Genomic DNA, 57,671 nt, shown 5'->3' on the forward strand with positions numbered 1-57,671 from the left:
CCCTCCGGGGAGCTTCGCAGGGACAGGGAGCCGCCCGACGACTCCGCCGTGCGGCGGGCGATGTCGAGGCCGAGCCCGGTCGATCCGGCCCCGCTCTCACCGCGTTCCAGGGGGCGTGCGTGGCGAAGCCCGGCTGGGGAACGCTCGCAGCTGTCATCGTTGCCCTGTGCGGTCTATGGCTTACCGCCCGCAAGGCCGCCCAGGATCAGCAGGAACAATTCCGAGAGCTGCGAGCCAGGGAACGTCGAGATTTCCTGGTCGAACAGTTGCAGCGCATAGCGGACGTCTATCGGGATAACGCGGCGGATGTGCTGGCGTTGACGAAATTGCTCTTGCCGAGTTCATCGCCGCGGTACGGCCCAAATATGGGCGGCCCTGCACCCTCGATCGGCCAAAGGGCAAAGCTCGGCGCTGAGCGGCGGTTCAGGCGGTGGCCGAGCAGGTCGGCCCGGCCTCGCCGTGGTGGTCGTGCTCGCCGGTCTTCGCCTTGTCACTCGACCTCGCGCCCGGCGGGTTTTGATCTCTCACCGGAGGGGAGTTACCGCGTGATCCATCCCGTCTGCCTGGGCTCCGCCCTATCGGGCCAGGTTGCCGGTGTCGGCTCCCCCTTCGCGTGTACCTGCTCCCGGTGACCTTCCACGCCAGCTGGTTGCCCCACCTGCACGGGGGAGTCGATACCGGTGTTCTGGGCTGATAGCCCCTGGGGCAGGCAGACGGGAAGGATCACCGGTCCCCCGTACCACCACCAGGCAAGATCATCCAAGCGGGCGGCCCCCATCCCGGAGCCTGCCCGCCCGGCGAGGGCATGCCCTTGACCTTCACCCTGTCGCCCCTGGCCAGCTCAAAGGGGCCGGTATATAAGCCGGTCGGGCACAGGACACATCAACGCCTTGTCGCCTCGCGCTCGGCGGAGGTGTCGGCAGGAGGCGCCAACGGAGTGAGCTCGTGGTCGGTGAGCATCTCGATCAGGCGACGTACCGGCAGATCCGCTTCGGTCGGGTAGCGCAGGCGCTGATCGGCGTTGATGCTGTAGTGGTTGCGCCGCCCGACCCGTTCGCGATTGAGGTAGCCGGCCTCGTGCAGGTCGCTGACGATGCCCTGCACGGCGCGCTCGGTTATGCCGATGACCGCGGCGATGTCGCGCAGCCGCGCCTGCGGGTTGCGGGCGATCTCCAGCAGCACCCGCGCGTGGTGGGTCAAAAAGGTCCAGGTAGAAGATCCAGCATCAGGCACGGCGCGTCACACTTTCGATCCTGCAACGTAGCGGTCGGAGGGGTGGTCCCGTCGGACTGCCCATCGTATGATGAACTGTCTTTCCGGTAATGTCCTTCCGTAGTCATGGTGGTCAGGGCTCCGCCACAGGCGGCTGTCCCTCGCCTACCCTACGGCGAGCGATCATCGCCGCTGCCACCTCAACTTCTTCTCACCGGCATGGAACCGGGATGGAGGAAAGCGCCGTGACCCTGGTATCACTCACCTGTCAGTACCTGCCCGGCGGAACCGTGGCCCGGGTAGCAGGCGAGGTGGATGCGACCAACTCCGTCCGGCTATTGGCCTCCCTGGACCAGGCTCACCCGCGCCCGCAGGAGCCGCTGCTTCTCGACCTGAGCGCCCTGACCTTTCTGGACAGCTCCGGCCTGAGAACCCTGCTTGACACCCGCGCCCGCCTGGCCGCCGCAGAGGGCCGGCTGCATCTGGTGGCCCCGCACGAGCGCGTGAGGCGACTGCTGGACCTTACCGGCCTCGCCGGGTCGTTCGAGGTGCACCACACGCTGGACGAAGCGGTCACCGCCGCCGGACTACAGGCAACGGCATGCTCCGGCTCGGCCATCGCCTGAAGGTCGACACGGCGGGGCCCCTGGCCCAGAGGGGCGAGGATGTCAGTCCTGTTGTCACGGGGTCGCGCGAACTTAATGTCAGTGAGCGGCTGCCGGTTACCTCGGGCGGTCGGAGGCCGCATACGCCCCTAATCTCTGGAGGAACGCGCGTGCAGAAAATGTCCCCCGCCGCGGAACGGCTTGTCCGTCTCATGCTGCTGCTCCCATCCGACCCGCGCGAGCCGTTGTGGAAGAGTGCGACCGACGACTGCGGAGACCTCCCCACCGTCATGTCGATCGGTGGATGGGTCCGCGACACCGCCAAGATGTAGCCCGAAGGCGCCCCCGCACCCTGGCTGAGATGGTCCTCATCGCGTTCGGCAACCCGAGCGAGACCACCCTGCGCCTGCTGTCGCAAGCGGTCATAGCCCCGAACCCTCGTGCCCGCGAGGGGACCGGTGCCGGCGCCGCGTGGGCCGCTCGCGCCTGCCAGACCGCCATCGACGTCCTGGCCGGGGTCGATTCGTTGGAGGATGTGCTGCAGCGAGCAAAGACTGACTGGGGTTAGGACGCCTGGCCCTGCGACCACGCACTCGGGCAGTCACGGCAGCAAGATCGCAACCCTGTGGGCCCCAACAGGGCCTGACCATGAACTGGCCGTTCAGGGTCGTCAGACCAACCGGTCTGACGGCCCTGAACGCTTTCCGGGCGTCACTTTGGGGCTAGGGTCACGCTCGGGAGAACATCGCCGATGCGGCCGGTCACGATTGGTCATCGCTGACGGCCAGGGCACCGTGTACGCCGGGTGGAGTGGCCAGCCTGGGGGATATGAGATTTGGCGAGGATCCCCCGGGTTCGCTCTGGCTGCTGTGCTGGGCGTGGTCTTGGTCGCGGGGCTTGGCTGGGTGCTCGGTCCGGGTGCGGCGTGGGTGCTGGCGCACTTCGACGGGGTGCGCGGCCTGGCCGGTAAGGATCTGGCGGCGGCGCTGGATGCGGTGCGCGGGCGGGCGCTGGCGATCGCCACCGGGTTGATCGCACTGGTGGCGGTGTACTACACCGCGCGCAACGCCGACACCGCACGCCAGGGACACATCACCGACCGCTACACCAAGGCGATCGAGCAACTCGGCTCGGACAAGCTCGATATCCGACTGGGGGGCATCTATGCGCTGGAGCGGATCGCCCGCGACTCGGCCCGCGACCACCCCACGGTCATGGAGGTGCTGGCGGCGTTCGTCCGAGAGCACTCCCAAGACTCCGAGATCGATGAAGCAGGAAACGTGAAACCTCGGGGTCCGGTGCTGCGAACCGACCTTCAGGCCGCAGTCACTGTGATCGGCCGACACATCGTCCGTCAGGACCCATACGGCGTGAGGATCAACCTCTCCGGCGCGTATCTCGTCAGCGCGAATCTCAACCGCGCAAAAATCGACGGCGCAAAAATCGACCGCGAGGGCCTCACCACCGTGAACCGCAGCGGTGCGATAGGCCAGCCCAAACACTGGGGGCCTACGCCAGGGGTTACCGTGCCGCCGGAGGGGTCCGGCGCCGGGTGAGAATGTCCGGTTCACAAGGGCACAATTCAACTCACGGGAATGAGTCTTCCCGCAAGCTACCAGCAGGTAGAGCGGTGCTCACGTGGATATTCAGTGGGCCCGTTCGGGCCGGTTGTCCCTTACCACTTGAACTGAGGCATGGCCATCGGATCTGAGGCATCTGCCGGTTCTTGCCACTGAATCCGAGACATGCGCCTCTCCCTCGGTGATGGCCCGGCACTCCTATGGCTAAGGCCGGCCGTGCCAAGCGACACAAGAGTGGGCTCTGACTCACTTTCATGTCGCTTGGCAGGCCGCGGTCCGGACAGGAGCGGCATAGCGGTACCCGCGCGTCAGGCCAGAAACAGGACGGCCAACCCGAGCAGGAGGTCGAGGACGCCGCACCACTCCGCGAACGGACGTGTCACGATCCCGTCGGCCCGCCAGTGAGCCGCGTCCCAGGCGGCGTGGCCGAGCAGTCCCGCGGCTACCAGGTAACGGCCGAGGTCCGGATGGACGTGCAGGGCGCCCAGTGCGATCGCTCCGAAGACGAACATGGCCGGCGACTGGAGCGCGAATGCGCCCGGCCTGCGTAGCTGTCCACGGACCAGGCCGACCATGATGAGCGCGAGCGCGGTGACGATCAGTATGGGCCACGGGTCGCCGCTTAGCACCCTCATCAGCACCACAGCCGCCATCAGTACGCCGAGCACGCTCCAGATGGCGCCGGGCCGGTCGATGACCGCTGTGGCCAGGTAGCCCAGCGCGAGGATGAACACGAGGAACGCGAACTCACGTCCGTCGTCCAGGTCCGAGGAGAGCACGGCGGCGAAGGCGATCGCGAGCCATGTCGGCCAGCGGTGTACGAGCGCTGCCACGATGCGGGCAGAACGGGTCTGCCGGTGCGCGGCTGTGTCGAGTGCCGAGTCACGAGCGGGAACGGTCTTCGTCATGGTCCGACTGTGGTGGTCCGGCCCACCTCCCATCGAGTTCGGCCATACACGATGTCCGAGAACTTGGGCCAATGGTCTTATCTGCCTACGATTGGATCATGGACGGACGCTGGGTCGTGGTAGCCGGCTACGACGATGCGGAACTGCTCGACATCGCGTGCGTCACCACGAGCCTGGCGATGGCGAACGTGCTCGGGGCGGTGCGCACCCCGTACCACACGACAGTCGTCCGCCCTGGAGGACACCCGATCGCCTGCGCCACGGGGCTGATGCTGCAGAGCCGGCAATCGCTCGAACGGCTCACCGGCCCGCTCGACACGTTGATCGTCTCTGGTGGTTGGGGCCATGCGCGGGCCGACCTGTCGGCCCTGGGATAGATCGCATCTAGGCGTATACCTACCCAAGAGCGCAACAACCTCAGGGAACAAGGGGTATCGGTAAGACCCGTGCGACCAGGTACATGCGATTGAGTCCGCCCAGCTCAGCGGTGCATTACTGGCTTGCGGGGAGGATCGGAACGGTCAGTGGCGTGGCCACGCCGGACAGGCCGCGAGACCGTTCGGGTCAGCGGGCGAGCTGGTGGAGCCAGTCGCGTAGGAGGGCGGTTTCGGTCGGGCGGAGCGGGAGAGGGGCCCCTTCTGCGGCGGTGAGGGCGGCATCGAGGGCGAGAGCCCGGGAGGCGAGGCCGGTGTCCGTGACAGGGGGCGGGTCGGTGGTGAGGGAGTCGATGAGGGTGTCACGCATTCTCGTGGAGATCTCCGGCTCGCGGTCCTCGGCGGGGGCGCCGATCAGCGACAGGGTGACGCCGGTGACGGCGGCATGCAAGAGGCGGGCGGCGATGAGGGTCGGGACCCGGAGGCGGCCGACGGCGGCGGCGCGGTCGAGGAACTTCAGCAGGAGATCGTGGGCCTCCTGGGCGGCGGGCGGGCGGCGGCCGGGGCGGTCGGTGCCGAACATCAGCACGTAGAAGGCGGGGTGGCGCAGGCCGAAGTCGACGTGCATGTCCCAGCCGCGACGCATGTCGTCGACCGAGTCGTCGGTGTGCGCCAGCTCATGTTTCTCGGCCAGGTAGAGGTCGAAGCCGTGCATGGCCAGGGCCGCGAGGAGGGCGTCCTTGTCGCCGAAGAGCTGGTAGAGGGAGGCGGCGCGGATACCGGCCGCCGCGGCGACTGAGCGGGTAGAGACCGCCTGGGCGCCCTCTCGTTCCAGGATGCCGGCCGCCGCCTTGAGGATCTGCCGCCGGGTATGGGTCTTCGCGTCATCCACGGTTGCAATGCTACGGCATTTGGCGTATCACTGAAACGGGCAGTGCTACGCGGATCAGCGTGGCAGTGATACATCAAGGGAGAAGCCAATGAATCGTGTCGGATACGGCGCCATGCAACTCGCCGGGTCGAACGTATGGGGGCCGCCGGACGACCCCGAGACGGCGCGGCGGGTGCTGCGCCTGGCGGTCGAGCTGGGAGTCACGTTCTTCGACACCGCGAACGCCTACGGGCCGCGTACGGTGAACCGGCTGATCGGGGAGGCGCTACGGCCGTTCCCGGAGGGGGTGATCGTCGGTAACAAGGTCGGCGCCGGGCGGGGCCCGGACGGGTCGTGGATCATCACCGACCACCCCGACACGGTCCGCCGGCAGGTCCACGAGGCGCTGGCCGACCTGGGTGCGGAGGCGAGTGAGCTGACGTACCTGCGGCTTGCCGGCGACACTCCGGGAACGCACAGCGACGTGCCGCTGGAGGATTCGCTCGGCGTGCTCGTCGAGTTGCGCGACCAGGGGCTCATCCGCCGCATCGGTCTGTCCGGCGCGTCGCCGGAGATGTTGACCCACGCGCAGAAGATGACGCCGATCGCGGCCGTGCAGAACCGCTTCAACCTGCTCGACCGCAGCGGCGTTCAGGTCCTCGCCGACTGCGAGGTGCAGGGCATCATGTTCGTCCCCTACTTCCCGCTGGCCTCTGGGCAGCTCGCCAGCTACGACGAGCTGGCAGGCCCCGCGGAGCGCCTTGGCGTGACGCCGGCCCAGGTCGCGCTGGCCTGGCTGCTGCGCCGTTCTCCCGCCATGGTCGTCATCCCCGGCACGGCGAACCCGGCTCACCTGCGCGCCAACATCGCCGCGGCCGAGGTCGCCAAGAACTTGACCGACGCCGAGGTAGCTCGCCTGACCGGCCTCGTCGACGAGTCGAAGGCCGTCATTGCGCAGCCGCACCAGTCCACGCTCGACGCGCTCAGGTCCGCTGCGGAAAGCCACCGCTGAGCAACCGCTCGACGGCGACGGCCACCTCGCCGACCAGCCGTCGCTCGTCGAGCCTGCACCCGACGATCAGGGAAAGATCCCTCGACCTCTCCGAGCAGCACCCGCTGAGCCTGGGCGAACTCGATCGCATGTACCTGGTCGCACGAGTCTTACTGACACTCCAACAACGGAACAGTCGCCATCGGCAAGATTGATCTTGTAGCTCTAGGGCCTGTACGGAGTTGAGATCAGCGGGATTCGCCTGCGCATTGGTCTCCGATCCTGGTAGGCCATCGACATGGCGCGTGGAGACCTCACCGATGACGAATGGTCCTTGATCGATCCTCACCTGCCCCTGGGCGAGCGTGGTCCGATCCCGGACCTGCGCCGGCAGTTCAACGCGGTGATGTGGCGGTTTCGTACCGGCGGTCCGTGGCGGGATCTGCCTGAGGAGTACGGGCCCTGGTCCACCGTCTACGACCGGTTCCGGTCCTGGGCCACGGCCGGTGTCTTCGAGCAGTTGATGCAGGCGATGATCGCTGAGGCCGCTGCCCGTGGGCAGGCCGACCTTGACCTGGTCAGCGTGGACTCCACCACCGCCCGCGCTCACCACCACGCCGCCGGAATGGTCCTGGACGGCGAGCTGGTCAAAGCGCTTCAGGAGGCCTCCGTACAGGAAAAGGGGCTGCGCCAAAGGGGCAAAACCCCCAGAACGGCGAAGACGGAGACGGCGACGAACGTCGGCGGTTACGACGGCGGCGCAGAATACGGCTGACGGCGGCCAAGCTGGGTCGCTCTCGGGGCGGGCTGACCAGCAAGGTGCACCTGTCGGCTGACCGGCGATGCCGTCCGCTGTCCTTCGTCCTGACCCCGGGCCAAGCCGGAGACAGCCCGCAGTTTCGCGCCGTACTGGAGCGCATCAAGATTCGCTTGCTCGTCGGACGCCCGCGCACCCGCCCGGCCGCGGTGGCCGCCGACAAGGCCTATTCCTCCCGCGCCAACCGTGTCTATCTGCGTCGGCGGCGCATCAAGGCCGTCATCCCGGAGAAGAGTGACCAGGCGGCCCACCGTAAAAAACGCGGCTCCCGTGGCGGCCGCCCGGTCAACCATGATCCAGAGCTTTACAAGCAGCGAAACGCGGCGGAACGCTGCATCAATCGGATCAGGGAGTGGCGCGGGCTGGCTTTCCGCTTCGACAAGACTCCCGACAGCTATCTCGCCGGCCTTTATCTACGGGGAACCATCTTGTGGGTTCGAAGCCTCCGATCCACCTAAAGATCCGAAGTTCGTACAGGCCCTAGTTCTTCGGTGAAGATCAGCCGGGCGGGTGGGCCGGTGATGGCGTGCACCTCGCTCAGGGTCCGCTGCGCGATGGGCAGGAGCTCGCGTATCTCCTGGTGCGCCCGGTCAGGGGCGGACTCCAGGAATGGCTGCGGCGTACCCGCTGGACGCCCGAGATCCCGGGCGCGAACTGGAGCCGCGGCGTGCCCGTCGACTATCTCAAGGGCCTGGCCGACTACTGGGCCCGCGACTTCGACTGGCGCGCGGCCGAGGCCGACCTGAATCAGTGGCCGCAGTTCATCACCGAGATCCAGGGCCAGATCGTCCACTTCAAGCACATTCGCTCCGAACGCCAGGATGCCAAGGCGCTCCTGCTCCTGCACGACAACCCCGGGGCGACGATGGGCCTGCTCGACGTCCTGGAGCCGTTGTCGCGCGACTTCCACCTCGTCGTGCCCGCCATGCCGGGATTCGGGTTCTCCAGCCCGCTCACCACCACCGGCTGGACCGTCAAGCGGACCGCGGCGGCGTTCGCCGAGCTGATGGAACGGCTCGGCTACGACCAGTACGGCTCGCACGGCGGCGGGGGCGGCGCGAACCTCTCCGTCGAACTCGGCCGTCAGGTCCCCGATCGGCTGATCGGCCTGCACGTCAACGCCTATGTGGCCTTCCCCGGCGACGATCTCGAGGGCCTCACCGAGACCGAGCAGGCGCGGATGGCGGCCATCCAGCGGTTCATGCAGGACGGGTTCGGGTTCAACATCATCATGTCGACCAGGCCCCAGACCATTGCGTACGGCCTGCACGATTCGCCCGTCGGCCAGCTCGCCTGGGTGGTGGAGAAGTTCAAGGAATGGACCGACCCGAAATCGGAACTGCCCGAGGATGCCTTCTCCCGTGACCGCATCCTCACCGACGTCAGCACCCAGTGGTTCACCGGCACCTCGGGATCGATCGCGCAGAGCTACCACGACGCGGCCCACGACCCCGGAGCCTGGGGGCCGAAGGAGCGGGTGACCGTCCCCACGGCGTTCGTGGTCACCCCCGGCGACGTCACCATCCGTCGCTTCGCCGAGCGCGACACGACGGTGGCACGGTGGACGGAACTCGACAAGGGCGGCGCCTACGTCGCGCTGGAGCAGCCCGACATGCTGGTCGAGGACGTACGGGAGTTCTTCGCCGGTCTCTGACCCGGCGGGGGAGCCGCGCGCGACATCTCCATCGTCGGCAATCGGTCGAATAACCTGCTGGCAGCGCTGAAGGCGGGAGCCCGGTTCCCGCCTTCAGCGCTTTCAGCGCGTGGTGGTGAACAGGAACGCGCAGTCCTGTACGGCCTCCACGCGGTGACGGCGTTCGGGCATGACCAGCAGGTCGCCCGGCAGCCCGTCCCACGAGTCAGGCCCGGCGACCAGCCGTACCCGCCCGTGCAGCACGTGCACCGTGACCTCGCCGGGATGCTCGTGTTCGTGCATGTGCTCGCCCTGCCGCAACGCCATCACGGTCTGCCGCAACGAACGATCGTGTCCACCGTGGACGGTGGCGGCACTGCGACCGCTGTCCACCTCCCGGGCACGCGTGAGCAGGTTGCGAACGAGTGCGGTCAACGAAACCTTGGTCATGACCGCGGTGCGCGACGGTCTCGCCGAGCTTCCAGCTCCTCCGGGCTGACCACGGTCAACATCGGCTGCCCAGGCGCGCAGAACATCGTCACCACGAAAGCCGACTCCTCGTCGGCGAAGTGGTTGCCGTCCTGGTAGTGGATCACGTCTCCACCGGGCTCCCAGAACGCCTCGCCGGCCCGGACAACTCGCACGGGCTCGCCTTCGAGCTCGAAGTTGATGGCCCCCTTGACCACGAACCCGTACGCGGGCCCGGAGTGCCGGTGAGGCGGCGCACCGGGGCTCTTCGGCGGCAACGTGACCAGGATCGTCATCGCCTCGGCCCCCTCCGGCGCGGGCGGCGCCCCCGGCACGGTGGCGACCACGTCGATCTTCGGCGGCGGCCCGCTCTTGTCGGGGTTCTCGAGGTGGTGAGCGTGAGCGTGATCGGTGCTCATCGGGCTTCCTTCGCGGAAAGTGGCCGGCTCGATCCGGCCGTGCACCAGCTCAGACAAGACAGCGTCCCGATGTGTGACAAGAGTGCCGGCTTCCGCCTCCGTGGTGTCGCTCGCCTACCGGGTCTGGTCGGTCGGGCGGATGAGGATCTCGTTGACCGCGACGTGCTCCGGCTGGGTGACCGCGTACACGACGGCGTTGGCGATGTCCTCGGGCTGCAGGGTGCGCATGGAGGCGCCGATGTTCTTGGCGGCGGCCTGCATTGTGGGGTCGGTGATGTGGTCGGCCAGTTCGGTGGCGACGAAGCCGGGCTCGACGACCACGACCCGCACACCCTGGGCGGTGACCTCCTGCCGCAGCGCCTCGGAGAAGGCGGTGACGCCGAACTTCGTCGCGGCGTAGACACCGTTGCCGGCCGACGCGATCCGGCCCGAGGTCGAGGAGACCTGTATGACGGCGCCCTTGCTTTCCAGCAGGTGCGGCAGCGCCGCGTGGACGGTGTACATCGACCCGAGCAGGTTGGTGTCGATCATGCGCGTCCATTCCGTGGTGTCCGCACCCGCGATCGGGCCGGCGAGCATCAGCCCGGCGTTGTTCACCAGGATGTCCAGGGCGCCGAAGTGCTCCACGGTCTTCGCGACCGCGGCTTGCACCGACTCCTGGTCGGTCACGTCGAGTTCGAGGGCCAGCACCTCGCCGGGAGCCTTGCGCGCCAGGGTCTCCAACCGGTCGGCGCGCCGGGCCCCGACCGCGACCCGGGCCCCCTCCGCCGAGAGGGCCAGCGCGGTGGCCTCGCCGATGCCCGACGACGCTCCAGTGACGAGGACGACCTTTCCAGCCAGCGTGTTGCTCACGTGCTTCCTTCCATATGGGGCTCACAGGCTCCACAGCCCGCTTGACCATGGGGTACAGGACCTAACCGGACCGGTCGGTCATGTTCAGACTATGAGCTAAACGGACCAAGGGGTCACTTTAATCCCGCCGAACCGGACTATCTGGTCACCTTTGGCCTGCCGTCGAACCGGACCGATCGGTCATATTAGGAAGTACGCTGATGGGTGGAGGGGAGACGTATGACTGGAACGACGCCCGCCGTCCCGTCGCGCAGTGACGCGACGCGCAACCGCCGACTGCTGCTGGACGTCGCGGCCAAGGCGTTCGCCGAGCGCGGAGTCGACGTGTCCATCGGTGAGATCGCGCAACGTGCCGGGCTGGGGAAGGGCACGGTCTTCCGCCATTTCTCCTCCAAGGAGGAGCTGGTGGCGGCGATCATGCTGCGCATGTTCGACGAGCTCGTGGACGCCGGCACCGCGCTGCTCACGGCCGAGGATCCCGGTCTGGCGCTGCGCGAGTTCATGACCGCCGGTGTAGAGATCTACGTCAGGGATCAGGCGTTCTCCGAGGTCATCGGACGCTCGTCCGTGCAGCACCCGCAGGTGCGTGACGCGATCGATCGCCTCTGCGACACCGCGGAAGCGCTCACCGCCCGCGCCCGCCAAGAGGGCATCGTCCGCCCGGACGTCACCGGCACCGATGTCGTCCTGCTGCTGGGCGGCATCAGGCGTACGGCGGCGCCGCTGCTCATCGTTGAGCCGCAGGCGTGGCGCCGGTACCTCGATCTGACTCTCGACGGCATCACCACCCACCCAGGGCGAAGTCTCCCGCACCCACCGCCGCGCCACCTGCCCCTGACCACCCCAGCTCCCGATCACGGGTGCTGAATCCGGGCAACCTCGACGGAGGAGGCGGTCGGATCGCCGACCCAAGATGATCAAGCTCAGTGCCCAGCCGCCGCGCCGGGTCCGGCTATCTCCTTGAGTTCCTTGACCACCTCAGCGGCTTCCTCGGTTTCATTGGATTCCTCCAACAGCCGTAGCGCCTCCGCCAACGCCTGGCGGGCCTCTTCGACCCGGCCCAAGCGCCGCAGCGCGGTACCCAGGCCGTGCTGAGTACGCCCCAAGTCCAAGGCAATAGGGCGGGCGCGCAGCTCGGGCAGTGCCTGCTGGTAGGCGTCGGCCGCCTCCTCCCAGCGTTCGAGCGCGAGGTAGGCGGCGCCGAGCTGGTCCAGGGCGCCCCCGAGAACGTGACTGACGATGGCCGGAGAACCGCCGTAGGCAGGATCACGCAGCGTGGCCACCAGTGCCAGGCTATGTTCCAAGGCCTCCTCGACCCGGCCCGCCCGCCGCAGGACGGTGATGAAGCTCTCCATGGCCTGGGGATAGCTATCCAGGTCCCCGGCCTGCAGGAGGAGATCAGCGGCTCGCCGGGTGTATTCCAGCGCCCGCTCCAGGCTTGCCCGCTCCAGGCTCGCCGAATCGTTGAGGATGGCCGAGCCGGCATAGTTCAGCGCCCGTGCCTGCTCGCGGATGTCGCCGACCTCGCGGGCCAGTTCCAGCGCCCGTAACGCGGTCGCCTCCCCTTCCTTCATGCGGCCCTCACATGCGGACAGCGCCCAGGACAGGAGGTTGAGATGCACCGCCTCCCGCAGCCGGTCGTCCATGGCGTGCGCCGCGCCGGAGGACAGCTCGAACACCTCGCGCCAGTGCCCCCACTGGATCCACATGTCGGAGAACCAGTACATGGACCCGGCTACCTCGACCACCGTGGCGTGCTCTCCGCGCCGGGCCGCCGAGCGCAGCGCCTCCAGCCAGGCCGTGTCCTCAGCCCGCAGCCAGTCGCCGGCCTCCTGCCGGTTGTCGAGCGTGACCAGGGAGCGCCATTCCGGCGGTGGCGCACCATAGGCCGGCTGGAACCAGCGCCCGGCGACCAGTGCGACCTCCAGCAGCCAGTTCTCCATTCGCCGGCGTGCCTGCTGCTGGTCCTCGATCGGCTCCTCCTGCTCCAGTTGGGCGCGGGCATATAACCGGACCAGGTCGTGGAAGACATAGCGCCCGGCGTACGGCGAGGTCAGCAGGCCCAGCTCGACCAGCTCCTCCAGCGCGTCCTCGGCCTCGAACAGGTCCACCTGGGTCAAGACGGCGGCCAGCGGTATCCCGAAGTCCGGTGCGGCCGCCAGCGCCAGGCGGCGGAAACCGAAGCGCGCCGTTCCGGACAACTGCTGGTAGGACAGGGTGAAAGCGGCGGCCACGGCCAGGTCGCCGACCGCCAGCGCCTCCAGCCGACGCTCCTCATTTTCCAACCGTCCGGCGAGCTGACTGATCGTCCACCCGGGGCGGCTCTGCAGCCGGTTGCCGGCGATCCGTACCGCCAGCGGCAGATGGCCGCACAGCCGCGCCAGCTCCGCCACGCTGTCCGGATCGATCTCGGTCCGCTCTTCTCCCACGATCGCCCGGAGCAGCCCGGCCGCCTCCTGACCGGACAGCTGCTCCAGTGGGATCTGCCGCACCCCTTCCAGCCCGGCCAGCGAACGCCGGCTGGTGATGATGGTCATGCCCGGACCGGCTGCCGGCAGCAGCGGCCGTATCTGGGTCTCATCGGCGGCGTTGTCCAGCACGACCAGGCACCGGCGATCGCCCAGCAGCGCCCGATAGAGCCCGGCACGCTCCTCCTCGTCGTTCGGGATCCGCTGCTCGGCCACGCCCAGGGCCTTCAACAGCCGCGACAGCACCGCCCCCGGAGTCGGCGGAACGCTGTCCATGCCGCGCAGGTCCACGTAGAAGCGGCCGTCCGGGAAAAGCCCGGTCAGGTGCCGGGCGGCGTGCACGGCCAGGGCTGTCTTCCCGATCCCGGCGGTGCCGGAGATCGTCGCCACGACCGCGCCCTCCCCAGTGCCGGCCTGCTCGGCGAGCCGGCGCAACAGCTCCAGCTCCCGCCCGCGACCGGTGAAATCACCCGTTCCCCGAGGCAGTTCACAGATTCCGGCGGTGGAGGGGCCGTGGCGCGGCCGTCCGGCCCGGGCGGAGGCGATGAGGGCGTCGTGGTCTTCCGATGGCAGACGCAACACCTCGGCCAGCGCGGCGACGGTACGGCGCTGCGGGCCGCGGCTGACGCCCCGCTCCATGTCCCCGATCGCCCGCACGCTCACCCCGGAAGCATGCGAGAGTTCCTCGATCGTCAGGTCCGCCGCCTGCCGGTAGGCCCTCAGCAGAGCTCCGAAGGAGACCTCTTCACTCACCCCTTGCCTCTCCCTCTTCCCGGCGAGAGCCGGAATCGGCTGAACGCTCTCCACCTGTTGTTCCGCCTCGTCGAGGATGCCCGGTGGCTCTTCCAGCGGGTCACGACGTTCGGCGTGGACCATCCCAGGATGCCGCCCGTTTCCGGTAGGTCAAACGAGTAACAGGGGGACGGTCTCGCCGGGGCCACGGCGCCGGAAGGGAACGCACAGCACCTTCGTTCCTGTCACAGCGTGCCGAGCTGTCCTGTCCAGAAGGGTGTAACCACCGACAACGGCAAGGAAGTCCCTCATGGAAGCCCGCTTGAGTCTTTTCGGCGACCCGGTCGTGGGTAAGTTCCTGAAGCACCTCATTTCGGCGGGCAAGGTGGTCTCGGACTCGACGCTGCCGGCCGCGACGCAGGAGCTGGTGAAGATCCGCCTGAACGTCGTCACCCAGCAGCCCGCCGGTGACTACCAGCCCGGCCAGGTCGGATAACGAGCAGGACCCGGTCGATGGAAGTTGAGATCGCCTGATGCATGCCTTCCTCCACACGGTGGCGATATCGGTCGGCTGCGTCCTGGCCCTCGCCCCGGCCGTGCTGCCCTCCGCGCGTCCGGCCAGGAGGTGGCCGCACGTCGTCATGGCGCTCGGCATGGCGGCCGGGCACCTGGGCGGCACATTCCTCGCCGTCGCGGTGCTCACGCTGCTGGCCGCCGGCTGGCTCTGCGGCTCCCCCTCCCGCCGCGCGGAGACCGGTCATCACATCCAGGACTTCGTGATCATGTCCATCCTCTTGGTGCTGACGGCGTTCGGCGGGACCACTCTCACCGGTGTTTCGTCCGGGCACTCGCATGGAGGCGGGTCACTGGCCGCGGTGACCCTGGTCATCGGACTGGCCTGGACCTGCGCTCGGCTCATCCGCGTTCTGCCCGCGCGGAGTACGGATCGAAGGGCGCTCAACCAGGATGCGTGCTCGGCCGGAATGGCGGCCAGCATGGCCTTCATGGCCGCGTTGTCATTCTGAGGCCGTCTCCATCCGCGCCTGACGGCCGGGCCGGCAACGGTTCGATCAGGTCCTCCATGGTGCAGTCCAGGATGTCCAGCAGCGCTATCAACGTACGGAGGCTGAGCCGCTCCGGCTTCTCCACCACCAGCCGGTACACCTGGCTTGGCGACAGATCGATGCCGCGCTCGGCCAGCAGCGGGCGTAAGTCGGTGGTGGCGAACATGCCGTGACCGGCCATGACCTCCCGCAGATGCCACCGGTAGTCCAGCTTCCTGGTCATCTCGTGGGTCTTCCCCGCTGCACATCGATGGGACGACCATCTGGGTCGGATATGGGTGAAATGGGAACGCGTACGACATGCGGGACAGGGCGCTGCCGCACGTACGCGCTCGCATCCGTGGCCTCCCCGGTCTTCGGCGGGGGCGGCGCCGCATCACCGGTCACGGGATGCATTGGAGCTGGCCACGAGAGGTGATGCCCAGCTTGGCGTAGACCTTGCCAAGGTGGTATTCGACGGTGCGGGTGCTGACGTACAGATAACCGGCGATCTCCTTGTTCGTCATGCTTTGGCGGGCCAGCCTCACGATCTGCGTTTCCCGCGGCGTGAGCTGGTCGGCGGTTTCGGCCGTACGCCTGCGGGCGGTCTCTCCGGTCGCCAGCAGTTCGCGCTCCGCCCGGCCGGCGAACCCTTCCATGCCCATGGCCACGAACAGCTCGTAGGCGGTGCGTAACTGCTCGCGCGCATCGAGCCGACGCCGCTCGCGGCGCAGCCATTCACCGTAGACCAGATGGGAGCGGGCGAGGTCGACGCGCATGCGGGTCCGCCGGAGCCGGTCGATCGCCTCGCGGTAGCGGCCGTCGGCCTCCTCGCCCTGGCTCAGCAGCGCCCGCGACCGGGCCTCGACCCCGAGAGCCCAGTCGGTTCCGCTCGCCTGAGTGGTCAGGACGAGTTGATCGAGCGCCTGCGAGGCAAGCTCCCGCTCACCGCTGTAGACCGCCGCCTCGACGAGCTCGGCCGGCGCCCAATGCGCCGCGGCACCCGGCGAGGGATGGTGCGCGCAGGCGTGTTCGGCGGCCGATCGGGCTTCCTCGTACTGGCCGAGGCTGTTGTGGAGCACGGCTCTCAGCCACTGGCTGACCGACACGGTGGATCCCTCGCCGCGGGACGCCGCCTCGCTCATCAGAGCATTGGCCAGTCGTTCCGCCTCGGCCTGCCGTCCGTGCCACGTTGCCAGAACGAGTGCACCGCCCGCCGGCCCCTGGAATCCCAAGTTGCTCCGGACACCGGTCGCGGCGACGAGCGTCTGGATCTCCTCGTTCGCCGACGCCGCCTCGTGCAGTTCGCCCTCGAAGCCGAGCAGTATGAGACGCCTGCTCAGCGCCAGGGGCAGCAGGGCGAGCGCGCCGGTGTCACGGATGAGACGAACGTGGCGATCGGCCAGTTCGCGACCCGACCTGTCGTCCCACAGGGCCACGGCGATGGTGTGGGCGGCCCACAGCCAGCGGAACTCCTCCTCGGCGGAGATCTCCTCGCTCAGGAAGACGGTCAGGGCGTGCCGCATGGCCGGTGCCGCGATACGCGCGTCCTCCGTGAGGTGCCGGGCCAGGGCGTCGAGGAGGAGGTCGGCGACCCGGGGGGCGGCGGGCACGGGAACCGTCGCCCGGGTGGCCGCCGCGATCTCCACAAGGCCGCGGCCCCCGTCCGGGAGGACGCCCATCGCCGTGGACAACGCTTGCAGATACGTGTCGCGGGCCAGTTCGGTGTCCAGGGGCTCGAATCGCCTGGCGGCCTTGAGCAGCATCGGCGCGGCGGATTCGCCGTGATCCGAGGTGCTCGCGATCTCGGCGCGCAGGAGTTCCGCGTGGGCGAGTCGCAGCTCGTCCAGCGGCCCGGCCTGGGCCCAGGCCAGCAGCGCCAGGGCCGGCTTGGGGGCGCCGGCCAGGTGCTTGGCCTGGGCGGCGGCCAGCGCGCGCTCTGCCCGGCGCCGGGGGTCGGGCGTGAGCGCGGCCGCCCGCTCCAGGAAGGCGCCGACGGCCGCCAAGCCACTGCGCGCCCGTGCACGACCGGCCGAGCGTTCGAGCTCCGCGGCGACATCCTCGTCCGGCTGCGCGGTGCCGTGCGCACGGTGCCAGGCGCGCCGATCCGGATCGGCGTCGACATCGGTCGCCTCCGCCAGCGCCAGGTGCACCCGCCTGCGTTCCTCCGGCAGGGCCGCCCAGTACACCGCCGAACGCATCAGCGGATGCCGGAAACGCACCCGGACGCCGAGGACGATCATGTCGTTCGCGGCGCCGACCACCGCCACGCCGAGGCCGAGCCGCGCGGCCGCACGCCACAGCAACGCCGCGTCGCCGAGCGGGTCGGCGGCCGCCAGCAGCAACAGCCGCCGGGTGTGCGCGGGCAGGTGTCCCAGCTGCCGCCGGAAGCCGTCCTCGATGCGACCCGAAGTCGTCTGCGCGGTCGGCGGCCCGAACCCGCCCGCCAGTTCGGGGCGGGTGCACTCACGCACCAGCTCCAGCAACGCCAGCGGATTGCCGCACGCCTCGACGACCAGTCGATCCCGTACCTGTTCGTCCAGCGGGCCGGAGACCACCGAGCGCAGCAGTGCCCGGGCGTCGCCGGTGGACAGGCCCGCGACGTCCATCACCGGCAGCCCGGACAGCTCGTCCACCTCGTTGGCGGCGCATACCGCGAACACACAGGCCACCGACTCCGCGAACAGCCGGCGCCCGAGGAAGGCGAGCACCTGCGCCGAGGCGTGGTCCAGCCACTGGGCATCGTCGATCACGCACACCAGCGGACGCTCGTCGGCCGCCGCCGCGAGCAGGCTGAGCACGGCCATGCCGACGAGCAAGCGGTCCGGCACCGGTCCCGCGCGTAGTCCGAACGCCGTGCCGAGCGCATCGCGCTGTGGTCCCGGCAGGCCGTCCAGCAGGTCCAGCATCGGCGCGCAGAGCGAGTGCAGTGCCGCGAACGCGAGCTCCATCTCCGACTGCACGCCCGCGACGCGCACCACACGGCAACCGGAGGCGCTCTCGGTCAGGTGCTCCAGCAGGGCCGACTTGCCCACCCCCGCCTCACCGCGTATCACCAGCGTCCGGCTCTGGCCGGCGCGAACCGCGGTGAGCAGCCGATCGAGCGCCTCGCACTCGGCCTGCCGGCCCAGCAGGCCGGCCTTCGTGCCGGAGCGGTGAGAGCCGCCGGTCAGACCGCCGGCGCCGCCCAGGACCGAGAGCCCCCCGCCGTGTCGGCCCGCGTCCCCGAGAAGCTCGAGGCCCACCTTGCCAAGCACCCCGGAATCACCCCCCCACATCTCTCAAACCCTGACGTGTTCAAGAACGTACGAGGGGTCGACGGGGGTCTGCGTACGTAGGAGTACGTAAATACGAGTGTGCGCCCGGATGCCGTTCCGGCGTCGGCCCCGGAGTTCGGTGCGGGTCGTGCCAGGGCACCTACGGATGCGAACGGCACCCGGGCGGGCGACCCCGGCGGCGATGCGACCCAGGACCCCCGCGGCCACGGAGCGAAGACGGCCGCCGTACCCCTTGTCAGAACGGCCGTTCGGCCATCATGGCGGCGAGTTCGCTGCGCGACTTGACCCCGACCTTCGGGTAAATCCGATAAAGGTGGGTGGTGACCGTGCGCGGCGACAGGAACAGCTGTTCGGCGATCTGCCGGTTGCTCAGCCCGTCGGCCGCGAGCCGCGCGATCTGCTGCTCCTGCGGGGTCAGGACGTCGATGGCGTCGATCGGCTTGCGCCGGGATTCGCCCGTGGCTCGTAGTTCGGCCCGTGCCCGTTCCGCCCACGGCGCCGCCCCCAGCGCGTCGAACGTGGCGGCCGCGGCGCGCAGCAGCGGCCGCGACTCCGCCGCCTGGCGCTGCCGGCGCAGCCATCCGCCGTACGTGAGCTGCAGGCGGGCCCGCTCGAACGGCCAGTCACGCAGGTCCGCGGCGATCGCGGCCTCGTACGCCGCCGGGTCGTCGGCCAGCACGGCTTCGGCGTAACGGAGTCCCGTGATGAGGACGGGCGAGCGGCTCTGCGCGGCGATCGGGGTCAGCTCGGACACCACGGCGCGGACCTCGTCGAGAGCACCGCAGTACGTCGCCGCCTCGGTCAGGTGCCCGACGAGGGTGAACCGCAGGTACGGGTGGTAGGCGGCGTCGCCCGGGTCGAACACGCGGTGCAGATGCCCGAACGCCTCCTCGAACCGGCCTGAGGCGAGCGCGTTGATGCCGCGGATGCGTTGCGTCAGCGACAACATCGCGTGCATGCCGGCCGTGAGGAGCGTCTTCTCGCTGACATCCGCGATCTCGGCGGCGATCTCGCCGTTGCCGCGTAGCGCCTCGGCCATGCCCAGCTGAAGCCGGGCCTGCAGCGCCCAGATCGGCTGCCGGGTCTCGGTGGCCAGCGCCATGCACTCCGTCGCGGCGGACACGGCGGCCCGCGCGTCGCCGGTGGTGGCCGCGTTGTAGGCCAGGCTCGTCAGGACGTTCGTCAGCATGCCGATCCGGCCCTGCGTCCGCAGCGCGTCCGCGCTCGCCGCCAGGAACATGTTCGACAGGGTGTACGCGCCCAGCGCCGACGCCGCGAAGCCGAGGTCGTAGCGCTGCCTCGGGGCCAGGTCCAGCCGGTACTGCCAGGCCGTCAGCCTTTCGAGGCAGGACGCGCCGCGCTCGACGGGCGCGACCTCGGCCAGCGCGCAGATCACCCGGGTGTCGCCGTCCGGTGCGTCGATCAGTTCCGCGACGTCCACGAACCGGAGCCTGGTGGTGTCGTCGGGGTTGGACCAGTAGAACCTCAGGCTGATGTTGGTGAGCGCATCCAGTGTGAGCTCGACGTCGCCGGCGCGCCGCATGGTGTCGATGAGGTCGATGAAAACGCCCAGTCGCGCGATGCCGCTCCAGCCGGTGCCCAGCAGCGACTCCCGGTACCAGTACAGCCGCGCCAGCTCCGCCGGGCGCAGCTGGGTCTCGTCCACCAGCGCGAGCAGGCGGCGGGTCGCGTCGTCGTCGCCTTGCTCGTCCGCCGTCATCGCGGCCCACAGCAGCCGGCTGCCGCGCTCCTGCGGGTCCTCGCTCAGCTGCGCCGCCCGCTCCATCGCGGTCAGCGCGATCGACGCGGCCTGTGCGTAGCGGGCCCGGGTGGCCACGGCGGCCAGATCCGCGGCGAGGGTCTCGTCGGGGCCGGCCGCCGCGGCCGCGCGGTGCCACACCCGCCGATCGTCGCCGGCCACGACCACCGCGAGGCAGGCGTGCGCCCGCCGCCGCTGCGTCGCGTTCGCCGACTGCCGCAGGGCCGAGCGCAACAGCGGGTGCCGGAACCGCAACCGGTACTGCTCGTCCACGCTGACCAGCCGGCTGACCACGGCCGGCTCCATGTCGTCGGCCGTGACCGGCCGGTCTTCGAGCCGGGATGCCGCCGCGAGCACCTCATCGAGGTCGTCGCCATCGTCCAACGCCGCCACCAGCAGCAGCGCGCGCGTCGCCGCCGGCAGTTCGCCGACCAGTCCGGCGAACGTCCGCTCCACCCGGGCGCTCAGCGGAAGGCGTGACGGCACCAGCGCGGCGCCACCGGAGCGGGCGGCCAGTCCGCCGAGCTCGACCAGTCCGAGGGGGTTGCCGACCGACACGGAGAGCACACGTTCGCGCAGGGCGGGCGGCAGCCCGGGCGCGACCTGGTCGATCAGGGCCCCGGCGTGAATCGGTTCCAGCGGCTCGAGCCGCAGCTCCGGCAGCGCGGCGGCGGCGAGGAGCCGGTCGACGTCCTCGCCGTCGCGCGCCGTCAGCACGAGCGCGACCGGGTCGGACTCCAGCCGCCGGGCGACGAAGGCCAGCACCTCCCAGCTCGCCCGGTCCAGCCAGTGGGCGTCCTCCACGGCCAGCAGGACCGGCCCGTCCAGACCGCCGAGCAGGTCGAGCACCTCGACACCGACCCGGAACGGGGACTCACCCTCGACCGCGCCGAACTCCGGGCGCAGCCGGCGGAACAGGTGCCCGACCCCGGCGTACGGCAGCTGCACCTCGGCCTGCACGCCCACGGTGGTCAGCACCCGCATCCCGCGGGCCTCGGCCAGCGCGCAGGTTTCCCCCCACAACGCGGATTTGCCGATCCCGGCCTCTCCCCGCACCACGAGGGCGCCACCGCGGTGCCGCGTGGCCTCATCCAGCACGGTGATCAGCGCCTGGATCTCCGCCGCCCGCCCGACGATCACCAGGGGTCCTCGCCCGGCGCGCGCCGGACCGGTCCCGGTGACCGTTCCGCTCCTCCGGCCACGCGCACCTCTTCCGTCTGACGCGAGAATCATTCATCAGATGCAAGGAACGGTACAGCAGGGGCAGATCACGCGGCATCTCCGTGATCGCCCGGCCGCGCCGGAAGGTGAGCGGCGCCCCGACGCTTGTCCTCGGGTCGCGACACCGTCGCGTGGGCGGCCACAACCGTGGACCACGGTACCGACCACGGTCTCCCACGGGCGCGATGGAAGGATCCGAGAAGCGATCGTTGTCGCAGTGCCGCGTCCTCGAAGGCGTGCGCGAGACCGAGGATCGGAGAGCAGCGTGGACGCGCGTGAGACGGAGGTCGGCACCGCCGCCGAGTTCGGGCGTTACCGGCTGCGCGGCCGACAGTCCGAGGTCGCCACTCTGAGGAACCACTTGGCCGCGCTGTCTCGCGGAATGGGCGCGACGGTGCTCATCCAGGGCAGCCCCGGCATCGGCAAGACCCGCATGCTCACCGAGGCGCGCCACATGGCCGAGGAGACAGGGCTCCGGGTGATGTGCGGCGGAGGAGACCCGGACGGGCAGACCATCCCCTTCGGCGCGCTGCTCGGGGCCCTGCACTCCGGCCCCGACCGGATTCTCCCGGCCGATGCGGTCCAGGCCGCTCCGGCGACCTCCGCAAAGCGCTACTGGCTGCTGCAGGAGCTCCACGAGCATCTGGAACGCGCTGCGCTGACCGCACCGTTGGTGATCATCATCGACGATCTCCAATGGTGCGACGAAGGAACCTTCCTGGCCCTGCGAACCCTGCCGCAGCGCCTGTCCATGCATCCCATCCTCTGGATCCTCGCCGCACGAACCGGCCCGCTCACCCCGGACGTACGCGCCACGATCTCCGCCCTGAGCCTGCCGGGCGGCCACCTGCTCACCCTGGGCCCCCTGTCGGGCAAGGCGGTCGCGGCGATGACCGGCGACCTGCTGGCGGCCACCCCCGATTTCGGCATCCTGCAACTGGCGCAGCGAGCAGAGGGGCGCCCACTGCTGCTCAACGAGCTGATCAACGGCGTGCTCGACGAGGGAGCGGTCACCATCACCGACGGCGTCGCACGACTGGCTCAGCGAAGCCTGCCCCTGCGTTTCCACGCCTCCATCCAGCACCGCCTGGAACAGGTCTCCCCGCCGGCCAGGAAGGCCGCGCAGATCGCGTCGGTTCTGGGCCGGACCGTCTCCATCGACCAGCTCGCCGAACTCACCGGAGAGCCCGCCGTCACGCTGCTGGAGCCGCTGGAGGAACTGCTGTCGGCCGATCTCCTGACGGAGAGCGACGGCACACTGGTGTTCAGCCACGACCTGATCCGCGAGGCCATCCAGGCGGCTCTGCCCGCGACGCTGCGCAAGGCGCTCCGCCGCCAGGCCGTGGACCTGCGGCTTGACCACGGCGTCCCGGTCGCGCAGATCGCCGCCGACCTCGCGGAGACCGCCGAGCCCGGCGACGACACGGCCATCGCACTGCTTCGCCAGGCCGCCCGCGACCTGGCGGCCACCGCGCCGTCGGCCGCCGTGGAGATGAGCCGCCGCGCGATCGAACTCTCCGCCCTCGATCCGCTGCGGCAAGCCGGCTTCATCGCCGAGGCCCTGCCGCTGTTCAGCCGGACGGGTCGTGCCGGCGAAGCCGTCGCACTGGCCGAGAGCGCGCTGCGCCGGCCGCTGCCGGTCGATGTGGAGGCAGGCATCAGGTTGGGCCTGACCCTCGTGGCCAACCAGAACTCCTTCACCGAGGCCGTACGGCAGGGCCGCGCCGGGGTCGCACTGCCCGGCCTGCCGCCCCGCATCCGCGCTCAGCTGATGGCCATGCTGGCCTTCAACCTCGCGCTTGTCGACGCCGAGGAGATCGCCGAGGCGGAAAGCCTGCTCCCGGCCGCGCTGGCCGCGGCGGATCAGGCGGCCGACCAGGCTTCGCGCGCCACCCTGCTGAGCGTGGGCTCGATCATCGCCGACCATCGGCTCGACATCCGCCGCGCGCTCGACCTCGCCGACCAGGCGGTGGCCGCTCTGCGCGACGTCCGCCACACCGACGTGCTGTGGATGCCCGGCGTCTGGAAGACCGTACTGCTCAGCAGGCTGGGGCGCGTGGAGGAGGCGCTGGAGGAGGCGGCCGACGGCGTGCGTAAGGCCCAGCATCAGGGGCAGGCCAATCTGCTGCGGTTGTGGGGCAGGGTGCGCTGCCGGGTGTATCTGGACGCGGGCCGGCTCTGCGACGCCCGAGCCGAGGCCGAAGCGGTCCTGGCCATGTCCGACGAACTCGGTCCCGGCGACTTCGACGACATCACGGCCCGATACGTGCTCGGCCGGGTCGCCCTGCACACCGGCGACCCGCGGGAACTGGCGCGCGGCCGTGAATTCGCCGACGCCATCATGCGGGTCGAGGCCGGGCAGATCCGCCGGGCAGGAGCGTGGCTGGCCGCCCAGGTCGCCGCCGACGGCGGCGACCACACCCGGGCCATGGAGCTGACCGCCGAGGCCGCCCGTTCCTACCATCGGCCCACCTCGTCGCTGTCCTGCCCGGCGGACCCGGCCGACGAGCCCGTCCTCGTCCGGATGGCGCTGCGGGCAGGAGACCGCGCCCGCGCCACCCTGGTCACCGAGTTCGCCGAGATCCGTCACCACAACAACCCCGGCATTCCCATCTACGCGGCCACGGCCCTGCACGCCCGTGCCCTGGTGGACGGCGACGCCGACCTGCTGGTCCGAGCCGTCGAGCGGTATCGGGAAATTCCCCGGCCGCTGGTGCTGGCGGGAGCCCTGGAGGACACCGGTACGATCCCCAACCTGGACGCGGCACTGCGGCTCTACGAGCAGTCGGAGGCCGAACACGACGCGGCCCGCGTACGCGATCGGCTCAAAGGCATGGGCGAGCGCCGATCGCGCGCCGTTTCCGGCAGGCCGACCGAGGGCTGGGACAGTCTCACCGCCTCTGAACTGCAGATCGTCAGGCTGGTCGCGGGCGGCGCCACCAACAAGCAGGTCGCCGACCAGCTCTTCCTGTCCCCGCACACGGTCAGCACCCATCTGTGGCATGCCTTCACCAAGCTCGGGATCAGCTCACGCGTCGAGCTCACCCGGCTCGTCCTCGAACACGACTCCGCCACGGCGTACGGTCCCGCCGAACGGACCTGAGGTAGCGCTGGTCGGCGTAGCACCACCCCCACCGGTCGCCGGGCTCCAAGGAGGCGGTTGCCGGATGGGCGGTGGCTGCCCAGTGCGCGGAGGCGTGTCGGCCGGGGGAGGTGTCACAACAGCCGATATGGCCGCAGGTCAGGCATTCACGTAGTTCCACCCATTGGCCACCCGTCTGGAGACATTCCTCGCAGCCGTCTGCGTAACCGGCCAGGACGGGCGGACATGTCCCATGCACATGGAGACACGAACCCGAGAGCTCAATGATCATGTTGTGCCTTTCCGTGAAGTTCGGCTCTGCGCACGGAACGCTCTCCTGCCGCATCGCCGCGCACATCGCACGAAGGCGTGAGCTCGGTCCGGGATCGTCCGCGCCTCACGGAACCCGCCGGGCGCCCGGGAGACTCATGCGCTCACGCGTGCTCCGGTGAGGTCCGGCTCGCGGAAGTCGGTCATGGCCGTCACGCCACGGCCGGTTTCGAACGACCTGTTGATTCGTCTCCGCCACAGGTCGGCGGGCATGTTCGCGGCAGAAATATTGATCGTTTTCGATGGACCTCATCAGTGGTCTTCAGAGAATTTCGCGGCGGCTGTCACGAGTCCGAGGGCTGTCTTGTCTTAGATGGCGACCGGTTGGCAACACGCGCCCCGGCGGACAGGAAAAGAGATGTGCCGTGAAGATTGTGGTCATCGGCGGGACCGGACTGATCGGGTCGAAGCTCGTGACGAAACTGGGCGAGCACGGTCATGAGGCGGTGCCGGCGGCGCCGAACACCGGTGTGAACACCCTCACCGGCGAGGGGGTGGCCGAGGTGCTGAAGGGCGCGTCGGTGGTGATCGACGTGTCGAACTCCCCGTCCTTCGAGGAGGCCGCCGTCATGGAGTTCTTCACGACCTCCACCCGCAACCTGCTCGCCGCGGAGGCGGAGGCCGGCGTCGTCCACCACGTCGCGCTGTCGGTGGTGGGTACGGAGCGTCCGCCCGGGAACGCCTACTTCCGGGCGAAGATCGCTCAGGAGAAGTTGATCGAGGAGTCGTCGATCCCGTTCTCACTCGTGCACGCGACGCAGTTCTTCGAGTTCGTCCGGCGCATCGCCGACGAGGCCACGGACGGCGACCAGGTGCGGATGGCGCCCGTGCTCTTCCAGCCCATGGCGGGCGAGGATGTCGCACAGGCGGTCGGCAAGGTCTCGGTGGGGACGCCGCTGAACGGCAGGGTCGAGGTGGGCGGGCCCGAGCAGTTCCGGATGGACGAGTTCTTCCGTAAGACCCTGGCCAACTGGGGCGATCCGCGTGAGGTGGTCACCGACCCGCACGCGCACTACTTCGGAGCCGAGGTGCTCGAGCGATCGCTGGTGCCGAATGACGGCGCCACCCTCGGCCAGATCCGTTACCGCGACTGGGCGGACCGGAACGACTCCGGGAAGTAGCGCGTCTCCGCTTCCCGGCGCGATCAGCCGGGTCGCGGAAGGGACGTTCCATGCATAAGCCGAGATCAACCGCCTGGCAGGCGGCGCTCGCCGTGCCATGTGAACCCGGCAGGCCCACGCTCACCCTGGTGGACGACGACAAACTCGCCCAGCGCCAGGACCGCCACGCGCCTCGCCCGTCCTGAGCGCGGCCGAACCGTCGCGGCATGATGGCAACGGGCGGCCGGCGGACAACACAAGCGTCTTCACGGAGCTCCGCTTCGACCGCATCGGCTTTGATCGCCGAGTTCGACGATGTCGCCGGGTGGACCGCCGACGCCGTCCAGCACCTCGGACGGCGGCGCGCCATACCGGCCGCCTGTCGCGGCAGCGCGAGTCCGGCCGCACCGGCCTGGCCGGCCGAGGCATGTGAGCCGTCACCCGGGATCAGGTTGCTGGACGTGGGCGCCGGAGCCGGCGGCCGAGAACACCGCACCGACCTGAAAAACCGGCGAGCCCCTCGCGACCGAGGACATCTACGCGCCGTGCCGCCGCGTCCACTCCGGCAAAAACCGCTGTGCGACGGGACCCGTGGGAGCTCGGCTTCCGCAAGGAGACAGCGGGCCACGGCGCGTTCACCGCCCATCGAGAAACCACGAGCAAAGGAAACACATCATGAGCAGACACATCCTGGAGCCGGCCGCGTGGGAGCTGGCGAAGGCGACGTCGGAGCCGCCGTTCCTGTACGAGCTGGGGACCGACGGCGCCCGCAAGGTGCTGGACGACCTGCAGGCCGCCCCGATCGACAAGGCGGAGGTGGACGAGAAGTGGATCACGGTGGCGGCCGAGGCCGGCGAGGCGCGGGTACGGATCGTCAAGCCCGTCGGAGCGGCCGGGGCGCTGCCCGTCGTCCTGTACGTCCACGGGGGCGGATGGGTGCTGGGCAACGCCGGCACCCATGATCGGTTGGTCCGGGAGCTGGCCGTCGGGACGAACGCGGCGGTGGTGTTCGTGGAGTACGACCGTTCGCCCGAGGCGCGTTACCCGGTGGCGATCGAGCAGGCGTACGCCACCGCGCAGTGGATCACCCGGCACGGCGCGGAAGAGGGCCTGGACGCCTCCCGGCTGGCCGTCGCGGGCGACTCGGTCGGCGGCAACATGACCGCCGCGCTGACCATCCTGGCCAAGCGGCGCGGCGACGTGACCTTCGTGCACCAGTCGCTGTACTACCCGGTCACCGACGCCGCCCAGGACACCGCCAGTTACCGCGAGTTCGCCGACGGCCCGTACCTGACCGCAAAAGCCATGGCCTGGTTCTGGGACGCCTACACCACCGACCCCGCCCAGCGCGCCGAGATCACCGCCTCACCGCTGCGCGCCACCCTCGACGACCTCCAAGGCCTGCCGCCCGCGTTTGTCATCGTGGACGAGAACGACGTGCTGCGCGACGAGGGCGAGGCCTACGCCCGCAAGCTGATCGTGGCGGGCGTGCCCACCACCAGCGTCCGCTACAACGGCACCCTGCACGACTTCATGATGCTCAACCCCGTCCGCTCGACCTCGGCCGCCGGCGCCGCCATCGCCCAGGCCATCGAGGTGCTCAAGACCGCCCTGGCCCCCGGAAAAGCACACTCATGAGCACCGCGGAACAGCCCCATCGTGTCGCCGGCGCGGCCAGGAACGCCCTTCGGGACACCGAGGGCTCCGCACCGGGGGGAGACACGGATATGCGGAGGCTGTTCCGCACGCGGACCTGGCTTGGGCGGCGCCCAAGCCAGGTCCCGCACACCGCCGGCACCGCGCATCACCTGACCGGAAAGGGAAAATCCCCGGAGACAACCCATTGAGGACCGACGCCACCGAACCTCGCGGGTGACCGGGGCGGACGGATGCCTCACCCCCGACATCACGTGCTTCCCCGCGGCCACTGACCGTTCTGCCCGGGCAGGTCGTGGTCGGAGGCGGTGCTGAGCGAGACCGGCCGCCACAGATCGAGCTCCTGGGCCACGTGCTCGAGTTTGGCTTCGACGTGGGCGACGGCGTCGGCGCCGAGCTGCAGCCGCAACGGAGGGTCGTCGACGGTCAGGAGGTCGAGGATCGCGGCGGCTGCCTTACGGGGATCCCCCGGCAGGAGCGGGCCGCGGTCCAAGGCTGCCGGCAAGGTGGCGAAACGGCCGAGTTCGACGACGGTCACGCGGACGCCGACCTCGTCCAGCTCGGCGCGGAGCGTCTCGCACAGCGCCTCGACGGCTGCCATGGACGCGCTGTACAGACCCGAACCGGCAGGGGCCGAGAAGCCGGCGGCCGAGCCGACGGCGATGATCCGCCCGGTCTGCTGCGCGCTCAGTACCGGCAGCACGGCGCGGGTCACCGCGAGCATCCCGACGACGTTGACGTCGAACAGGGCCCGCGCCTGGGCGTCGGTCGTCTCCCGGAGAGGTTCGCGGACGGTCCTGGCCGCGTCGTGGACCAGCACGTCGATCCGGCCGAAGCGGCGCATCGCCTGCTCGACCGCCGCTGCCGGAGCCTCCGGCCGCAACAGATCCAGCTCCAGGGGCAGCACCTCGCCACCGGCCCCGGCGAAGGCCTCCGTGATCGCGGCCAGGTCGCGGCCGGTGGCGACCACCCGGTGTCCTCGCCGCAGCGCTTCGCGGGCGACACGGTGCCCGATGCCTCGTGCCGCGCCCGTGACGAACCAGACAGCCATGCATGCCCGCCCCGATGTCGGCCTCCCCCGGTGGGAGGCGGTGAGGACACCGTGCCAGCGGGCGCGACGGCGCACATCGCACAGATATGCGATGTCTCGTCAGCGACTCGCGTGGTCAGCTCGCCGGTGCCTCAAGCCGCCGGCGCACCTCCGCCGCACGCTCACGCCGGAGGCATGCGAGAGCTCTGCGACCGTCAGGTCCGCCGCCTGCCGGTAGGCCCTCGGCGGAGCCCCGGAGGAGACCTCTTGCCTCCCTCGGCCCGGCGAGAGGCGGAACCGGCCGGATACTTCTGCCGGTTGTTCTGCCTCGCCCCACGGACACCGCGCTTGCTTCCATGGTCTTACGCACCGTTCCCCCGGAACAGGGCCCGACGTAGTCGGCGCTCGCGCGTCAACCGTACGTCGCCTCGATTCTTGTCGAAGCACTGACAGATGTGGAAGCCCATGACCTCCTCCCCAGGCCGAGCGGCAATCCACAGAACGGACGAGCACACGCGCCTCGGCGGCGTGGCCGCGGCGGCCTTCTCCGCGTCCTCCGAGGACATGCGGCGCCGGACCACGGACGCCTTCCCCCCATTGCCGCTGCGCGGCCGGGAGGCCGAGATGCTGCTGCTGCGTGACCGGCTGCACGCCCTGGCACAAGGGCAGGGCGGGGTCGTGCTGATCGAGGGAGCGCTGGGATCGGGCAAGTCGCGGCTGCTCGCCGAGCTCACCAGCCTGGCCATGGCCGCCGGTCTACGCGTCCACGCGGGTGCCGGCGCACCGGACGGTCCCGCCGTCTCCTTCGCCCCCCTGCTGGACGCGCTGCTGTCCGGCCCGGTCCCGCTCATGGCGCGCGATCGGCTGCTGGCGTTGAGCGAGGCGGCGGACCAGCGTTTCTGGCTGTTGCAGGAGCTGCAACATGAGCTGGAGCAAGCCGCTTCGGCCGCTCCACTGATGATCGTCATGGACGACCTGCAGTGGTGCGACGCGGCCACCCACAGCGCGCTGCGCACACTGCCGACCCGCCTGTCCGGCCGGCCCATCCTGTGGGTGCTGGCCACCCGTGAGCCCCACCGGTCCGGTCCGGCGCGCGCATGGCCGACGGACAGAATCGTCCTGCGGCCTCTGTCCACGGAGGCCGTCGCGCTCCTGGCCCAGGACGTCCTGCAGGCCGTGGCCGAGCCCGCGCTGCTGGAATTCGCCCGCAAGGCCGACGGCCGCCCGCTGCTCCTGGTCGAACTGCTGAACGGGATACGCGAGGAAGGCGCCATCACCGTCAAGAACGGAATGGCGCACCTGAGAGTCGCCGGGCGCATCCCGATGCGCTTTCGCTCCTCCATCCGTCGTCGACTCGACCAGCTCTCGCCACTGGCCCGCGACAGCGTGCGCTTCGCGGCCGTGCTCGGTCGCGACGTCGACGTCGAGGTGCTGGCCGAGCTGCTGCAGTGCTCACCCGTCGATCTGATGGCCCCCTTGCAAGACGCGCTCCGCGCGGACCTGCTGACCGACACCGACGGGCGACTCGCTCTCCGTCACGACCTGGTCCGCGAGGCCGTCCAGGTCGGCGTGCCGGGCGCGTTCAAGAACCTCGTACGCCGCCAGGCCGTCGATGTGCGTCTGCGGCGCGGCGCGGCGGTCATGGAGGTGGCCGCCGATCTGGCGGAGGTCGCCCAGCCGGGCGACCACGAGGCCGTCTCGCTGCTGCGCCGGGCCGCCACCGACTTCGCGTCCACCTCCCCGGCCACCGCGATAGCCCTGAGCAGCCGCGCCCTGGAACTGGCTCCGGCAGACCACGCCGACCGCCCGGCACTGATCGCCGAGATCATCATCCTGCTGTGGCTGAACGGCCACGACCTCGAAGCCCGGACGATGGCCGAAGACACCCTGGCCGGACTGCTGGAGCCGGAGGCCGAAGCACAGGTACGGCTCAGCCTGGCCCGGGTGTCGAGCCGGCGCTCCTTCACCGAGGCGGTCCGGCAGTGCCGTCTCGCGCTGGCCCTGCCCGGGTTGTCACCGGCGACCCGGGCGCAGCTGCTCACCCGTCAGGCCCTCGCGCTCATCGTGGCCGGCGACGTGGAGGAGGCCGGTCGTGTGGTCGCGTCCGCGTTGCGGACCGCCGCCGCCTGCGGCAACCGCGCCATCGAGGCCACGGCGATCGCGGTGGAGGCCACCGTCACCTCCCACCGCATGGACTGGCGGCGTGCCTCCGACCGGCAGGACGAAGCGGTGCGGCTGGCGACCGACGCGGGCATCCTGCACTCGCTGTGGGTTCCCGAACTCTCCTGGAAGAGCTTCCTGTGGAGCTCGGCCGGCGAGTCGCTGCGCGGGCTCGAGGAAGTCGACGCCGGCCTGCGCGAGGCACGGGCGCACGGACAGGCGGCCGCCGCGTACATGTGGTCGATGTACCGCGCCCGCATCCTGCTCGACGCCGGCCGGCTGGCCGAGGCCCGTGCCGAGGCCGAGGCGGTGCTCGCCGTGGTCGAGGATCTGGGAGCGGGGAACGCCGCCGACGTGACCACCGTCTACGCCCTCGGCCGGGCGGCGCTGTACGCAGGTGACCGGCAGGGCATCGCACGCTTTGTCACCGACGGCCGGCGGATGACGCGCGACGAGGCGCCCTTCCTCGCCAGGACGGGCGCCTGGATGCTCGCCCTGGCATCCGACGGCGAGGGAGACCCGGAACAAACCATGACGTACGCGGCGGCAGCGGTCGCGGCCGGCCCGTGCGGCGGGTCCGTGACCACGCCGTTGGATCCGGCCGACGACGTGGTGTTCGTCCGCATGGCCCTGTGCGCCGGCGAACGCGGAGCCGCCGCGGGCATGGTGCGTCTGGCCGAGGAGCGAGCCGAGCGTAACGCGGGCTTCCCGTTCCTGGCCGCCATCGCGGCGCACGCCCGCGGGCTGCTGGACGACGACGCGGCATCACTCGTACGGGCCGCCGAGCAGCTCGCGGACTTCTCCCGGCCGATCGTACGCGCGTCGGCGCTGGAGGACGCCGGCCGCACCCTGGCGGCGACCGACCAGAAGGCGGCCATCGGCCACCTGAGTACGGCGCTGGAGCTGTACGAGCAGGCCGGCGCGATGCGGGACGCAGCACGGGCGCGGAGGCGGTTGCGCGACGCCGGGATACGGCGTCGTGGCCGCGCCTCCGGTGCCACGCGCGGCTGGAACGGGCTGACCGCCTCGGAGCTGCAGGTGGTCCGGCTGGTGGCCCAGGGCGCGACGAACCGGCAGGTGGCCGAGCGGCTGTTCCTGTCGCCGCACACCGTCAACACCCACCTGCGCCATGCCTACACCAAGTTGGACATCAACTCACGGGTCGAACTGACCCGGCTGGTCGTCGAACACGACGGCTGACCAATGATCCATCGGAAAGGAAACGACGACCTCATGGCCTACCTGCCGGTCGGCGTCGACCACGGCCGTACCCCGGTCGAGCTCTGTTACGAGGACTACGGTCACGGTCGGCCCGTCGTCCTGCTCCACGACTGGCCCCTGTCCAGGCACATGTGGGCGGCCCAGGTGCCCGCGTTGGTGGAGGCCGGGTACCGCGTGATCGCCTACGATCGCCGAGGTTTCGGCGACTCCTCCCGTCCGTGGGACGGCTACGACTACGACAGTCTGGCGGCCGACCTCCATGCGGTACTGGAGCAGCTGAAGCTGAGCGAACCGACACTGGTGGGAGCCGGGATGGGCGCGGCGGAAATCGTGCGTTACCTCACCCGGTACGGGACCGCCGGAGTCAGGGGAGTCGTCCTGGCGGGCGCGGCGTTGCCGTACCTGTACCGCTCCTACGACAACCCACAGGGCCCGTGGACCCCCGAGCGGTTCGACCGCCTCAAGGCACGCCTCGACACCGACAGATTCGCCATGCTCGACACGTACGCCACCCGGATGTTCCGAGCCGACGGGCGCGTGCTGCTGAGCGACCCGCACCGCGACCACTACCGTGCCCAGGGCGCGGCCGCGGCGCCGCAGGCGCTCAACGCCGGTCTGACCACGCTGGCGCGCAGCGATCTGCGCGGAGAGGTCGCGATTCCTCTGCCGACACTGGTCATTCACGGTGAGCACGACGAACTCACCCCGTTCCCGGCCACCGGCGCACAGATCGGGGGCAGCGCCATGGAGGTCATCCAGGGCGCGCCGCACGGCTGCCAAGCCACACACCCCCTGCGTTTCAACCGCGTTCTGCTCCGATTCCTGGCGAACGGCTGACGGACGCGGGCCGACCGGGGGCGCCGGATACGCGAGGCGCCCGGCGCGTCCCGCGCGGCCGGCGTCGCCCGGGCCGTGGCATCCCGCTGCGGGACACTCGCCACGTCGCCGGCTGCTCCATGACCTGTTCGCCTGACCCCGCGGCCGGTGTCAACGGCGCGTTGCTGTGACCGGCGTCAGAGCTATACGCTTTCGAGCAAAATGAGCTGTAGCGCCGGTTGCCTCCTATTTCGGCAGTCAATGGCCAACGGGAATACGGTCGGCGGGGGCAGCGCCTATGGCAAGCAGGGATCTCGGGTTGCGGCTGCGTGGCCGGCGGATCGAGTGCGAGGCACTGGATCAGCTCGTGGCGACTGCGCAGGCCGGTCGTAGCTCGGTCCTGGTCCTGCGCGGCGAGGCCGGCATCGGCAAGACGGCGCTGCTGGAGTACGTGCGGGGCGGCGCGTCCGGCTGCCGGATAGCCAGAGCGGCGGGCGTCGAGTCCGAGATGGAGATGGCCTTCGGCGGACTGCATCAGCTGTGCGCCCCGTTTCTGGATCACCTCGACCGCCTGCCGGGCCCGCAACGTGACGCGCTCGGGACGGCGTTCGGCCTGCGCGCGGGAGCTCCGCCGGACCGCTTCCTGGTCGGGCTCGCGGTGCTCAGCCTGCTCGCCGAGGTGGCCGAGAACGGGCCGTTGGTCTGCCTCGTCGATGACGCCCAGTGGCTTGATCGGGTCTCCGTGCAGACCTTCGCCTTCGTCGCGCGACGCCTGCTCGCGGAGCCGATCGGGTTGGTGCTCGCGGTGCGCGAGCCCTGCCTCGAACACGAGCTGACGAGGCTGCCGCAGCTCGAGGTGGGACGGTTGAGTGACGGCGACGCTCGCGCCCTGCTGGACTCCGTGACTCCCGGGCGACTCGACGAGCGGGTCCGGGATCGGATCGTCGCCGAGACCCAGGGAAACCCGCTGGCCCTGCTTGAGCTGCCCCGGGGACTGACGGCGGCGGAGCTGGCAGGTGGGTTCGGGCGGCCCGACGCACGGCCGCTGGCCGGCCAGATCGAGCAGAGCTTCCTGCGGCGGGTCCGGTCGCTACCGGCCGGCACGCAGAAGCTGCTGCTCATCGCGGCGGCCGAGCCGGTGGGTGACGTGACCCTGTTGACGCGGGTGGCAGAGCTGCTGGGAGTCGAAGCGGCCGCCGCGTCGCCGGCCGAAGCGGCGGGACTGATCACCATCGGGACCCGGGTGCGTTTCCGTCACCCCCTCGTGCGATCGGCGGCCTACAGGGTGGCGGCCCCGCAGGACCGGCAGGACGTGCACCGCGCGCTGGCCGACGCGACCGACCCTCGATCGGATCCCGAACGTCGAGCGTGGCATCTCGCCAACGCCGCAGCCGGCCCCGACGAGACGGTGGCGGTCGAATTGGAGCGCTCCGCCGACCGGGCGCAGGCGCGCGGGGGAGTCGCGGCGGCAGCCGCGTTCCTGGAGCGGGCGGCCGAGCTGACCTCCGATCCGGCGCGCCGCGGAGCCAGAGCGCTGGCGGCGGCACGGGCCAAGTACCAGGCCGGTGGGTTCGACGCCGCGCTGGAGCTGCTGGACGCGGCGGAACTCAGTCCCCTGGACGAACACGAACTCGCCCAGTCCGACCTGCTGCGCGGTCAGATCGCATTCGCCTCCACAAGTGCCGGCGCAGCCTTGCCGCTGCTGCTCAAAGCCGGCAAGCGTCTTGAGCCGCTGGACGCCGGACTGGCCCGGGAGACCTACCGTGACGCGCTGTACGCCGCTCTGACCGCCGGCCGTCTGCCGAGCGGCGCTCAACTGGCGGACATCGCCAAGGCGGCGCTCGCCGCACCGCCGGGGTCGAAACCGGAGCGCAACGATCTGCTCCTGAACGGCCTGGCACGGGTGATCATCGAGGGTTACCCGGCGGGCGTGCCGATGGTGCGGCAGGCCCTGGACGCCTTCCGCACCGAAGAGAGCTCCAGGGAAGAGGGCCTGGGCTGGCTCCCGTTCGCGTCCCGCATGGCCCACAACGCATGGGACTTCGACAGCTGGTCGATGCTGTCGGTGCGGTTGGTCGCCCTGGCACGCGAGACGGGGGCTCTGTCGGTGCTGCCGTCGGCCCTGCTGCTGCTCGTGTCGAATCGGGTCATCGCCGGCGAGATCGCTGTCGCGGATTCGCTGGTCGCCGAGGCGGTGGCGATCGGTGAGGCGACGGGCAGCCGCTTCTTCGCCCAGTACGGAGCCCTGGTGGTCGAGCCATGGAGGGGCGGGGAAGCCGCGACACGTCAGGCGATCGAAGCGCTCACGCGAGACGCGGTCCTGCAAGGGGAAGGCAAGGTGGAGACCGCCACCCAATGGGCGAGCGCGGTGCTCTACAACGGCCTCGGCCGCTACGAGGAGGCGTACATCGCGGCCGAGCGGGGCTGCGAGCACCCGCAGGAGCTCGGGCTGTCCATCTGGTCCATGGTCGAGCTCGTCGAGGCGGCCGCCCGGAGCGGACGGCCGGTCCCCGCCGCCGAAGCCGCCCGGCGACTCGACGAGATGGCACAGGCCAGTGGTACCGACTGGGCGCTGGGTACCTCGGCGAGTGCGCGTGCCCAGGTGAGCGACGGAGCGGCCGCCGAGACCCTGTACCGTGAGGCGATCGAGCGGCTCGGCCGTACCGAGGTCCGGGTGACGTTCGCCCGTGCCCGGCTGCTGTACGGCGAGTGGCTGCGCCGGGAGAACCGCCGCCTCGACGCACGCGAGCAACTGGGCGCCGCATACGAGATGCTCGGCCAGATCGGGGCCGAGGCGTTCGCGGAACGCGCCCGGCGCGAGCTGCAGGCCGCCGGCGAGACGGTACGCAAGCGCCCCGCCGAGGTGCGCACCAATCTCACCGCCCAGGAAGCGCAGATAGCGCGCCTGGCCGGTGACGGGCTGACGAACCCCGAGATCGGCGCTCAGCTCTTCATCAGCCCGCACACCGTCGAATGGCACCTGCGCAAGGTCTTCGCGAAGCTCGGCATCGCGTCCCGCAAACAGATCCGCACCGCGCTGCTCGAAGGCATGCCGGCCACGTCCTGACGCCCCGTGATCGCCGGTGACCATGCGGACGACGGAGCCGGGTCGAGGGGCCGCCGACCCTCACGGTCTGCTCGATTCACCTACCGCACGAGCACCGGTGATCATGGGCGCCAGATGAGCGCTGTCACCGTTCGCAGTGACCGCTTCGCCGGACACACCTGGCCGGCGGTGTCACAGATTCGGGTGGCTGCCCGGTCTAAGTGGAGAAACCGATCCGATTCACGGTGGGTTTTCGTGATGCTCAACCCGGTCCGCGACACCCACGTCGCGCGCGCCGCCGTCGCCCGGGCCATCGAGGCCCTCAAAAACGTCTTGAACACCAGAAAGGCACACTCATGAGCGAGCAGCCCGTCATCGTCCTGGTCCACGGCGCCTTCGCCGAATCGGCCAGCTGGAACCGCGTCATCCGGCGCCTGCACGGCAACCGGCTCACCGCCGTCGCGGTGGCGAACCCGCTGCGCAGCGTGGAGGGAGACGCCGCCTACCTGCGCGACGTGATCGCCGGCATCGGCCGTCCGGTCGTCCTGGTCGGCCACTCCTACGGCGGCATGGTGATCACCCAGGCCGCGGCCGGCAATCCGGCCGTCCGCGCCATGGTCTACGTCGCCGCCTTCGCCCCCGAACCCGGCGAGAGCGCGCTGCTGCTGTCCGGCAAGTTCGAAGGCAGCAGCCTCGGGGGCGCGCTGGTCGCCTACCCGGTCGCCTCAGGCGGCAACGAGTTCCGCATCGCCGAGGACAAGTTCCACCACCAGTTCTGCGCCGACCTCGACGCCGACGAGGCCGCGCTGATGGCGGCGACCCAGCGGCCGGTGACCGAGCAGGCTCTGAGCGATGGACTGGCGGCGAGCGAGCCGGGCTGGCGTACCACACCGTCCTGGTTCGTCCACGGCGAGCGCGACCTCAACATTCCGGCCGCGGCGCTGCGGTTCATGGCCGAACGCGCCGGTTCACGAGGCACCCGTGAGATCCCCGGCGCCTCGCACGCGCTCGCGGCGTCCCAGCCCGACGCCGTGACCGCCGCCGTTCTCGACGCCGCCGACCACGGACAGGAGTGAAGCCGCCCCCGGTCAGGAGCGCTTCCCCGGGGCCACGGTCGTCCAATGGGGACCCGCGGTGTCTCTTCCCCCGGGGAGCCTCCACCTCGCCGCTGACGCTGGGGCATCGGCATCTTCCCGGCACGAGCCTGATCGCGGTCGGCGGTGAGGTCGACCTCGCCACCAGCGGCCAACTGGCCGACTACATCGACCGCATCCGCAGGCCCGGCGACCATATGGTCTTCGACCTGACCGAGCTGTCGTTCCTGGACTGCTCGGGCCTGCGAGTCCTGATGTCCAGCGCCCGGCAGGCCGCCGCCGACGACGCGGGCGTACGTCTGGCGGGGGTCCGCGGCACCCCCGCCCGTCTGCTGCAGATCGTCCGGGTTCATGCGCTCCTGCCCGTGTACAACACGGTCGAGCAGGCCCTCGCCACCGTCTTGACCATCGCCCGGACCGGCTGACGCACGGCCACACCGACACCGTCGCCCGGACCGGCTGACGCAGGCCACACCGACACCGTCGCCCGGCCTACGCGCCCGCAGACGGCAGGCCACGACATGACCATCCGCCTGCGGTGTCCTCACCTTTCACACCGGGTCCCGGTGCATACCGTCACGAGTGGCGGCGACCGCGGGCGCCGCTCACGGTGACGCCGATGGAGCTCGCCGGCCACCCGAGGACGCGGCAAACGCCGCGGGGGATCCGAGAACGGGCCGAAGCCCAGCGCTGACAGACGGCGTAGGGGCTCCGGCTCGCTCAGTTCTCATCGGCCGGCTCTCATCGGTTCCGTGGAGATCCGTCGGCGCCGTGACCGGTCAGCGGCCCGGTGACGGAGATTCGAGGCCGAGATCGGCCTCGAATCGCCGTCACCGGATCTGGCGGACACGTCGGCGGCGAGAAGTTCTTCCAGCTCGGCGAGGTCGCCGGTCTGCGCCGCAGCGAGGAACGTCTGCACGAGGCGCCGATGGGCAACGGTGTTCACCGGCCGACGTCGCCCGGTGGCGATGTGTTCGTGGGCGCGCCGTACAAGTTGCCGCGTATGGTCCGCACCCAGGTGAAGAACCTCGGAGATTCGCCGGTAGGGGTAGTCGAATGCCTTGCGGAGGAGGTATGCCGCCCGTTCGGCGGGTGACAGTTTCTCCAGCAGCAGCCGGACCGCCACATCGACCGCGTCATGTCGTTCGGCCGCTGTCTCGGGGCTGCCGTTGTGGTCCACCGTTTCGGGAAGCCAAGGTCCGACGGACGTCTCGCGACGTCTCCGGGCGGACTGGGTGACGTTGAGGGCGAGCCTGGTGGTGGTCATCGCAAGGAACGCGGGCGGACTGACGACGATCGAGCGGTCGGTGCGTTCCCACCGGAGCCACGTCTCCTGCACCACGTCCTCGGCCTCGCCCACGTCGTCGAGAACGCGGCGTGCGATCGCGAAGAGCCGGGGCCGTGTGGTGACGAACACCGAGGCGGCCGCGTCCAACTCGCCGATCAACCGGTCGTCTGCCGCGGAGACCTCCGGACCGGTCCGCGCCGCGTCGTCTCCGGGCGACTCCAACAGGTTCGTGATCACGGTCTCGGCTCCGTTCGCATACGGCATCCGACGATGCCACCGCGATCACGGTCGCCTTTCTGGTCCTTCCATCGCGCCCGTGGGAGTTCGTGGTGGGTGCCGTGGTCCACGGTTGTGGCCGCCCATGTGACGGTGGTGTCGCGACCTGGGGACGAGCGCCGGTGAGACGATCGAGAGCCGTGGCGGTGAGCTGTGCGCCGGGCGCCCGACGCCCGGTTCGGATACAGGAGCGTGCTCTCCAGGCCGGCCAGGACCAGGACCGGGTTCCGGAACATGGGGGAGCCGCTCGGGAAACCGTGCAGCACGATCGTGGGCGCGCTTTTCGGGCCCGCTTCGCGGCAGAGGACGGCCAAGCCGTTGACGTCCTCGGTGAAATGGCGGACGGGAGTAATCGTGGCCTCCAGATGAGAGATCAGCGCCGGTCGGTGAACCCAGCAAACGCCTGGCGGGATCGGCCGACATCACACGGATACGTGACATGCCCCGGTAAGACCTGGCAGGTCTGCCGGTAGCCGGTGCGAAGCGGGAAGACCGCCCGGTCGAACGGGTCCGGTCGCGAGCCGTGAGCCGGCGCTGCGATCTCAAGTCTTCGTGCGATGTCTCATGCCCATGGCCGCTGGAACTGTGGAGTACGCACCGGTTGAGGCAGCCGCCGACGAATCGGCACCCTCACGGATGTGCGCTGGTACGGCCACGGGGGATCGAACCAGCCCACGCCGCGTCGTCCGGCGGCTTCCTCGCCAACCCCGCTTCATTCCGTGTTGAAAGGATTTCTCATGCCTCATCTGCCGTCCGCTTGGCGGAGCGCCACCGTCGCACTCGGCCTGGCCGCCATCACGATGTCCACCGTCCCCGCCATGGCCGACGCCGCCGCGCGCAGCCTGCCCACAGTGGTGCTGGTCCACGGAGCCTGGGCCGACACCAGCAGCTGGGACGGGGTCATCGCCCAGTTGCAGCAACGCGGTTACCCGGTGGTCGCCGCCGCCAATCCGCTGCGCAGTCTGTCGGGAGACGCCGCCTACATCGCGAGCGTCGTCAAGGGCATCCGGGGCAAGGTGATCCTGGTCGGCCACTCCTACGGCGGCGCCGTGATCACCAACGCCGCTCGCGAGGCCGCCAACGTCAAGGCCCTGGTGTACGTGGCGGCGGTCCTGCCGGACAAGGGCGAGAGCACCCAGACGGTACTGGACCCGAAGAAGTACCCGGGCAGCCTGCTCGGCCCGGCCACCCTGGAGGAGCGCCCGTACGCCGACACGGCGGGTAAGGGCGTGGACCTGTACGTCAAGCAGTCCAGTTTCCCCAAGGTCATCGCGGCCGACCTGCCCACCGCCACGGCCCGCCGCATGGGCGCCGCCCAGCGTCCCTTCGCCCTGGCCGCCTACGCCGGTCCCTCGGGCACTCCGGCGTGGAAGAAGATCCCGGCCTGGGACATCGTCACCACCATGGACAAGGCCATCCCGCCTGCCGGGCAGCGGTGGATGGCCAAGCGCGCCAAAGCTCACGTCGTCGAGGTGAGGTCCTCACACGCCATTTCGGTCAGCCACCCGGTCGCCGTCGCCTACACCATCGTCGACGCCGACCGCCATACCCGCTGACACCCCCGCGCAGGACCGGCCCGCCCGTCGCCACGGGCGTGCCGGTCACCCTCACCCCGAACCCGTCGGCATCGAACAGTCAGGTGGCGACCATGAACATCACCCGGCAGCACGACAATCCCGGTGACCCGAGCCCGACCCTGCGCTGGACGGCCCGCGGGGCCTGCCGGGACAGCGACCCCGAGCTGTTCTTCCCGCTCACCTGGGACGGTCAGCCCGCCCAGCACAGCGCCTTGGCCCGGGGAATCTGCCTGGCCTGCCCGGTGCGCCTGCCCTGCCTGACCTGGGCCGTCGAAACCGGCGAACCGGACGGCATGTGGGGCGGCACCACCCCCGCGGAGCGCCGCCGCATCCGCTCCACCCGCGAACGGCAGCCCACGGCGTGGACGCCCGGCCGGATATGCGAAGACGGGGCTGGTCTGTGAGAGATCTGGCCGAGCGGCCACAGACATGACGACAAAATCCATCTCGGGCATTCATGCGATGTCGAGGATCACGCGGATCGGCAGGTTGGGTCATGTCCGCATGAGCGACGCACAAGAAGGAACGGCATGCCCCGCATCAAGGCCGGCGAGGAGAACCCGCCGGGTCAACGTCGCGCTGCTCGACTTCCTCGAACGACCACCCCCTCGTGGCGCCGCTCGGAGGGGGACGGCGCCACACACACCCCCATCACGACAAAGAGAAGGACTCCCGCAATGTCCCGACGCCTGAAGACCGTCTTCGCCGCCGTACTGGTCGCCCTGGCCGGCACACTGGCCGCGCAGCCCGCGAACGCGACCGCCACGCACGGCGCCAAGCCCACCGTCGTCCTCGTTCACGGCGCCTGGGCCGACGCCTCCGGCTGGAACGGAGTCATCGCCCGGCTCACGAGCGATGGTTATCCGGTGCTCGCCCCGGCCAACCCGCTGCGCGGACTGGCCTCCGACGTCGCCTACCTCAACAGCCTGCTCGCCACTGTGGACGGGCCCGTCGTCCTGGTCGGCCACTCGTACGGCGGCTCGGTCGTGACCAACGCCGCGGTCGCCGACCCCGACGTCAAGGCCCTCGTGTACGTCTCGGCCGTCATCCCCGACCAGGGCGAGAGCGTCTTCGACCTGTCCACCAAGTACGCAGGCAGCAAGATCGGCGATAACACGATCAAGACCGTGCCCCTGGCCTCCGGCGACGCCGATGTCTACGTCAAAACCGAGAACTTCGCCGACATCTTCTCCGCCGACCTGCCCCGCTCCACCAGCGCGCTTCTCGCCGCCACCCAGCGGCCGATCACCTACGGCGCGCTGACCGAGCCCTCTGGCACGCCCGCCTGGAAGACCATTCCGTCCTGGGCGCTGATCCCCCGCGACGACCAGGTCATCCCGCTGCAGGCCCAGCGCTTCATGACCGCCCGCGCCAAGTCCCGCACGGTCGAGGTCTCGGGCGCGCACGCCATCCTGATCTCCAAGCCCGGCAAGGTCACCGAGCTCATCGAGACCGCCGCCCGCGCGACCAACTGATCGTTTTTCTGTGGCCGGCTCCCTTTTACGGGGGCCGGCCAATCCGCGTTCACCGACCTCGGCGCCGTCAGCGGGCGAGCCACGGCGGCCGGAAGGCTCCGGATCCACCGGGTGCATCCCAGGTTCCAGAAACGCGGGCGGCAGTTCATGACCGCGCTTCTGAGGAAATCGCAGATCGGGAATGATCGGGAAAGGGACTCCGGAGTCGGGAGCGCACGGAACCTTGCGGGGGGCACCAATGCTCAACCGGAGGAAATTCTGACAACGGCCTGCGGAAACGCGGGCCGTTCGCGTTTCCGGGAACGTCGCCGTTCGTGTGGCGGGGGCGTCGATTCCGTCGGCGGCCGGCGCGAGGCGGGATGAGCGTGAGGGCCGTCCGGGCGGCTCGGAATCTCCCGATCCATATCCGTGTCTCTGCCCGTCGGCGGCTTCCGCGGAGGTTTATTTTTCTTTCTGGCGTTGAATAAGGTTATTGTGGCTGATTTTCAATTGTTGGCCTGGCAGTGCTTTCATCGGCGTTCAACCGTGCGTTTTCAGGTACGGTATTCCCGTCCTGCTGTGAGGGCGACAGGTCCTGGTCGGTGACCTGCCGTGGCCTCATTCGCCTCGCACCCGTGGTGCCCTTCCATCCGGTGCCGCCGCAGGACGTCGCCGCGCCGGGCAATCTGGAAAAAAGGGACTAAACGGGTTAAATCCACCCGTCGTCTTCCTTCTCGTATCCACACATCCTTCCTTTCTTGCCTTCCATTCTGACGCCGCCCCTCGCCGCACGGCCCATGCGACAAATCCGACATTAAATATATTTCACAGCAAAACAGCCAATAAGGGTCCAACAACCTCAATAAAGAGATAAGGAGACAGCAAAAGCTGTCGACCTCCGTTTGTCACATGACTTCAGAGGAAACTACGACAAGCAGGGACGATCCATCAGTGGTCATCTCCAGCAATTTCCAAGGAAATCTGGAAAATGTCGAAATCGGGGCAACTGATCCTCAGGGAGAAAATGCAATGCCCAACGTCAAAAGTGTCATCGCAGGGCTCGCGCTGAGCACGGCCCTTGCCGGCGGAGTCGTGAGCCTGGGCGCCGCGACCACCGCCGCCAACGCCGGCACCGCCGGTGCCACCGCAGGTGCGAGCGTCATCAACTGCGGCGGCGGCGGCGGCTGGCGCCGCGGTTGCTGCCACCGCAGCTGCTGCCGCAGCCACCACGACTTCTATGAGCGCCGCAACCACCGGAGGTTCCACCTCAACGTGAACCTCAACAACAACAACGTCAACGGTGCACGCGACGACGTCAACAACACCAACAACAACAACAACGTCTCGGCCGACGGGGACGGAGGCCACGAAGACGGTGGTGGCCGCCACCACCACCACGGCGGTGGCTGCGGCGGCGGCTGCTAAGTAAGGATCATTTTCCAGTCCGGACGTGGCATGTGGTCGAAGCACGTTGACCACATGTGACAGGACCCGGAGTTGCGAAGAACTCCGGGTCCGCGACGGAGGGGAAGAGTGCCCGTGTTCGCCCGTGGCCAGGGATCTTCATAAAAATCCCTGGTCACATCGGGGGACACGGGCACTCAGAATGAGGTCCCACATCGGACGGAGAACTTCTCCGGGTCATCCGTTCACCATGCGGAGCGCCCCGGGCCGGCGACCGGTGAGGCGGTCGAGGGCGGTGGACGTGGCCGTGTCGGCGGGGAGATAGACGATCAGCCGCTGATCGTCCGCGGAGGGTAGTTCGAGGGTTTCGTAGGCCAGGCGCAGTTCGCCTGCCTCCGGATGCGTCAGCCGTTCGAATCCCGTGGGTCTGGAGGAACTGGCCGCCGGCTTCATCCGGTCGCTGAAGGGGGCGCCGGCGGTGGCGGTCAGCTCGGCGGTCAGTTCCGCCAGGTGAGGGTCGGCGCCGAAGGATCCGGATCTGAGGGCGGCGATCCGGGCATCGGCGATGCGGTCCCAGTCGGGGTAGGCGATCTTGGCCCGCGGGTCGGTGAAGACGAACCGGACAAGGTTGGGGAACCGGGCGTCCAGGAGGCCGAGGGGGGCGGTCAGCCGCTCGTAGCCGACGGTGAAGGCGAGGACGTCGGTCAGCCGGTTGAGCAGGACGGCGGGGGCGGGCTCCAGCCGGTCGAGCAACGCCTGGACGGTGGGGCGAACCTCGCGGGCCGGAGGCTCGGAGTCGGCTCCCGTACAGGGGAAGGGATAGCCGCTGGACGCCTTGGCGGCGAAGCGCAGGTAGACGCGCTCGTCGTTGGGCAGGCGGAGCGCGTCGGCGAGCGCGTTGAGTATCTGGGGGGACGGGTGGCGGTCGCGCCCCTGCTCAAGCCGGGTGAGGTATTCGACGCTGATCCCGGCGAGCGTGGCCAGCTCGGCCCTTCGCAGGCCGGGGGTGCGGCGTCGCGGACCGGTGGGGAGACCGACGTCGGCAGGGGTGACGGATTCCCGCCGTGCACGGATGAATGCGGCCAGCTCGTTGTCACTCACACCTCCGAATGTAGCGACCGGGGCCGTATGGATCGTGGCCCTGCCGGGGCCAGTCTTGACGCGGTCTCCCTACGCGGCGCCCGGCTCGGCAGATTGAGGGCATGACATCGCATGCAACGACCCGAACCCCTCTCCGTATCGCAGTGATCATCAGCAGTGTCCGCGAAGGCCGGTTCGCGCCGGTCGTCACCGACTGGTTCGTCTCGCGGGCGGAGACGCACGGCGGCTTCGAGATCGACGTGATCGACCTGGCCTCGGTGAACCTGCCCATGGCGCTCCCGTCCCGCGACGGAGCCCCGTCCCCGGAGGCGGCCGCGGCGCTCGAGGCCGTCAGCCCGCGGCTGGAGGTGGCGGACGCCTTCGTGGTGGTGACCCCGGAGTACAACCACAGCTACCCGGCGTCCCTCAAGAACGTGATCGACTGGCACTTCACCCAGTGGCAGGCCAAACCCGTCGCCTTCGTCGCGTACGGCAGCGTCTCCGGTGGTCTTCGCGCGGTCGAGCACCTCCGTCACGTCTTCGCCGAACTGCACGCGGTCGCCATCCGTGACACGGTCAGCTTCCACGGCGCCTGGATCCAGTTCGAGGAGGACGGACGCCCCAAGGACCCGGAGACCGTCAACGCCGCCGCCAAGACCATGCTCGACCAGCTGACCTGGTGGGCCCAGAGCCTTCGTGAGGCCCGCGAGAGGCGCCCGTACCAGGTCTGAAGCCCGCTGCCCGGTGCCTCTGCCACCCGCGGTGTCTCGCCGGTATCGGTGCCGCCGGCGAGCGCTCCGGCGAGGGCTGCTTCCCAAGCTCACGCAGGTATCGGCCAGACTGTGACCTCAGTGCAATTTTCAACTCAGGGGTCATTCATCATGGAACAACGCGAACTCGGCCGGACCGGACGGAACGTCGGGGTCATCGGTCTGGGTGCCTGGCAGCTGGGTGCCGACTGGGGAGACGTGAGCGAGGACGATGCGCTCGCCACGCTGACCGCCGCCGTCGACGCGGGTGTCACCTTCATCGACACCGCGGACGTGTACGGCGACGGCCGTAGCGAGCAGATCGTCGCAAAACTCATCAAGGAGCGCCCGGGACTGACCGTCGCCACGAAGATGGGCAGGCGCGTCGCCCAGGAACCGTCGGCGTACACGCTCGACAACTTCCGGAAGTGGAACGACCGCTCACGCGCCAACCTGGGGGTCGACACCCTCGACCTCGTCCAGCTGCACTGCCCGCCCACGCCCGTCTACTCCACCGACGCGGTGTTCGACGCGCTCGACACCATGGTCGAAGAGGGCCGTCTCGCCGCCTACGGTGTGAGCGTCGAGACCTGTGAGGAGGCCCTTACCGCGATCGCCCGCCCGAACGTGGCCAGCGTGCAGATCATCCTCAACGCCCTCCGGCTCAAGCCGCTCGAGCAGGTGCTTCCCGCCGCGCAGAAGGCCGGGGTCGGCATCATCGCCCGCGTCCCGCTGGCCAGCGGCCTGCTGTCCGGCAAGTACGACGAGCACACCTCCTTCGGGCAGGACGATCATCGTAACTTCAACCGGCACGGCGAGTCCTTCGACGTCGGCGAGACCTTCTCCGGGGTGGAGTACGGCACCGGCCTCCAGGCCGTGCGCAGGCTCCAGCAGTTCGTGCCCGAGGGGATGACCACGGCACAGTTCGCGCTGCGCTGGATCATCGACCAGCCCGGCGTCAGCGTGGTGATCCCCGGAGCGCGCAACGCCGTTCAGGCTCGGGCCAACGCCGCCGCGGCCGAGGCCGCCCCTCTGACGGCGGAGGCCCTGGCCGGAGTGATGGGCGTCTACGACGAGCTCATCCGCCCGCAGGTCCACCACCGCTGGTAGGAAAAGCCGACGATCCGCTGCGGCTCCCGGCGGACATCCCGGTGCCGGCCTGGGGGGTCGGCACCGGGCCCCGGGGGCCTCGTCGCCGTATGAGATCGTGAACGCCTTCTTTTCCGCATTGGCCGGGGTCAGGCCGAATCCGATATCGCCGTCATGAAACCCTGTAAGGAAGGAGGAGCCCGAAAGGGCGACCGGGATTGTCGGGCGGCGGTGCCGTACCGGATGGAGGCCCATTGTGAATGATCTCAACGAATCCGGTGTTTTTTTCATCGGCAATGCCACCATGCTGATCCGCTATCACGGGTTCACTCTGCTCACCGATCCCAACTTTCTCCATCGTGGACAGCGGGCCTATCTCGGCTACGGTCTGAGCTCCCGGCGCCGGACCGACCCGGCGATCGAGATCGACCGGCTGCCACCCCTCGACGCCGTGGTGCTGTCACACATGCACGGTGACCACTGGGACCGGGTGGCGCGCCGCGGCCTGAACAGGACACTGCCGATCATGACCACGGTCCAGGCGGCGCGACGGCTCTGGGCCCAGGGGTTCGGCGCGGCCGTGGGAATGGACACCTGGGAGGACCGGCTGTTCGAGCGGGACGGCCACACGCTGCGGATCACTTCTCTGCCCGGCCGCCACGCGCCGAGGCAGGCACGGGCGCTGCTGCCCCCGGTGATGGGCAGCATGCTGGAGTTCGGCCGCGACGGCGGTCACATCGACCTGCGCCTGTACATATCCGGTGACACGCTGATGGACGGCTCCCTGACCGAGATCCCCGAGCGGTTCCCCGACATCGACCTGGGCATCGTTCACCTGGGAGGCACCAGGCTCCTCGGCCTGCTGATGGTGACCATGGACGGCAGGCAGGGGGCCGAGTGGCTCTCCCTCATCCGGCCCCGGCGCGCCATGCCCGTGCACTACGACGACTACGAGGCGTTCACCTCGCCGTTGGAGGACTTCCGGCGCGAGGTCGAGCGCATCGGCATGTCCGACCGCGTGCACTACGTCGGGCGGGGAGAGACGCACCCGCTGCCCGTACGGCCCGCGAGAGGCGATTCCCGCTGACACGGGGTCCGTTGGAGCGGCAGCACCGAGAGACGGCATCGAGCGACGGATTTACTTCAACTCCCGCTGACACGGGGCGCATTGGAGTGAAAGAGCCAAGAGACGGCATTGAGCGACGGCCTTATTTCAACGGTTCGCCATAAATGATTTTCGCGGAAATGGCCGAGTTAATGAGCGGTGACAACGGGGTACCGCAGTGTCCATCAGCAAAAGCATGCTGACGTGGCTGTTTTCCCACGGTTGGAGGCCACAGTGGATTCGTGTCGCAACGTATGTGCGCGAGTGAGCAGGGGGAGTGCCGGAGCCGTTCTCGCCGGGGTACGGCTCGTGAGCGAGGTGCCATGACGACATTCGAGCGGTCTCGTGAGGAGCCGCTGACCTCTCCGCTGGCGCCGCTGACGAGCGGCAAGGGCAGGATCCTGGCGTCGTGGTTGACGAGCACCGACCACAAGGTGATCGGATACCTCTATCTGATCACGTCGTTCGGGTTCTTCCTGATCGCCGGCCTCATGGCCATGATCATTCGAGCGGAGCTCCTGCAGCCCGGGATGCAGATCGTCACCCATGAGCAGTACAACCAGCTGTTCACCATGCACGGCACGCTCATGCTGTTGTTGTTCGCCACGCCGCTGTTCGCCGGCTTCACCAATGTGATCATGCCGCTGCAGATCGGGGCGCCTGACGTGGCGTTTCCCCGGCTCAACATGGTGAGTTACTGGCTATTCCTGTTCGGCGGCCTCATCGCCCTCACCGGGTTCGCGACCAACGGCGGCGCCGCCGACTTCGGCTGGACGGGATACACCCCGCTGTCCACCTCCACCTTTTCCCCACAGCTCGGCGGTGATCTGTGGTGCATGGGTTTGGTGCTGTCCGGACTCGGCACGATCCTCGGTTCGGTCAACTTCATCACCACGATCATCTGCATGCGGGCCCCCGGCATGACCATGTTCCGCATGCCGATCTTCACCTGGAACGTGCTGCTGACCGGCGTCCTGGTGCTGATGGCCTTCCCGGTGCTCGCCGCCGCGCTGCTCGCGCTGGAGGCCGACCGCAGGTTCGGCGCGCGCATCTTCGAGCCGCAGAGCGGGGGGCCACTGCTGTGGCAGCACCTGTTCTGGTTCTTCGGCCATCCCGAGGTCTATGTCATCGCGCTGCCGTTTTTCGGGATCATCACCGAGGTGATCCCCGTCTTCAGCCGCAAGCCGATCTTCGGCTACATCGGCCTGGTCGGCGCGACCATCGCGATATCGGGCCTGTCGATGACCGTGTGGGCGCACCACATGTTCGCCACCGGGCGGGTGTTGCTGCCGTTCTTCTCCTTCATGTCGTTCCTGATCGCGATCCCGACCGGGGTGAAGTTCTTCAACTGGACCGGCACAATGTGGCGAGGACACCTGTCCTTCAAGACGCCGATGATGTTCGCCATCGGGTTCCTGGTCACCTTCCTGTTCGGTGGTCTGACCGGCGTCATCCTGGCCTCGCCGCCGCTGGACTTCCACGTCCACGACTCCTACTTCGTGGTGGCCCACTTCCACTACGTGGTCTTCGGCACCGTGGTGTTCGCGATGTTCGCCGGCTTCTACTTCTGGTGGCCCAAGATGACCGGCAAGATGCTGAACGACCGCCTGGGCAAGTGGCATTTCTGGACGCTGTTCATCGGCTTCCACACCACCTTCCTGATCCATCACCTGCTCGGAGCCATGGGCATGCCACGCCGCTACGCCGACTACAGCCCGCTCGACGGCTTCACCGAGCTCAACGTGATCTCCTCGGCGGGCGCGTTCCTGCTCGGCGCCTCCACGCTGCCGTTCCTGTACAACATCTGGCGCACCGCGCGTTACGCCCCGCGCGTGACGGTGGACGACCCGTGGGGTTACGGCAACTCGCTGGAGTGGGCCACCTCCTGCCCGCCGCCCCGGCACAACTTCACCTTCCTGCCGACCATCCGCTCCGAGAGGCCCGCCTTCGACCTGCACTACCCGAGGGTGGCGGCGCAGGCCCAGCCGCGACAGCTCGACCCGGCCGAGCCCGGCGAGTCGATCTGACCTCGGCGGCCTGCCCCGACCTCGCCCGGCGCGGGGATCGGACCTCGCCGGGCTCGGCCCGGCGAGGAGGTCTGGTCGCGTACGGGCCGCTTCATGACTCACGGGCCCTTTACCGCCCGGGACCCGGGCCGAGGGCGGTACGGGATCGCTCCAGGGCCCGCGCGGCCTAGCCGAAGAGGTCGGTCTCGCGGCCGTCCTGGTCGAGTTTGCCGGGCTCTCCCGCGAGCAGGGTGTAGTACTCCACGCCCAGCGCGGGCTGTCCCACGTTGTTGGACAGGGCGAAGAACGAGCCTTCCACGCTGAGCTGCGTGCGGTGCGCGCGGAGCGCGGCGAGCTTGGCATCCAGATGTTCGGTCGCGTCGATCTGCGTGGTCACCTGCTCGTCGGGGATCCCGAAGCCGAAGTCCTCGGCGGATCTCACCCGGTCGAACGGCCCCGTGCCCGCCGCCCGCTTCAGCTCGGACACCGGCATCGCGGTGACGTAGAAGCGGGAGGGCTGCCACGGTTCGCCCGTGCCGTACGACGGGTCGCCGGCCTTCTCGAACGCTCGCCATGCCACCCGGTGGGCCTGGATGTGGTCGGGATGGCCGTAGTAGCCGTTGTCGTCGTAGGTGACGATGACCTGGGGCCGCACCTCCCTGACGATGCCGACCAGCTCGGCCGCCGCCTCGTCGAGGTCGGCACGGAAGAAGCACGCCGGGTTGTCGTTGGTGGGCACGCCCATCATGCCGGAGTCGCGCCAGCGTCCGGCCCCGCCGAGGAAGCGGTGATCGTCCACGCCGAGGGCGGCGCAGGCCCGTGCCAGCTCGCCCTCGCGGTACGGGCCCAGCCGGTTCTCGCGGGCGGAGGCGAGATGCCAGGAGTCGGCGGGGATCACGTCGCCCTCCTCGCCGAGGGTGCAGGTGACCAGGCAGACGTGTGCGCCCTCAGCCGCGTACTTCGCCATCGTCGCACCGGTTCCGATCGACTCGTCGTCGGGATGGGCGTGTACGAAGAGAATGCGTTGGTCGCGCGGCATGGCTGATTTCCCCTTGTCCTTTCGGCTGCTGTCGCATTGCCTGCTTCCCGACGGACGGCCGTCGTCACCTGCCAACGGTCGCCTTCCCGTCGAAGGGCATATCAGGCACACATGTCCTTCGTGTCATGACGGCCGCGTGTTACCGCGAGGAAATTCACCTAGCGTCGACGTATCCGGTCGTGGCGGCCCGAATTCCGGCCTGGAACCGGCTTACCGCACTGAGATTCTGGAGCAGCGCGCCGATGTGGCGGCGGCACGTGCGCACGGACATTCCCAGCCTGCGGGCGACGGCCTCGTCCGTGAACCCCTGGGCCAGCAGATTGACGATTGCATGATGTATTTCGTCCGTGGCGCCCTGGTAACCCATATCGGAGGCGGAGTAAGGCGTCGCCGAATTCCACAGGTGCTCGAAGATCTCGGCCAGGAATCCGACGACGGCGATATCGCGGGCGGCGACGGCGCTCGACGCCGGTCCGGACTCGCTCGGGTTGGACATGAACGCGATCGCACCATCGAAGATCACAAGGTGGTTCGGAAGCTGGGGCGTCGTGCGCACGCTGGCGCCGGCGGCGATGAGCTTCTTGATGTGTCCCCTGGTGGGAAGGTCGGCGCGGGCACTGTGCTGGTAGAGCATTCGCATGCTCACACCCCGTTCCAGCATGGCCAGATTGCGCGCCAGCGTGTCGTCCAGGGAGGCGGTCCAGTAGGGGATGCTGGGCTCGATGCTCAGCACCTCGCGGTGGCACGCCTCCGCGGCCATGTGCAGCGATCCGCGCACGGCGGCCTCGTCGGGCAGCGCCTCTATGGAGCTGGATGGTTTCTTACTGCGTTGCGCCTCGTCGTATCCGTGCATGAGGGAATGCATCTGCGTACGAATTCCAGTGATCAGATCGCGACGGTGATGAATCTCCGTCTCCATCGGAGATATCAGCGAAGCCGCCGCGATCTCCGGATTCACCGGTACGAGGTTCGAGAGATGCCCGGGCTCCGGGCGGAGCAGATGGAGTTGTGTCAGCTGGTCTATGGCGTCCTTGACGATGCAGGGGTCCAGCTCAAGTTCTTTGGCGACGTCGTAGGCCGTTCCGATATGGCCCTTGTGGAGTGCCTCAAAGTAAACCGAGGCCACGTCTTCGTCGAGTGCGCGTGGATGTTCCGGTTGCAAATGAGAGAGGTACATCTCTATCCCCGTCGTTCACCGAACATGCGGTAAGCAATCGTTCTCCCACCGTTTCCCCGGGGGGCCGGCCAGGAGGAACGACCTGCAGGTTCCACGTGGAGTGAATATTTTCCGATCGGCTCGCGTCACGGTGTCGGCCGGTGTGCGGGCAGGCCGATCGGACGGAGGATCGAGGTCGAGAGGGATGTACGGCCCCGGCCTTGAGCGCGCCCGGCGGAGGGACGCCTGGTTCCAGGCAGCGTTCGGCGGATGCTGCCACCGGTGCGGCCGGGGCCCGCCTGGAGATGAGCGACTCGCTTGGCAGGCGAAGCCGTAGCCACGCCTCCAGAGACGAAACCTGTACATCCGACAACCCACCCGCAAGCCTTCACCCCCTTGCAGCTCTTCTTGCCAGAGTGTGCCAGAAAATTGCACAACATTGCTAGATAGTTGTGATGAACCGTCTGGTCCGTCTTCTCCCGCCCGTCACACCCGGCATCGCGATCCGGCGGGCTCCGGCCACCCCCCGAGCGGCCGCCGCCATAACCGCACACCAGGCCGTTGGCATCATGTGATGGCCAATTGTTGCCAGCGTGCAGGGCCTGAAGGCCTGGATCAAGTGGTTGACGTCTCCGTCTTCGAGAGTGTCTGATCATTAACAGTTCGCGGCCGACGAGTCCTGACGGGTCGCGACTACGGCCAATCCACGGGCGGGGCCGGGGGGCGCTTTGCTGGATTCCACATCAGAAGTACGGCGAGTTCACCATGTGCGGCCGCCGTACTTCGTCAGGCTCCTCCTCCGGCCGTGAAAGCGGCGCGGTCTCCTGCGGGAGTGAGAGCGGGCACGGCTCACGACCCCTCGCGGGAGTGAGCGCAGACATGGCTCACGATCCCTCGCGGAGGTGAGAGCAGACATGGCTCACGCCGTGCCGTTCCTGAACTCCGTACCGGGGCCGAGGTCCCGTTACCGAAGATCCCCAGCCCTGGCCGGGCGACGACGCGCCGCCAGGCGAGTGCTCAAGCGGAGGTGAATGCCCGTGCCGCGACGCCTTCCCCAGAGGATCGCGACCGTCAGCGTCCTTACTTCTCCATTCGCCCAGCCGGGTGGGGGCGACGCCGGAGGGCTCAACGTCTACATCGTCGAGGTCGCCCGGCGGATGGCCGCGCTGGACGTCGAGGTGGAGATCTTCACCCGCGCGATCTCTCCCGACATCCCGCCGCTGGCCGAGCTCGTCCCCGGCGTGCTGGTCCGGCACGTGGCCGCCGGGCCCCCGAAGGAACTCGACAAGAACGATCTGCCGGCCACCCTGGCCCAGTTCACCTCCGAGATGCTGCGTACCGGGGCCGCCCGCGAGACGGGCGGGTACGACCTCATCCACGCCCACCACTGGCTGGCGGGGCGGGTGGGATCGGTCGCCAAGCAGCGCTGGAACGTCCCACTCGTACAGTCCATGCACTCGCTCGGCGCGGTCAAGAACGCGGCGAGGGCGCCGGGCGACGAGCAGGAACCCGCCAGCCGCATCGCGGGGGAGACCGCGGTGGTGGCCGCGGCCGATCGGCTCGTCGCCAACACCGTGCAGGAGGCGAACCAGCTGATCGCGCTCTACGGAGCCGATCCGGCGAGGGTGCGGACCGTCAATCCCGGTGTCGACCTGTCCCTCTTCCGCCCCGGCTCGCAGCCGGAGGCGCGGCGTAGCCTGGGCCTGCCCATGGACGCCGTCGTCCTGCTGTTCGCCGGGCGGGTCCAGCCGCTGAAGGCGCCCGACGTGCTGCTGCGCGCCGCCGCCGAGATGATCCAGCACAATCCCGGCCTCGCCCGGCGGCTCGTCGTGGCGATCGTCGGCGGGCCCAGCGGGGCCGGGCTGACAGACCCGGATCATCTGGGCAAGCTCGCCGCCGCGCTGGGGATCGCCGGTCAGGTGAGGCTGGAGCCGCCCTGCCCCCAGCCGGAGCTCGCCGACTGGTACCGCGCGGCGACCGCGGTCGTGGTGCCTTCCCACGCGGAGACGTTCGGTCTCGTGGCGGTGGAGGCCCAGGCGTGCGGCACGCCCGTGGTGGCCGCGGCCGTCGGCGGTCTGCGTACGGCGGTGCGGGACGGGATCTCCGGGGTGCTCGTGGACGGGCACGACCCGGCCCGGTACGCGCGGGTGCTCGGCGACCTCGTCTCGGCGCCACGGCACCTGCGAATGCTTCAGAAGGGCGCGATCGCCCACGCCTCCCGGTTCGGCTGGGAACAGGCCGTCGACGAGCTGATGACGGTGTACGGCGAGGCCATGGACGGAATCCTGACGACCGTGGACGCGTGAAGGGGACGGGGTCCTGAGAACCGTGGACGCGTGAAGGTGGACGGGTCCTGAGAACGGTGAACGTGTGAAGGCTGACGGGCGAGGACAGCGGACCCGTGAAGGGACCGGGCGGCTGAGGCGGCGGGAGCTTCAGCCCGCGGGGCTCACGGATCCGAGGATCAGGGTGCGTACGGCGGCCAGATCGGCGTCGCTGACACCGCCCGCGCGGAGATAGGCCTCGGCGTCGAGGGACTCCACCGTGGAGAGGATGATCTCGCGGGCGGAGGTGTTCGCACGGTCGAGCAGCGCCTGGATGCGAGGGGCCTCGTCGGGCTCGCCCAGCTTGGCGTAGAGCGGTCGCAGGCGGACGGTGCTCAGCTCGTAGTCGGAGGCGATGTCGCCGGGGGCGACCCCCGCGAGCATGAGCAGCAGCAGGGTGATGAGCCCGGTGCGGTCGCGACCCGCGACGCAGTGCAGGAGAACGCCGCCGGGCTCGGCCCGGGCGATCGCGGTGACGGCCGCGGCGCAGCGCTCCGCCTTCCGCTCCAGGAACGGCCGGTAGTACAGGGGCGTGCCGTACACGCCTTCGCCCAGCCCGTTCCAGAACTCGGTGTCGGCGCGGTCGTCCAGGGGCACGCGCACGATGGTGAGCCCCGCCGGGCGGTCGTCCACCGCTGGGAGGTGCTCGCCGTCGTTGCGCAGGTCGACGATCGTACGGATGCCGTAGCCGGCGAGCGCCGCCCAGCCGGCCGGGGTGAGGCGGTGGGGGGTGTCGGAACGGACGACGGCGCCCCAGCGGGTCTCGCGGTCGTCGGCGGTGCGCATGCCGCCCAGGTCACGGACGTTGTAGCAGCCGTCCCAGTCGAGGTGCCGGTCGCGGGTCATCCGATCGCCCCGGCGAGAGGCCCCTGGTCTTCCGTGAACCGGATGAGATGGTCTTCCGCGAAGTCGATGAGAAGCCCTCGGTTTTCCATGAGATCGCCCCCGGTCCGGTTCTCACGCCGGCACCCCGCGCCGCGTGGTCGTTCTCGTGCGGCCCTGGTACCCCGCACTACGCGATCGTCCCCGCCTGGCCGAACACCGGCGCGTCCAGGGCATATTCCGAAGCCGCCCAGACCATCAGATCCTCGATGTGCAGGAGCATGCTCTCGGCCGTCTCTCCCCAGCCGGTCGCGTCACCCCACTGGAGGCTGAGAACGGCGCCCGCGCGGCGATGGAGCACCGTCAGCATGTATCTGGCGCCCAGCGGACGGGGCGGGGTGAAGGTGACGGTCCTGTCGTCCGCGGTCACGTCGCCGGGGAAACCGTCCTTCTCCGCCGGCCACACCGGGTTGAAGTCGTTCGTGACCGAGTCGTCCATGTAACTGAACCGCGGATAGGCGACCCCGGTCTTGTAGAGATCCTCAAGGATCTCCTCGCACATCCGCTCGGTGGCGTACGGGTCGGCGTTGGCGAACCGGTGGCCGTACAGCTGCTGGGCGGCGCAGTCCGCGAGGGCCCGGCGGTAGGAATCCGCCGCGTCCCCCCTCGCCGGCGCCGGGACGAGCACCGGCATCGTCATGGTCGCCTTCCGCACCGAGCGTCTCGCACCGGCGGAGAACCTGTTCGCCGAGATCGCGAACAGACCGGCCTGCGGCGACCGTTCCACCGCGCAGACGGCGGTGCCGAAGGCGAGGAGGAAGGCGGCGGAGGGGGACACTCCCGTCGCCCGCGCTATCGCCCCGGCGGCCTGCCCGGCCCGGCGGGAGACCAGCCAGCAGGAGCGGAACGCCCCCTGCTCCGAGGTGGGCGGGGGAGGAGTGTGGCCGTCGAGTGCCTTCCCGAAACGGAACGCTCCCTGCTCCGAGGGGGACCTCGGGCGGGCGGACGGTCCGCTGCGAGGGGTGTGGCCGTCGAGCGCCTTCCTGAAGCCGAGCAATCGCTGCTCCCAGTACCCCAGGGCCCGCCGCTGGTAGACCAGCCCGGCCGGGGAGGTCTCCGACAGTGCGACGTCGATCGGCTGCTCGGCGCCTTCGACGCGGCCGGTGCGTTCGGCGCCGAACGGCTCGCGGCCCACGGCGCGCGACCTGATCGCGCGGGTCAGGTCGTCGCAGAGGACCCGCATCCCCCAGGGGTCGATCGCGACGTGGTCGACGACGATGTCGATCCGGCGCGCGAGCCCGCCCGTCGCGTACAGGACGACCTTGATGGGCCACTCGGCGCCGATCCGGAAGCACGTGCGCCGCCAGGGCGTGTCGAACCGCCGCCGGCCCGCCACATCCTCGTCCGTCACCTGGATCACGTCGTCCAGCCGTTCGTCGACCGGGCAGACGTACTGGCGGCTGCCCTCCTGGCCGGCGCGGTGGACCAGCGAGCGCAGTCCCTCGTGCCTGACGAGGACGTCTCGCACCGCCGTGACGACATGGTCGACGGGTACGTCGCGTCCCGGTATCACGGCGCAGATGTTGTCCTCGAAGGAGGTGTCCGTGTCGGTGGGAACCCAGTGGACCCACTCCTGCTGGGCCCAGGTGAGCCTTCCGCTCCGTATCACCGATGAACTCGGTGACCATTCGGATTCGGTCATCAGAAGCCCCCGCCTTCGATTATCGACATTCTCCCTCGGCGGTCGGAATTCGAAATGGCGAATGGGAGGGAGAAACCGTCATGGTCGGCCTTCTGGCTCGTGCCCGGTGGAATTCCGGGAATTCACGGGATTCCCCAGGAGTGAGCGCCGGCCAATAGTGATCACACACGCTCCGGGGCGGCGCGGTCAAGCTCCCGGGCCCTGTCTTCGCGTCCCGAACGCTGGCAACAAGTGGCAGACCACATGATGTCAGTGGCATTCCGGGAGGTTGTTCGCGACTCCCTGCGATGTCAGGAACGGTCCATCCAGGTCATCGGCATATAAGCCATGAATATTGACTGCTTGTGGGTATATGTAGGCATCTGCCATTATTTCGTGGTGATTATGATGGATCGCCTTGCGGGGGGCGCGGCCTGTCGGCGGGATTTTGTCATGAGGACGGTTCCGCGACTCCCCTTATCTGCCGGTCCGGCCTTCGAAGGGTTTGTCGCGGCGGCCTCCGAGATCTCGGAGCCCTAGGAATGGAGACTCCCACGCAAGGCGACATCACCCCCAGGCCCGGTGGGATCCGCGAGCTGCCGCTCTCGTTCGGCCAGGAGCGCATGTGGTTCCTCGACCAGCTTGAGCAGGCCGGCGGCGCCGCGGCCCACAACATCTTCATCGCCGAGCGGCTCCGCGGAACGCTCGACGCCGGAGCGCTGGAACGGGCGCTCGCGGAGATCGTGGCCCGGCACGAGGTGCTGCGGACCCGGTTCCCGAGCAGGGACGGGGCACCGGTCCAGGTCGTTGACGAGGTGGGCCGAGGGGCGGCCCCGTTGAACTTCGAGTCCCTGGACCTGACAGATCTTCCCGAGTCCGAGCGCGAGGCAGAGGTCCTGCGGCTCGTCCGGGAGCGGATCGAGCGGCGGTTCGACCTGGCGGGCGGACCGCCGCTCCGGACGGGCCTGCTGCGCCTGTCCGAGCGGGAACACGTGCTGTACGCGGTGTTCCATCACATCGCCGTGGACGGCTGGTCGGTGGGAGTGTTCCTGCACGAGCTGGCCTCGCTGTACGAGGCGTTCCTGGGCGGCGGCCGGCCGCCGCTGGCGCCGCCGCCGATCCAGTACGCCGACTTCGCGCTGTGGCAGAGGGAACGCGTCGAGGGACTGGCCGGCGAGCGGCTCGGACAGGTCGAGGGACCGGCTGGCGAGCGGTCCGGACGGGTCGAGGAGCCGACCGGTGAGCGGCCCGGACGGGTCCTCGGCCCGACAGGCGAGAGGCCCGGACGTCTCGAAGGGCAGGCGGCCAGGCAGCTCGACTACTGGCGGCGGCGACTGGCCGACCCGCCGACGCTCGAACTCCCGACGGACCGGCCGCGTCCCCCCGTCAGGACCACCGTCGGCGGCTGCGCCACGCTCCGGCTTCCCCAGCCGCTGAGCGACAGGATCGACGAGCTCGCCCGGCGCACGCGCTGCACCCCCTTCATGGTGCTGCTCACCGTCTATCTGGTCCTGCTGTCGCGCTACTCCGGTCAGAAGGACATCTGCGTCGGAACACCGGTCGCGGGGCGGGACCGGGACGAACTGGAGTCGCTCATCGGGCTCTTCCTCAACACGCTCGTGATCCGCGGGGACCTGTCGGGCGATCCGACCTTCCAGGAGATGCTCGTCCGCGTCCGTACGGCGGCCCTGAAGGCGTACTCCAACGGCGGCCTCCCCTTCGACCGCCTGGTGAGCGAGCTCAACGTCCCGAGAGACCTCAGCCGCACCCCGCTCTTCCAGGCTCAGCTCGTCCTTCACGACTACCGCGGCACCACCCTGGTCCTGCCCGGCGTCACCGCCGAGTTTCTCGACCT

General features: G+C 69.5%; 48 protein-coding genes and 1 pseudogene (1 of these 49 running past the window's edge). 30 read left to right on the forward strand and 19 right to left on the reverse strand.

All coding sequences use genetic code 11. From position 1 onward, the window contains the following. Positions 1–882: 882 nt before the first annotated feature. The gene (locus CHC08_RS37970; protein WP_245878813.1) at positions 883–1,182 is read right to left on the reverse strand and encodes a helix-turn-helix transcriptional regulator; all 300 of its coding nucleotides are present in this window, start codon (positions 1,180–1,182) and stop codon (positions 883–885) included. Between the two features lie 275 nt (positions 1,183–1,457). On the opposite strand from CHC08_RS37970, the gene CHC08_RS37975 reads away from it, so the two are divergent. The 4 genes from CHC08_RS37975 to CHC08_RS37990 all read left to right on the forward strand — a co-directional run bounded on the left by CHC08_RS37975 (position 1,458) and on the right by CHC08_RS37990 (position 3,373). After that, positions 1,458–1,838, forward strand: a complete 381-nt coding sequence (locus tag CHC08_RS37975) for an STAS domain-containing protein (RefSeq protein WP_179282443.1) — start codon at positions 1,458–1,460, stop codon at positions 1,836–1,838. Between the two features lie 149 nt (positions 1,839–1,987). After that, positions 1,988–2,149 (forward strand): hypothetical protein, encoded by a 162-nt coding sequence (locus tag CHC08_RS50020; RefSeq protein WP_179282444.1) that lies wholly within the window; start codon positions 1,988–1,990, stop codon positions 2,147–2,149. A gap of 29 nt (positions 2,150–2,178) precedes the next feature. Further along, entirely contained in the window at positions 2,179–2,385 is a 207-nt protein-coding gene (locus CHC08_RS37980) for a hypothetical protein (RefSeq protein ID WP_089212228.1), read from the forward strand. 301 nt (positions 2,386–2,686) lie between these two features. Beyond that, entirely contained in the window at positions 2,687–3,373 is a 687-nt protein-coding gene (locus tag CHC08_RS37990; RefSeq protein WP_179282445.1) for a hypothetical protein, read from the forward strand. Positions 3,374–3,705: 332 nt separating this feature from the next. Here the strand turns inward: CHC08_RS37990 and CHC08_RS37995 are convergent, their stop codons facing one another. Next, positions 3,706–4,305: a hypothetical protein gene (locus CHC08_RS37995; protein WP_089212231.1), complete on the reverse strand. Its 600-nt coding sequence runs from the start codon at positions 4,303–4,305 to the stop codon at positions 3,706–3,708. A gap of 98 nt (positions 4,306–4,403) precedes the next feature. Here CHC08_RS37995 and CHC08_RS38000 point away from each other — a divergent pair, with 98 nt between their 5' ends. Then, complete coding sequence (locus CHC08_RS38000; protein WP_143653512.1) at positions 4,404–4,682, forward strand: type 1 glutamine amidotransferase family protein; 279 nt, start codon at positions 4,404–4,406, stop codon at positions 4,680–4,682. A gap of 187 nt (positions 4,683–4,869) precedes the next feature. Here the strand turns inward: CHC08_RS38000 and CHC08_RS38005 are convergent, their stop codons facing one another. Further along, positions 4,870–5,571, reverse strand: a complete 702-nt coding sequence (locus CHC08_RS38005) for a TetR/AcrR family transcriptional regulator (protein ID WP_089212233.1) — start codon at positions 5,569–5,571, stop codon at positions 4,870–4,872. Positions 5,572–5,659: 88 nt separating this feature from the next. Between CHC08_RS38005 and CHC08_RS38010 the strand changes: the two genes are divergently transcribed. Beyond that, positions 5,660–6,562: an aldo/keto reductase gene (locus tag CHC08_RS38010; RefSeq protein WP_089212234.1), complete on the forward strand. Its 903-nt coding sequence runs from the start codon at positions 5,660–5,662 to the stop codon at positions 6,560–6,562. Here CHC08_RS38010 and CHC08_RS50025 read toward each other — a convergent pair. Further along, positions 6,534–6,692 carry a hypothetical protein gene (locus CHC08_RS50025; RefSeq protein WP_179282446.1) on the reverse strand — a complete coding sequence of 53 codons (159 nt, stop codon included), beginning with the start codon at positions 6,690–6,692 and terminating at the stop codon, positions 6,534–6,536. The genes CHC08_RS38010 and CHC08_RS50025 overlap by 29 nt on opposite strands. 147 nt (positions 6,693–6,839) lie before the next feature. Here CHC08_RS50025 and CHC08_RS38015 point away from each other — a divergent pair. Together CHC08_RS38015 and CHC08_RS38020 are read left to right on the forward strand one after the other, a co-directional pair. Then, positions 6,840–7,816, forward strand: a pseudogene (locus CHC08_RS38015) (IS5 family transposase). Between the two features lie 68 nt (positions 7,817–7,884). Continuing rightward, positions 7,885–9,012, forward strand: coding sequence for an epoxide hydrolase family protein (locus CHC08_RS38020; protein ID WP_245878814.1), 1,128 nt, complete (start codon positions 7,885–7,887; stop codon positions 9,010–9,012). A gap of 102 nt (positions 9,013–9,114) precedes the next feature. On the opposite strand, the gene CHC08_RS38025 is transcribed toward CHC08_RS38020, so the two are convergent. The 3 genes from CHC08_RS38025 to CHC08_RS38035 all read right to left on the reverse strand — a co-directional run bounded on the left by CHC08_RS38025 (position 9,115) and on the right by CHC08_RS38035 (position 10,730). Then, positions 9,115–9,426, reverse strand: a complete 312-nt coding sequence (locus tag CHC08_RS38025; RefSeq protein ID WP_245878815.1) for a cupin domain-containing protein — start codon at positions 9,424–9,426, stop codon at positions 9,115–9,117. Between the two features lie 11 nt (positions 9,427–9,437). Next, positions 9,438–9,878 (reverse strand): cupin domain-containing protein, encoded by a 441-nt coding sequence (locus CHC08_RS38030; RefSeq protein ID WP_089212236.1) that lies wholly within the window; start codon positions 9,876–9,878, stop codon positions 9,438–9,440. Positions 9,879–9,992: 114 nt separating this feature from the next. Further along, on the reverse strand, positions 9,993–10,730 hold the full coding sequence (locus CHC08_RS38035; protein ID WP_089212237.1) for an SDR family NAD(P)-dependent oxidoreductase: 738 nt from the start codon (positions 10,728–10,730) through the stop codon (positions 9,993–9,995). Positions 10,731–10,949: 219 nt separating this feature from the next. Between CHC08_RS38035 and CHC08_RS38040 the strand changes: the two genes are divergently transcribed. Next, complete coding sequence (locus tag CHC08_RS38040; RefSeq protein ID WP_089212238.1) at positions 10,950–11,597, forward strand: TetR/AcrR family transcriptional regulator; 648 nt, start codon at positions 10,950–10,952, stop codon at positions 11,595–11,597. Positions 11,598–11,653: 56 nt separating this feature from the next. Here CHC08_RS38040 and CHC08_RS38045 read toward each other — a convergent pair whose 3' ends face one another. Then, positions 11,654–14,074 carry an ATP-binding protein gene (locus CHC08_RS38045; protein WP_089212239.1) on the reverse strand — a complete coding sequence of 807 codons (2,421 nt, stop codon included), beginning with the start codon at positions 14,072–14,074 and terminating at the stop codon, positions 11,654–11,656. A 166-nt stretch (positions 14,075–14,240) separates the two neighbouring features. Between CHC08_RS38045 and CHC08_RS38050 the strand changes: the two genes are divergently transcribed. Both CHC08_RS38050 and CHC08_RS38055 read left to right on the forward strand, forming a co-directional pair. After that, positions 14,241–14,426 (forward strand): hypothetical protein, encoded by a 186-nt coding sequence (locus CHC08_RS38050; RefSeq protein ID WP_089212240.1) that lies wholly within the window; start codon positions 14,241–14,243, stop codon positions 14,424–14,426. Between the two features lie 37 nt (positions 14,427–14,463). Continuing rightward, entirely contained in the window at positions 14,464–14,955 is a 492-nt protein-coding gene (locus CHC08_RS38055; RefSeq protein ID WP_089212241.1) for a hypothetical protein, read from the forward strand. On the opposite strand, the gene CHC08_RS38060 is transcribed toward CHC08_RS38055, so the two are convergent. The 3 genes from CHC08_RS38060 to CHC08_RS38070 all read right to left on the reverse strand — a co-directional run bounded on the left by CHC08_RS38060 (position 14,933) and on the right by CHC08_RS38070 (position 21,150). Then, entirely contained in the window at positions 14,933–15,217 is a 285-nt protein-coding gene (locus tag CHC08_RS38060) for a helix-turn-helix domain-containing protein (protein ID WP_089212242.1), read from the reverse strand. The genes CHC08_RS38055 and CHC08_RS38060 overlap by 23 nt on opposite strands. A 160-nt stretch (positions 15,218–15,377) precedes the next feature. Next, complete coding sequence (locus CHC08_RS38065; RefSeq protein ID WP_218825687.1) at positions 15,378–18,230, reverse strand: helix-turn-helix transcriptional regulator; 2,853 nt, start codon at positions 18,228–18,230, stop codon at positions 15,378–15,380. Positions 18,231–18,486: 256 nt separating this feature from the next. Next, positions 18,487–21,150 (reverse strand): helix-turn-helix transcriptional regulator, encoded by a 2,664-nt coding sequence (locus tag CHC08_RS38070; RefSeq protein WP_179282447.1) that lies wholly within the window; start codon positions 21,148–21,150, stop codon positions 18,487–18,489. Between the two features lie 346 nt (positions 21,151–21,496). Between CHC08_RS38070 and CHC08_RS38075 the strand changes: the two genes are divergently transcribed. After that, positions 21,497–24,334 carry a helix-turn-helix transcriptional regulator gene (locus CHC08_RS38075; protein WP_179282448.1) on the forward strand — a complete coding sequence of 946 codons (2,838 nt, stop codon included), beginning with the start codon at positions 21,497–21,499 and terminating at the stop codon, positions 24,332–24,334. Here the strand turns inward: CHC08_RS38075 and CHC08_RS38080 are convergent. Then, positions 24,273–24,671: a UBP-type zinc finger domain-containing protein gene (locus CHC08_RS38080; protein WP_338055720.1), complete on the reverse strand. Its 399-nt coding sequence runs from the start codon at positions 24,669–24,671 to the stop codon at positions 24,273–24,275. The two genes, CHC08_RS38075 and CHC08_RS38080, sit on opposite strands and share 62 nt — an antisense overlap. 337 nt (positions 24,672–25,008) lie before the next feature. Here CHC08_RS38080 and CHC08_RS38085 point away from each other — a divergent pair, with 337 nt between their 5' ends. From CHC08_RS38085 to CHC08_RS38090, 3 genes are all read left to right on the forward strand, one after another. Continuing rightward, positions 25,009–25,764, forward strand: coding sequence for an SDR family oxidoreductase (locus CHC08_RS38085; protein WP_089212246.1), 756 nt, complete (start codon positions 25,009–25,011; stop codon positions 25,762–25,764). A 50-nt stretch (positions 25,765–25,814) separates the two neighbouring features. After that, complete coding sequence (locus CHC08_RS52595) at positions 25,815–25,949, forward strand: hypothetical protein (RefSeq protein ID WP_275937234.1); 135 nt, start codon at positions 25,815–25,817, stop codon at positions 25,947–25,949. A 469-nt stretch (positions 25,950–26,418) separates the two neighbouring features. Then, on the forward strand, positions 26,419–27,381 hold the full coding sequence (locus CHC08_RS38090; protein ID WP_089212247.1) for an alpha/beta hydrolase: 963 nt from the start codon (positions 26,419–26,421) through the stop codon (positions 27,379–27,381). A gap of 268 nt (positions 27,382–27,649) precedes the next feature. Here CHC08_RS38090 and CHC08_RS38095 read toward each other — a convergent pair whose 3' ends face one another. After that, entirely contained in the window at positions 27,650–28,450 is an 801-nt protein-coding gene (locus CHC08_RS38095) for an SDR family NAD(P)-dependent oxidoreductase (RefSeq protein ID WP_089212248.1), read from the reverse strand. A gap of 444 nt (positions 28,451–28,894) precedes the next feature. Here CHC08_RS38095 and CHC08_RS38100 point away from each other — a divergent pair, with 444 nt between their 5' ends. From CHC08_RS38100 to CHC08_RS38120, 5 genes are all read left to right on the forward strand, one after another. Continuing rightward, a complete protein-coding gene (locus CHC08_RS38100) occupies positions 28,895–31,789 on the forward strand; it encodes a helix-turn-helix transcriptional regulator (RefSeq protein WP_218825688.1) in 2,895 nt (964 codons plus the stop codon). A gap of 33 nt (positions 31,790–31,822) precedes the next feature. After that, positions 31,823–32,647, forward strand: coding sequence for an alpha/beta fold hydrolase (locus tag CHC08_RS38105; RefSeq protein ID WP_089212269.1), 825 nt, complete (start codon positions 31,823–31,825; stop codon positions 32,645–32,647). Positions 32,648–32,924: 277 nt separating this feature from the next. Then, the gene (locus tag CHC08_RS38110; protein ID WP_089212249.1) at positions 32,925–35,693 is read left to right on the forward strand and encodes a helix-turn-helix transcriptional regulator; all 2,769 of its coding nucleotides are present in this window, start codon (positions 32,925–32,927) and stop codon (positions 35,691–35,693) included. A 335-nt stretch (positions 35,694–36,028) separates the two neighbouring features. Then, positions 36,029–36,748, forward strand: a complete 720-nt coding sequence (locus CHC08_RS38115; RefSeq protein ID WP_089212250.1) for an alpha/beta fold hydrolase — start codon at positions 36,029–36,031, stop codon at positions 36,746–36,748. After that, a complete protein-coding gene (locus CHC08_RS38120) occupies positions 36,745–37,191 on the forward strand; it encodes an STAS domain-containing protein (protein ID WP_089212251.1) in 447 nt (148 codons plus the stop codon). The genes CHC08_RS38115 and CHC08_RS38120 overlap by 4 nt, the downstream gene beginning before the upstream one ends. 302 nt (positions 37,192–37,493) lie before the next feature. Here the strand turns inward: CHC08_RS38120 and CHC08_RS38125 are convergent, their stop codons facing one another. Beyond that, entirely contained in the window at positions 37,494–38,318 is an 825-nt protein-coding gene (locus CHC08_RS38125) for a sigma factor (protein WP_089212252.1), read from the reverse strand. A gap of 749 nt (positions 38,319–39,067) precedes the next feature. Here CHC08_RS38125 and CHC08_RS38130 point away from each other — a divergent pair. From CHC08_RS38130 to CHC08_RS38145, 4 genes are all read left to right on the forward strand, one after another. Then, the gene (locus CHC08_RS38130; RefSeq protein WP_089212253.1) at positions 39,068–39,886 is read left to right on the forward strand and encodes an alpha/beta fold hydrolase; all 819 of its coding nucleotides are present in this window, start codon (positions 39,068–39,070) and stop codon (positions 39,884–39,886) included. A 92-nt stretch (positions 39,887–39,978) separates the two neighbouring features. Beyond that, entirely contained in the window at positions 39,979–40,311 is a 333-nt protein-coding gene (locus CHC08_RS38135; protein ID WP_089212270.1) for a WhiB family transcriptional regulator, read from the forward strand. Positions 40,312–40,584: 273 nt separating this feature from the next. Further along, complete coding sequence (locus CHC08_RS38140; RefSeq protein WP_089212254.1) at positions 40,585–41,382, forward strand: alpha/beta fold hydrolase; 798 nt, start codon at positions 40,585–40,587, stop codon at positions 41,380–41,382. A gap of 1,008 nt (positions 41,383–42,390) precedes the next feature. After that, on the forward strand, positions 42,391–42,786 hold the full coding sequence (locus tag CHC08_RS38145; RefSeq protein ID WP_089212255.1) for a hypothetical protein: 396 nt from the start codon (positions 42,391–42,393) through the stop codon (positions 42,784–42,786). A gap of 216 nt (positions 42,787–43,002) precedes the next feature. Here CHC08_RS38145 and CHC08_RS38150 read toward each other — a convergent pair whose 3' ends face one another. Next, complete coding sequence (locus CHC08_RS38150) at positions 43,003–43,866, reverse strand: helix-turn-helix domain-containing protein (protein ID WP_089212256.1); 864 nt, start codon at positions 43,864–43,866, stop codon at positions 43,003–43,005. A gap of 143 nt (positions 43,867–44,009) precedes the next feature. Here CHC08_RS38150 and CHC08_RS38155 point away from each other — a divergent pair, with 143 nt between their 5' ends. The 4 genes from CHC08_RS38155 (at position 44,010) to ctaD (ending at position 48,815) form a co-directional block, all read left to right on the forward strand. Beyond that, on the forward strand, positions 44,010–44,576 hold the full coding sequence (locus CHC08_RS38155; protein ID WP_245878816.1) for an NADPH-dependent FMN reductase: 567 nt from the start codon (positions 44,010–44,012) through the stop codon (positions 44,574–44,576). A 150-nt stretch (positions 44,577–44,726) separates the two neighbouring features. Further along, the gene (locus tag CHC08_RS38160) at positions 44,727–45,704 is read left to right on the forward strand and encodes an aldo/keto reductase (RefSeq protein ID WP_089212258.1); all 978 of its coding nucleotides are present in this window, start codon (positions 44,727–44,729) and stop codon (positions 45,702–45,704) included. Positions 45,705–45,939: 235 nt separating this feature from the next. Then, entirely contained in the window at positions 45,940–46,770 is an 831-nt protein-coding gene (locus CHC08_RS38165; RefSeq protein WP_089212259.1) for an MBL fold metallo-hydrolase, read from the forward strand. A 341-nt stretch (positions 46,771–47,111) separates the two neighbouring features. Then, the gene (ctaD, locus tag CHC08_RS38170) at positions 47,112–48,815 is read left to right on the forward strand and encodes an aa3-type cytochrome oxidase subunit I (RefSeq protein ID WP_179282449.1); all 1,704 of its coding nucleotides are present in this window, start codon (positions 47,112–47,114) and stop codon (positions 48,813–48,815) included. A 166-nt stretch (positions 48,816–48,981) separates the two neighbouring features. Here the strand turns inward: ctaD and mshB are convergent, their stop codons facing one another. Both mshB and CHC08_RS38180 read right to left on the reverse strand, forming a co-directional pair. Beyond that, positions 48,982–49,833, reverse strand: a complete 852-nt coding sequence (gene mshB, locus CHC08_RS38175) for an N-acetyl-1-D-myo-inositol-2-amino-2-deoxy-alpha-D-glucopyranoside deacetylase (RefSeq protein ID WP_089212260.1) — start codon at positions 49,831–49,833, stop codon at positions 48,982–48,984. A gap of 154 nt (positions 49,834–49,987) precedes the next feature. Beyond that, positions 49,988–50,698: a response regulator transcription factor gene (locus tag CHC08_RS38180; protein ID WP_143653513.1), complete on the reverse strand. Its 711-nt coding sequence runs from the start codon at positions 50,696–50,698 to the stop codon at positions 49,988–49,990. A gap of 1,322 nt (positions 50,699–52,020) precedes the next feature. Here CHC08_RS38180 and mshA point away from each other — a divergent pair. Continuing rightward, positions 52,021–53,295, forward strand: coding sequence for a D-inositol-3-phosphate glycosyltransferase (gene mshA, locus CHC08_RS38185; RefSeq protein ID WP_089212262.1), 1,275 nt, complete (start codon positions 52,021–52,023; stop codon positions 53,293–53,295). Positions 53,296–53,424: 129 nt separating this feature from the next. On the opposite strand, the gene CHC08_RS38190 is transcribed toward mshA, so the two are convergent. After that, complete coding sequence (locus tag CHC08_RS38190; protein WP_089212263.1) at positions 53,425–54,159, reverse strand: tyrosine-protein phosphatase; 735 nt, start codon at positions 54,157–54,159, stop codon at positions 53,425–53,427. A 166-nt stretch (positions 54,160–54,325) separates the two neighbouring features. Further along, a complete protein-coding gene (locus tag CHC08_RS38195; RefSeq protein ID WP_089212264.1) occupies positions 54,326–55,837 on the reverse strand; it encodes a condensation domain-containing protein in 1,512 nt (503 codons plus the stop codon). Between the two features lie 521 nt (positions 55,838–56,358). Between CHC08_RS38195 and CHC08_RS38205 the strand changes: the two genes are divergently transcribed. Next, positions 56,359–57,671, forward strand: part of the annotated coding region (locus tag CHC08_RS38205; protein ID WP_143653514.1) for a condensation domain-containing protein (this coding region is incomplete at its 3' end). Its footprint extends 483 nt past the window's final position; 1,313 of its 1,796 annotated nt are in view.

It is taken from the genome of Streptosporangium subroseum (assembly GCF_900188345.1).
Taxonomy (GTDB): domain Bacteria; phylum Actinomycetota; class Actinomycetes; order Streptosporangiales; family Streptosporangiaceae; genus Streptosporangium; species Streptosporangium subroseum.

Coding starts and splice junctions, on each gene's coding strand:
- CHC08_RS37980 (WP_089212228.1), top strand. CDS start 2,179: ATGGTCCTCATCGCGTTCGGCAACCCGAGCGAGACCACCCTGCGCCTG.
- CHC08_RS37995 (WP_089212231.1), bottom strand. CDS start 4,305: ATGACGAAGACCGTTCCCGCTCGTGACTCGGCACTCGACACAGCCGCG.
- CHC08_RS38000 (WP_143653512.1), top strand. CDS start 4,404: ATGGACGGACGCTGGGTCGTGGTAGCCGGCTACGACGATGCGGAACTG.
- CHC08_RS38010 (WP_089212234.1), top strand. CDS start 5,660: ATGAATCGTGTCGGATACGGCGCCATGCAACTCGCCGGGTCGAACGTA.
- CHC08_RS50025 (WP_179282446.1), bottom strand. CDS start 6,692: ATGCGATCGAGTTCGCCCAGGCTCAGCGGGTGCTGCTCGGAGAGGTCG.
- CHC08_RS38030 (WP_089212236.1), bottom strand. CDS start 9,878: ATGAGCACCGATCACGCTCACGCTCACCACCTCGAGAACCCCGACAAG.
- CHC08_RS38040 (WP_089212238.1), top strand. CDS start 10,950: ATGACTGGAACGACGCCCGCCGTCCCGTCGCGCAGTGACGCGACGCGC.
- CHC08_RS38045 (WP_089212239.1), bottom strand. CDS start 14,074: ATGGTCCACGCCGAACGTCGTGACCCGCTGGAAGAGCCACCGGGCATC.
- CHC08_RS38050 (WP_089212240.1), top strand. CDS start 14,241: ATGGAAGCCCGCTTGAGTCTTTTCGGCGACCCGGTCGTGGGTAAGTTC.
- CHC08_RS38055 (WP_089212241.1), top strand. CDS start 14,464: ATGCATGCCTTCCTCCACACGGTGGCGATATCGGTCGGCTGCGTCCTG.
- CHC08_RS38060 (WP_089212242.1), bottom strand. CDS start 15,217: ATGACCAGGAAGCTGGACTACCGGTGGCATCTGCGGGAGGTCATGGCC.
- CHC08_RS38080 (WP_338055720.1), bottom strand. CDS start 24,671: ATGTGCGCGGCGATGCGGCAGGAGAGCGTTCCGTGCGCAGAGCCGAAC.
- CHC08_RS52595 (WP_275937234.1), top strand. CDS start 25,815: ATGCATAAGCCGAGATCAACCGCCTGGCAGGCGGCGCTCGCCGTGCCA.
- CHC08_RS38090 (WP_089212247.1), top strand. CDS start 26,419: ATGAGCAGACACATCCTGGAGCCGGCCGCGTGGGAGCTGGCGAAGGCG.
- CHC08_RS38095 (WP_089212248.1), bottom strand. CDS start 28,450: ATGGCTGTCTGGTTCGTCACGGGCGCGGCACGAGGCATCGGGCACCGT.
- CHC08_RS38100 (WP_218825688.1), top strand. CDS start 28,895: ATGACCTCCTCCCCAGGCCGAGCGGCAATCCACAGAACGGACGAGCAC.
- CHC08_RS38105 (WP_089212269.1), top strand. CDS start 31,823: ATGGCCTACCTGCCGGTCGGCGTCGACCACGGCCGTACCCCGGTCGAG.
- CHC08_RS38110 (WP_089212249.1), top strand. CDS start 32,925: ATGGCAAGCAGGGATCTCGGGTTGCGGCTGCGTGGCCGGCGGATCGAG.
- CHC08_RS38115 (WP_089212250.1), top strand. CDS start 36,029: ATGAGCGAGCAGCCCGTCATCGTCCTGGTCCACGGCGCCTTCGCCGAA.
- CHC08_RS38125 (WP_089212252.1), bottom strand. CDS start 38,318: ATGCCGTATGCGAACGGAGCCGAGACCGTGATCACGAACCTGTTGGAG.
- CHC08_RS38130 (WP_089212253.1), top strand. CDS start 39,068: ATGCCTCATCTGCCGTCCGCTTGGCGGAGCGCCACCGTCGCACTCGGC.
- CHC08_RS38135 (WP_089212270.1), top strand. CDS start 39,979: ATGAACATCACCCGGCAGCACGACAATCCCGGTGACCCGAGCCCGACC.
- CHC08_RS38140 (WP_089212254.1), top strand. CDS start 40,585: ATGTCCCGACGCCTGAAGACCGTCTTCGCCGCCGTACTGGTCGCCCTG.
- CHC08_RS38145 (WP_089212255.1), top strand. CDS start 42,391: ATGCCCAACGTCAAAAGTGTCATCGCAGGGCTCGCGCTGAGCACGGCC.
- CHC08_RS38160 (WP_089212258.1), top strand. CDS start 44,727: ATGGAACAACGCGAACTCGGCCGGACCGGACGGAACGTCGGGGTCATC.
- ctaD (WP_179282449.1), top strand. CDS start 47,112: ATGACGACATTCGAGCGGTCTCGTGAGGAGCCGCTGACCTCTCCGCTG.
- mshB (WP_089212260.1), bottom strand. CDS start 49,833: ATGCCGCGCGACCAACGCATTCTCTTCGTACACGCCCATCCCGACGAC.
- CHC08_RS38180 (WP_143653513.1), bottom strand. CDS start 50,698: ATGCATTCCCTCATGCACGGATACGACGAGGCGCAACGCAGTAAGAAA.
- mshA (WP_089212262.1), top strand. CDS start 52,021: ATGCCCGTGCCGCGACGCCTTCCCCAGAGGATCGCGACCGTCAGCGTC.
- CHC08_RS38190 (WP_089212263.1), bottom strand. CDS start 54,159: ATGACCCGCGACCGGCACCTCGACTGGGACGGCTGCTACAACGTCCGT.
- CHC08_RS38195 (WP_089212264.1), bottom strand. CDS start 55,837: ATGACCGAATCCGAATGGTCACCGAGTTCATCGGTGATACGGAGCGGA.